Raw genomic sequence first — 57,671 nt, forward strand, 5'->3', positions numbered from 1 at the left:
GAAGGGCTCCCCTGGCCTCCCACCCAAAAACAACGCAGGCGGGGCAGCGGTTGGGCTCCCCCCATCCCCCGCGTCGTCGTTGTTTGCAGACGTCCAACTAGTAGATGGCGAAATTCTGCACTCCCATGGCCAGTCCGGCGTACGAGCCCCCGCTGTACTTGGCGTATCCAAACCCAAAGTCCGTGAACTTGGGGTTCAGCATATTTGCGTTGTGCCCGGGGGAATTGACCCACCAGTCGAACATAGTTTTTGCGCTGGTGTTCAGGGCCACGTTCTCCCCGGCACCAGTCCACCCGGCCGGGTAGTTCGTGTAAAAATTCCAGCTGTGCCAGGTCCCATTCCAGCTTGATGACGCAAAGTCGAGGCGTAGATGATCAGCCCATTTCTGCGACCAGGTGGCCACACCGGGGTTCCACTTCAGTGGCTTGAGGTTGTTCTTGACGCGGTAGTCGTTGACCAACTTGAACGACTCGGCCACAAACGGATCGCTCAGCGAGGGAACCCCCGGCGGCGGCGCAGTTACCAACGCACTGGCCGCGCTCGTCCTGATTGCCGTGGCGTAGCCGGCCAGGGAACCCGTCACCGCCACTGTCATCGCCTTGCCGGTATCAGCCTGCGACAGCAGAAAACTTGCGCCGGTGGCTCCCGGAATCGGTGTCCCTGATCGCAGCCATTGATACGTCAATGCCGCCCCCGGCGTCCATATCCCCGGCGACACGGTCAGCGTTGAGCCGACAGAGGCGGCCCCGGAAATTCCCGGCAACGGCGCAAGCAAAACTCCGGCAACAACCACGGCACTGGCCGGGCTCGATCTGGATTCCGTGGAGTAGCCGGCAAGGGATCCTGTGACCGTCACGGTCATGACCTTGCCCAGATCAGCCGGCCCCAGCATCAGACTAGAACCGGTCGCCCCGGGAATCGCCACGCCTGAACGCAACCACTGGTACTTCAGTGCCGTCCCGGCAGTCCATGTCCCAGACAAGGCGGCAAGCGTTGAACCCACAACTGCGGCCCCGGACACCGTAGGTACCGGTGCAAGTAAAACACCGGCGACAACCACTCCCGCACTAGTCATGGATACCGTTGTAAAGCCAGCCTTGGCGCCAGTGACCCTCACAGAAATGGATTTGTTCAAATCATCCGGCCCCAAAAGCAAGGACGACGCCGTCGCACCGGGTATGGCCGTGCCCGAACGCAACCACTGATAGTTCAAAACTGTGAGCGTAGTCCACGCCCCCGGCGAGGCGAACAACTTTGAACCCACCGCTCCTGTGCCTGAAACAGTAGGCACGGGCGCCGCCAACACACCAGCCACTACAGCAGCAGTAGCCTTGCTGATTCTCGGCACCGTGGAATAGCTCGGGTGGGTCCCTGTCACGGTCACTGACATTGCCTTACCCAGATACGCCGGACCCACCATCAGTGACGGCCCCGTGGCACCGGGAATGGCCACACCCTGCAAGAGCCACTGATATTTCAGCACCGTCCCGGCGGTCCAGGTTCCAGCATTGGCAGCCAGGCTGGAACCTACAACGGCAGCACCGGACACCTGAGGAGTCGGCGCAAGCGGCACACCGGCTGCCATAGACGGCGCACTTCCCAACAGCCCGAATATCAATGCGATCAGGACAGGCAGGACAAATAATCTCTTCGGCATCAGCACACGCATGCAGTTTCCCCTTGGGCTAAATATGGTTCCTTACACCCTAGCCGCCTACAATGCTTTCCTGTCGACAAAGTCCACTGTCTTTCTGGGCAGCAGCCAACAGCCCGGGGATCGGACCAACCAAGGTTCACCGCCGCTGCCTAGGGTATTTGCCGCCTCGCAGGCAACAGAACGGAGCACCGTCATGGGCCGTCACCGGCAATCCGCCCGGAGTAGTGTTCTACCATGAGCAATTACGCTGTGTTCCTGCGCGGGATCAATGTTGGCGGCATCAACGTCAAGATGGCTGATCTGCGCACGGCACTGGCCACTCTTCCCGTGGCCAGGGTGAAAACCCTGCTGGCCTCGGGCAATGTTGTCTGTTCCACGGACATGGCGGCGGCGGAGCTGAAATCTAGCGTCGAAAAGCTCCTGCGCGACTCCTTTGGCTACCATGCGTGGGTGGTGGTTCTGACGCAGGAGCAGGTCCAGGAGATCGTTGACGTCTGCCCCTACCCGGCCGACGACACCACCCAGCACAGCTATGTGACGCTCTCCAGCGACCCGGCCGTGCTGGACGAGCTCGCCGCCCACGGCAGCGAGCTTCCCGACGTCGAACTGGCTAGGCTAAGCCCGGAGGCCCTGGCGTGGCTGGCCGAATCCGGCAGCACCCTGGCCAGCCCCTTCAGCAAGCTGACAGCCAAGCCCCGCTATAAAAGTACGACGACGACCCGCAACTTGCGCACGCTGCTCAAGTGCCGCGACGCAATGGTTTAGACGCGGTGGTTTAGTCGCGATGCTTTAGCGGGCGTCGGCGAGGGCCTGGCGGAACGCCCGGCTGCGCGCAATCTCCGCCTCGGTGGGTTCCTCCACCAGGGTGCTGGAAACTCCGGCGACACTTTCACGCAGGCGCCGCCGGGCCAGCGCCGCACGCCCCCTGCCCCCGGCCAGGGCCAGGAATTTGCTGGTGACGGCAAGGAAGATGCCCAGCACAACGCCTGTCACCACCATCAGGGTGGGCAGGGGCCAGCCCTCAACCGTGGGGGTTTCCGGCACGGCCAGCTGGAAGTAGCCCAGCGCGGCCAGCGCACCCAGCCACAGCAGACCACCCACCGCCACCAACAGGGCCAGCCACTGGATCACGGAAAATACCGGCCACCACCAGGCCCTGGTGTTGGCCAACAAATCGGTGCCGGCCACGGACTGGTCCAGAGCGTCGGGCAGGCCGTCACGGTTGCTGCGCGCAGCGGCGCGAATGGACGCCCGCCACGGTCCCGGGGCGCCTGCGCTGGCGGCATCGCCGAAGTCGCGTACGGAGGAATCGATCCGGGCCAGCTCCGCGGCACCTGCCGGCGGCAGGGACGTCCTGTTCAGCTCGGGGGCGTCATCACGGCGCAGGCTCATGCGGCGCAGCGGATCCCGGCGGAAGCGGGTCAGCCAGCGCGTCACGGGCCACCCAGTCCGTTTGCTCGCCTCCAGCCGGTACGAGGCTTGGACGGCGTTGGCGATGCTTTCCACGTGCACGGCCTGGGCCAGGCCGGCAGCCAGCTGCCTGCGGTCCGTCTGGTGCACCCCTGCCGCATCACCGTCACCAACTGACTGGGCCAGCTGTTCTGCCGCCACCGCAACATCCGCGGCCAGCCGGGCCCCTTGCGCCACCTTGGCCTGCACCACGGCTGCAATGCGTTGGCGCAGCTCGGGCACCCCGGCCGCTGTCAGTGCGGACACAGCCAGCACCTGCACGCTGCCTAAACCGTCTTGGGCCAAGATGGTGGCGAGTGATTCCAATACAGGTTTGACCTCATGAGGGGCCAACTTGTCCACCTGGTTCAACACCACAAGCGTCACGGCCGCATGGGCTGAAAAGGGCTTGATGAATTCGTTGTGGATGGCGGCGTCGGCGTACTTCTGCGGATCCACCACCCACACCAAAACGTCCACCTGCCCGGCCAGCCGCTGCACGATCTCGCGGTTGCGCAACTGGACCGAATCGAAATCCGGCAGATCCAGCAGCACCAGCCCGGCGTCGTCCATCCAGGACGGCACGGGTGCGCCTTCACGGCGCTCGGAGACCTCCAGCCAGTCCAGCAGGGGTGCACTGCCCGCCACGCCCCACACCATGGCCAGCGGCTCGCTGGTGGTGGGCCGGCGGACGGCCACGCGGGCGGCATCCGTGCCCGCCACAGCGTTGAACAGCGAGGATTTTCCGCTGCCGGTGGCACCAAAGAATCCCACCACAGTGTGGTCAGCGCTCAGGGACCGGCGCGAGCTTGCCCGCTCCAACACAGCAAAGACCTGCTCAAGCGCCGCATCGTCCACCCGGCCCTCGCCCAACTCCCGGGCCTCGTTGAGCGCCTCTAGCTGACGGGCCAGCGTGGATTCCGCCTTGGCCTGGCGATGCCGGCTCATGCGCTCTCCCCCGTCCCGCCCAGAACAACCAAGTCCGCCACCAACGCCTTCAGACGCCCCACCTGCGGATCCGCGGCACCCTGCACAGGTCTCAGCCGGTCCAGGAATCGCTCCTGCTGGCGCTCCAGGAGGCTTGCGCAGCGGACGTCCAGGGAGCGCCTGGCTTCCTTGGCCAGGCGCCGCACGGCATCCTCGCCGAAGATGGCTTCCAGGACCTTTTGACCAACGACGGCGGTGCCGCCCGCGATGCCCACCTCGGCTCCCGTGAGTCCCCCTGTGAATGAAAAGACAACCACCATCAAGGCCACACCCAATCCGTTGACACCAAAGGACAGCCATCTTGCCTGTGAGCGCTTTGCCGCGCCCTCGGCCCTGATCAAGGCAAGGACCTCGCCCTGCCAGGCCCGGATTTCACCGGCCACTTCCGCCGGGAAGTCAGCGCTGAGAGCTGACAGATCATCCTGGCCCAGCAGCTGCCGGCCGGCCGGATCGGCACGCCACCGCTGGTCCGCGTCCTCGGCGGCGCGGGCGGCCTGGTCCACAATGACTGCCTGCAGGCCGGTTTCAATGGCCGCTTCCACCTTGACTGCGGGCGGCGGCTGGCCCTTGAAGAAGGCTCCGATCCTGTCCCGCATCCGTCCAATGCCCGTCTCCAGGGCCCTGAAGAAGTCACCCGTGCCCACAAAGTCTTGCCATCTGGCCAGTACCTCGCCGCGCAGCAGGGTCCCGTCGCTGGTGGCCTTGCTGATGTGTTCGGCGGCATCGCTGAAGGCCGCCCGAACGTCCTGGGCAAGCTGCCGGCTGGCCGCCTGTTGATCCATGACGGCTCCGGACAGAATTTCCAGCCGCCCGGAGAGTGAGCGGACAGTCCCGTTGAGGGTCCTGCGAACAATGTCGGCACGGCTGGCCGAATCCGCGCTGATGGCGGCCAGCCAGCTGCCGATGGGGGCAACGGCCGCCGGCGGCAGCATACCCAGCTCATCCAGCGCCAGTTCCGGAACCACAAAGAGCTGAGCACCGGCGAGTCCCTCACGCAGCAGCATCGCGTGCAGGTCGGCGGCAACCTCCTGCTCGGCACCGGCCGGCACGCGGTCCAAAATGATGGCGACGGTGATGTCCCGGGAGGCTGCGTCCAGTAGGAGCTTCCACGGCACGGCGTCCGCGTACCTGTTGGCCGTGGTGACAAAGAGCCATAGGTCCGCCGCAGCCAGCAACTGCCCGGCCAACTGCCTGTTGTCATCCGAGACGGAGTCCACATCCGGGGCATCCAGCAAGGCAATCCCCGGCGGCACCGCCGGATCGGCCACCAGCACCAGGGATGTCATGGCGGAGGCATCGGGGGCCACCCCTGCCCGTGATGCGGGAGTGTTGGCCTTGATGCGTTCCCCATGCACCCTGTGGAGGGTGGGCAGCACGCGTGCGGAGTCGAACCAGGCGCCGTCCTGCGGGTTGTGGAGCAGGATGGGCTGGCGCGTGGTGGGCCTGATGGCCCCGGACCGTGTCACGGGATGGCCCACCAGGGCGTTGACAAGGGTTGACTTCCCCGCCCCCGTGGAGCCGCCCACCACGGCCAGCAACGGTGCGTCCAAGCTTTTCCACCGCGGCAGAATGTAATCATCGAGCTGTCCCAACGCCGCTGCGGCAGTTGCCCGGGCGTCCTGCACCCCAGGCAACTCAAGCGGGAGCTCCAGCCCGGCAAGTTCAGCCCGCACATTTTCCAGGAGCATGATTGCGGCAGTTTGCGCGCGGGCGGCTGCGCTGCCATCCTCTGGCGGATGGGACCGTGGCGGCGTTGCATCGGTGGGCTTCACAGCTTCATCATGCCAGCACAATGCTCAATAGATTCCCAGGTTGCGGCTCCCAACTTCCCGCCAGCACCCAACTGTGGCGCAGTTGTTGCTAGAAATGGGGGTGTTTACAGCAACAAGTGCGTCACAGTTGGGGGTGTTAAAGCAAAAAGGCCGGGAAACTTTTCAGCTTCCCGGCCTTGCTTGTGACCCCAGCGGGATTCGAACCCGCGTTACCGCCGTGAGAGGGCAGCGTACTAGGCCGCTATACGATGGGGCCCTAATACATTCAATTTCTTGCGATTGAACTTCAAGAATATTACCTGAACTTCGCTCAACATGCCAATTGAAAGGCAGCTTGTAAAAGCGCTGGGATACCAGGACTCGAACCTAGAATGTCGGTACCAGAAACCGATGTGTTGCCAATTACACCATATCCCAATGGCTACACGATTCACCGTGAAATCCGCGGGTTTCCCCGGTCTTTCAGCGGCTCTCGCGCCGGGATAAAACTATACCCGAGAGTTTGCCGAACACCAAAACGAGAATGCTGTTTTCGGCTGAGTCGTGCGTCACAGCCAAGCGGAGGGTGCCTGGATCCCCACCATTGCGGCCATTTCGGTGAGGTTTCCAATGCCCACAACCCGTGCCGCAGCCTGGGCATCGTGGCCGGCCACACTGGGTGCCGCCTTGCCTTCCCGGTTCAGCCACACCCCATGCAGCCCCGCCCGCACCGAGCCAACGCCGTCGATCATGTAGTTATCCCCCACGTACAGAGTCTCCGCCGGTGCAGTGCCCAGCTGACGGCAGCCTTCAAGGAAGATCTCCGGCTCAGGCTTGGCCACATTGACGGTGTCGATGCCCACTAGGACCTGGATGCGCGCCAGGCCGGCGGTATCCAGCTTGGCCCGTTGGTAGGCGTAGACATTGTTACTCACGGCGCCATAGGGGATGCCCGCTGCGTCGAGGGCGTCAAGGAGCGGTACGACGTCGGCGAAGGCCCGGATGGAGCGTGGCTGGGCCTCTTCAAAGTCGGCGATCCACTGCTGCTCGGTGGCATGGTCAAAGCCGGTGAATCCCAAGTGGTCAAAGACCACCCGGGCACGCAGGCCCCGCTGCTGCGCAAAGCTGAATTCACCCTGCACGTAGCGGTCGTAATAGTTGTGCGGATCCGCCATGTACAGGGCCGCAAAACTGTCCCAGTCCGCCGCCGTGGCGTTGGGCAGCAGCCGCTCCGAGGCAAACACCATGGCGTCGGCCATAGCGCGGTAGAGGTCAACGATGGTTTCATCAATATCAAACAAAACACCCTTGATCCGCCCTGCACAAGCGGCGGATTCAAGGGTGTTTTGTGAAGCGTTGAGCGTCAAGATTTTAGCCCTTGAATGCGCGTAGGCGGGTCAGTGAGGATTCCTTGCCCAGGATCACCATGGACTCAAAGAGCGGCGGGGAAATCTTGCGCCCGGACAGGGCCGTGCGGACGGGGCCAAAGGCCAGGCGCGGCTTGACGCCAAGACCTTCCACCAGGGCCGTCTTGAGGGCCGCCTGGATGGACTCGGCGCTCCAATCCTCCAACGGCTCCAGGGCTGCCAGCGCGGCGTCCAGGACCTCTGTGAGGTTCTCGGGCATACCCTTGAGTGCATCCTCGGCGACGTCGACGGCGTCGTCCTTCTTGAACAGGAACGCCAGCATCTCCGGAGCCTCGCCCAGCAAGGTGATGCGCTCCTGGACCAGAGGGGCGGCCTCGGTGAGGATCTCCTGCTCGCGGGCGCTCAGGGTCTCCCCCACCACGCCGTCGGCCTGCAGGTACGGGATCAGGCGGTTGCGGAAGTCGGTGGCCTCCAGCATGCGCACGTGGGTGCCGTTGATGGCCTCGGCCTTCTTGATGTCAAAACGTGCCGGGTTGCCCAGGACGTCGTGGATGTCAAAGTTCTCCACGAGCTGGGCCACGGTGAAGATGTCCTCGTCGGCGGAGAGCGACCAACCCAACAGGGAGAGGTAGTTCAGCAAACCTTCGGGAATGAAGCCGCGGTCCCGGTGCAGGAACAAGTTGGACTCGGGGTCACGCTTGGAGAGCTTCTTGTTGCCGGCGCCCATGACGTAGGGCATGTGGCCGAACAGCGGCAGGTATTCCGCCACGCCAACCTCATACAGTGCGTGGTACAGGGCAATCTGGCGGGGTGTGGAGGAGAGCAGGTCCTCGCCGCGCAGCACGTGGGTGACACCCATCAGGGCATCATCCACCGGGTTCACCAGGGTGTACAACGGCGCGCCATTGGGGCGGACAATTGCGTAGTCCGGGACTGATCCTGCCTTGAAGGTGATCTCGCCCCGGACCAAATCTGTAAACGTGATGTCGGCGTCCGGCATGCGCAGGCGCAGAGCCGGCTGGCGTCCCTCCGCCTTGAAGGCGGCAATCTGCTCGGGCGTGAGGTCACGGTCAAAGTTGTCGTATCCAAGCTTAACGTCCCGGCCGGCCGCCTTGTGACGATCCTCCACCTCTTCGGGTGTGGAATAGGACTCATAGGCGTGTCCGCCGGCAACCAGCTTGGCAATGACATCCACGTAGATCTCGCCGCGCTGGGACTGGCGGTAGGGCTCATGCGGGCCGCCCACCTCAACACCCTCGTCCCAGGTGATGCCGAGCCACGTGAGGGCATCAAGGAGCTGGAGGTAGCTTTCCTCGCTGTCGCGCTTGGCGTCGGTGTCTTCGATGCGGAAAATCATCTTCCCGCCGGTGTGCCGGGCGTAGGCCCAGTTAAACAAGGCCGTGCGGATCAACCCGACGTGGGGTGTTCCGGTGGGCGAGGGGCAAAACCGTACCCGTACGGGAGTTTCGGCGGTGACAGTGGGGATCGGGGCAGCATTAGTCATGATGAGATCTAGTTTAGCCGCCTCGCACTCCCGCCCGACGAACCCGGCGCCGCTACGCCGCCGTCACCGGCCTGCGGATTCATCGTGGGAATGGTTGCGAAACCATTGACAGTTCGCACCACTACGGCGTAACGTACAACCAAATGGTTGTATATGAGCTGAGTGAAACCGACATTGACCGCCTCTTTCAGGCGTTCGCAGATGCCACCCGCCGTGACATTGTCCGCAGGGTCACCGTGGAGAGCTATTCGGTGTCGGGGCTGGCGGCCCTCTACGACATGAGTTTCGCGGCGGTCCAAAAACATGTGGCCGTGTTGGAACGAGCATCCCTTGTCAGCAAGGAAAAGCGCGGAAGGGAGCAACTGGTGCAAGGAAACCATGAGGGACTCCACAAGGCCCAGCGGCTGCTCGATGAATACGAGGCGATCTGGCACCAGCGTGCCGCACGGATCGCGGACATCTTGGCAGAAGAATAACGAAAGGCAAGGCCATGACTGTTATTAGTTCCATCAAGAATCCCGAAGCCCTGAGCTTCACCATCGTGACCGAGTTCAGTGCCGGCGTCGAACGGGTCTGGCAGATCTGGGCCGATCCGCGCCAGCTGGAGCGCTGGTGGGGTCCGCCCACCTGGCCGGCCACCTTTGAACACTTCGACTTCAAGCGCGGCGGCAGGGTGGCCTACTTCATGACCGGGCCCGACGGCGAGAAGGCCCGCGGCTGGTGGCACTTCACAGCCATCGCCGCCCCGCATCTGCTGGAGCTCGACGACGGTTTCGCCGACGAGGACGGACACCGTGTGGACTCCATGGGCACCACCCGCATCACCGTCACCCTCGAGGACTTTGGCAACACCACACGCATGAGCGTGTCGAGTCTCTTCCACGATGCCGCGCAGATGGAGCAGATGGTTGCCATGGGCATGGAGGAGGGCATGGGCCAGGCCATGGGCCAGATCGACGCCATCCTTGCCGAACAGTCTGTCAGTTAGGATCCGCTTGCAGAAAATGCCGCCGCTCCCGCATATTGCCACCTGTACAACGGCGGCAAGATGCGGGAGCGGCGGCATTTTTGAGCGATGTCAGCTAAACAGCTGACTCTTGGGCTCGTTGTTCTTCACGAACTGCCAACCGATCCACAGGACCACGGCAAAGAACGGGATGGTGCACAACGTCCACAGGCCCAAGAGGAAGACGCTGCCGTCCGGTGCTGTCATGGTGTCGAAGCCGATCAGCACGGTGATGATGAGCAAGGCAACCAAGCCAACCCAGCTGGTCCATGGCGAGCCGGGCATGGGCAGGGAGGAGACCTGACCCTTCTTCTTGCGCAGCATGATTTGGCTCGCGAAGATGGAGCCCCAGGTGAAGATCACACCGATCGAGGCCGTGTTCAGCGCCAGGTCGAAGGCGTGTGAGCCGCCGAGCCAAATGTTGGCGAGCACACCAACCACGTAGACGCCGGCAATGCTCAAGATGGCCGCGTACGGCACATGGCGTGAGGACATCTTGTTCAGCCAGTGCGGGGCGTGGCCATTGTTGGCCATGGTGCGGAAGATGCGGCCGATCGAGTACAGCCCGGAGTTGCAGGAGGAAAGGGCCGCGGTGATGACCACAAAGTTCATGACCGAGCCCACCCAGTCAAGCCCCATGGCCGAGAAGACAGTGACGAAGGGACTCTCGCCCGACTTGTACTGGTCCGAGGGCAGGATCATGGCCAGCAGCGTGACCGAGCCAACGTAGAACACCACAATGCGAACCACCACGGCGCGGATGGCCTTGGGCACTTCGCGTTCGGGATTCTTCATTTCCCCGGCGGTAATACCGACCAGTTCAATGGCGTTGTAGGCAAAGATCACTGCGTTCAACACCAGGATCATCACCAGCCCGCCCTTGGGGAACATGCCGCCTTGTTCGTGGAATAGGTTGCTAACACTGGCATGCCCGGCACCCACGGAGGCGTTGGTGATGACCATGAATGTGCCCACGGCGAGGAAGATCAAGATGGCGCCGACCTTCAGGCAGGAGGCCCAGAACTCAAACTCACCGAAGGCCTTCACGCTGAGCAGGTTCACCGCCACCAGCAGGATCAAGGCGCAGAAGGCGCTCACTTCAATGGGAACGCCTGGGAAGAAGTATTGGAAGTACAGGCCAATGGCGATCAGCTCAGCCACGCCCGTCATGGCCCAGTTGATGAAGTACATCCAGCCGGAAAGGAAGGCGCCCTTCTTGCCGAACAGTTCACCAGCGTAGGAAACAAAGGATCCCGAGGTCTGGCGGTACATGATGAGCTCGCCCAGTGCCCGCATGAGCAGGTAGGCGATGACGCCGGCAATGGCGTAGGAGAAGATCAGGGCCGGGCCGGTCGACGCGAGTCGGCCGCCAGCTCCCATGAACAAGCCCACACCAATAGCGCCACCCATCGCGATCATGGTGACCTGGCGACGGTTGAGGGTTTTTTGGTAACCCTCCGCTGTGATGTCGTCCGAGCCGGCCTGGGGTGTTGCTATGTCAGTTGCTTCGGTGCTCACGCAAGGTCCTTTTAGTCGAGTTTCGCCCCACGTGCAGAAGTCTAAAATTCGTGGTTTTGCCACAAACGTAGGCTCAAAGGGCTTCACAAGCGTACTACGGCGAAATAAGTGGGTGATGCCAATCACAGCCTGAGAGGGTCTCCGGATTGTCTGGGATCACAGAACTTAGGCGCAAAAGTGGCCAGTTTTCCGTTTATCTTGGGGCTGTGGTGACCAGTCACAAATTCGGCAAAAAAAATTTCAGGAAAGCGGGCTGCAGTGGCAGCTGCAGGAGGTTCAGGGCTGTGCGTCCCGGAACAGGAGCGCCGCCTGGACCCTATTGTCCAGTTCCAGCTTCGCCAGAATCCTCGAGACGTGCGACTTCACCGTGGCCTCACGCAGGAATAGATGCTGCCCAATCCCGTCATTGCTCAGCCCCTGCGCCATGGCATGGAGCACCTCCGCCTCACGGGCCGTCAAGCGTTCCAGCCGGGCCAGGGCCGTGTTGGCCTTCGTCGCCGCAGCACGCATGCGGGTCCGCTCGATCAACCGTTTCGTCACCGTCGGAGCCAGCATGCCCTCCCCCGCCGCCACCGTGCGAATGGCGTGAAAGAGCCTCTCCGGCTCGGTGTCCTTGAGCATGAAACCCGCAGCCCCTGCTTCCAAGGCGGCAAAAACGTGGTCGTCAAGGTCAAAGGTGGTGAGCACCAAAACCTGCGGCGCCCGTTCAAGCCCGCGCAGCTGCGCCGTTGCGGCAATGCCGTCGCCCCCGGGCATCCGCACGTGCATCAGGACGACGTCGGAGCGTTGCGTTTGCGCGCATCTCACCGCCTGCGGTCCGCTGGCTGCCTCTCCCACCACCGTCATGTCAGCACGGGAGTTCACCATCTTCACCAGGGCGGCGCGGACCAGTTGCTCGTCGTCGGCAATAATCACCCGGATTTTTTCCGTCACGGTGCAACCCCGCTGAATTCCTGCTCGCCCTGAGGCTTGAATGGGATGCGGGCTGTCAATTCAAAGCCGGCCCCTGTTGGGTGGTGGTCCAGGGTGCCACCCAGGAGTTGGACGCGTTCGGCAAGCCCTATCAGGCCCAGGCCAGCACCCAGAGCCGGTTCACCCGGTCCGCCTGGGCCGTTCATGACTGAGACGCACAAGACCAAGCCGCCGGATTCTGTGCTGCGCAGCTCAAGCGTCACCGCGGCGACTGCCTCGGAAGCATGCCGGGCAACGTTGGTGATCCCCTCCTGCACCACGCGATACGCCGCCCGGCTGAGAGCGTCCGGAATGCCGCTGCCCACGGCCGGGTCAGGGGTGTAGTCAACACTCAGGCCGGCCTGCCGCCATTCGTCCACCAAATCGGCGATCTGGCCGATACCCGACGGTGCCGTGCGGGACCTTGCAGCGTCCGGCTCCCCGGTGCTGTCCTCGTGCAAAACACCCAGCACCTCGCGCAGTTCGCCGAGGGCGGCGTGGGCGGTTTCGCGGATCACTGTGGCGGCCTCAGCCGTCGCCGCGTCGGGGGCAGCTACCTGCAGGGCCGCGGCCTGGACTGCCACCAGGGACATCCTGTGCGCCAAGGTGTCGTGCATTTCGCGGGCAATCCGTTGACGCTCTGCAAGCCTGCTCCGCTCAACTTCTCCAACGCGTTCCGTTTCAGCCCGTTCGGCGCGTTCCTTTAGCGTGGCAAGGCGTAATTCCCTGGACCGGGCCCGCTGGCCGCGGTAAGCTCCCCACCCGGCGATGCCCACCAAAAGGACCACCCCAACCAGGACAAGATCCCAGCCTAGGGGTTCGGTACCAAGAAGCGCCTCGGCCCCCATGGCGAGGGCAATAATGGCAGCAACCCACCAGTCCAACCGGCGTTTGGCCAGCAGGAACAGGGCTAGGAGGAAAGCGACTCCGCTGAAGGAGAGTGCGCCAAGGATGGCGGCCACCGCGGCCACTGTTTTGGGGAAGCTGTGCCGCCAGATGAGGGCAACGGCGCCCAGCGGAGCCAGCACGGGGGCAACTGCGAAACGGGCCCAGTCAAGGCCGGCGTTTTCCGGATCGGGAACAGCTCCGCTCTCCACGCCCAATCCGAGCGAGAGGAATGACATCAGGACATCAGAAACCGCCACAACGATCACGAGCAGCACCGTTCGCCACACGCTGGCACCAGAAGATTTTTTTATGTTCATGCTTTGAGCCTAAAAGTCCCGCCAGCACCGCCGCATCCAACTAAAGTTGTCACTTCCGCCAAACCCGCCCCGGAAACTGCCGTGCCGCCGTCGTACGTTCATTGAGTACGCACGACGACGGCATTTGCGAACGCCTGCTAGCGGCGGACCACGGGGTTGGAGAGGCGGCCGATGCCCTCAATTTCGACGTCGTAGCGGTCTCCGTCGTTGAGCAGGTCAACGCCGGCCGGGGTGCCCGTCATGATGACGTCGCCCGGGAGCAGGGTGAAGGCGTGCGAGACGATCGAGACGAGTTCGCGGACGCTGCGGACCATCTGGTTGCTGCTGCCGTCTTGGCGGAGTTCGCCGTTGAGCCAGCCCTTGATGGACACGTCGTCGGGGTCCAGCTCGGTTTCGATCCACGGGCCAAGGGGTGCTGCGGTGTCGAAGCCCTTGGCGCGGGCCCACTGGCCGTCACCGGCCTGGACGTCGCGGGCCGTCAAGTCATTGCCGCAGGTGTAGCCGAAGATGACCTCATCCACACGCGATTCCGGGACGTCCTTGCAGATGCGGCCAATGACAACGCACAGTTCGGCCTCGTAGGAGACCTCTTCGGAGAATTCAGGCAGCACGATCGGCTCGTTCGGGCCAATCACGCTGGTGTTCGGCTTGAGGAAAAGCAGCGGGTTCTCGGGAACCACGTTGCCCAGTTCGCGGGCGTGGTCGGCGAAGTTGCGGCCAACGCCGATGACCTTGCTGCGCGGGATGATCGGGGCCACCAGGCGCACATCGATCAACGGGTACTTGATGGAAGTTTTTTCTACGCCATTGAAGAAGGGATCGCCCTTGATGGCAGTGACAATCTCACTGCCGGTCTCCCCTTCCACAATGCCGTACATGGGGTCATTATCAACTACAAATCGGGCTATACGCATGTGTTTTAGTGTATCCGCAAAGCAAGCGCCCGTCGTCGGGCTTAACCCAAACTGACCCGCAGAAATCGCCGAAAATCGCGTCCAAAACGCGTTTTTTCGTCGATTTCTGCGGGTCAGTTGAGGAAGACTAGGCCAGGCGGGTCAGCCAGCCGTGCAGGTCCTCCACGGCGCCGGTCTGGATGCCCAGCAGCTGCTCGCGGATGGCGGCGGTGACTTCGCCGATGCCGTCGGCCGGTGAGGAGATGGTGCCCTCCGCCGTCTTCAGCTCGCCGATGGGGGTGATGACGGCGGCCGTGCCGCAGGCGAACACTTCGGTGATCTCACCGTTGGCAACGCCGTCGCGCCATTCATCGATGGTGATCTTGCGTTCTTCAACCTTCATGCCACGATCCGCCGCCAACTGCATGACGGAGGAGCGGGTGATGCCGTGCAGGATGTGGCCGTTGAGTGCAGGGGTGACCAGGCTGCCGTCCTTGAACACGAAGAAGATATTCATGCCGCCGAGCTCTTCAATAGCGTTGTCGTTGAACGGGTCAAGGAACAAGACCTGCTTGCAGCCTTGGGCCTCGGCTTCCATCTGCGCGGCCAGCGATGCCGCGTAGTTGCCGCCGCACTTGGCCTCGCCGGTACCGCCTTCGCCGGCGCGGGCGTAGGTGGTGGTGAGCCAGATGGAAACGGGCTTCAGCTCGCCGCCGAAGTAATTGCCGGCAGGGGATGCGATGACGCGGTAGGACACTTCGCGGGCGGGGCGGACACCCAGGAACGCCTCGGTGGCGATCATGAACGGGCGCAGGTACAACGCTTCGCCGTCGCCGGAGGGCACCCATTCCTGGTCCACGGCAACCAGCTGGCGCAGCGATTCGATGAACGTTGCCGGCGGCAGTTCCGGCAGGGCCAGACGACGCGCGGAGGTGTTCAGGCGGGCGGCGTTGGCCTCGGCCCGGAACGTCCACACGGAACCGTCGGCATGGCGGTAGGCCTTCATGCCCTCAAAAATTTCCTGGCCGTAGTGCAGCACAGCGGCGGCCGGATCCATCAGGATGGGTCCATAGGGCTCAACACGTGCGTTGAACCAGCCACCTTCACCGTTGGCATCAACCTTGAAGTCCACAACGGCCGTGTGATCCGTAAAGTAGTCGCCAAAGCCGGGGTTCGCCAAAATGGCCTCGCGCTCTGCGCCGCTCTTGGGGTTCTCATGGAGCTGCTGGGAAAAGGTCAGCTCGCTGGCGTTCTGGGTCATGCTTCCTCCACAGGGTTGTTCGCCCCGCGCTGAGACCAGCGTGGGGCGGAGTTCGGTGCCGGGAATTCATCAAGATTCTCGTGGTGGTGCGCCGCTCATTTGAGTTACGGTTCATTCACCTAATGGGTTAAGCCTACTCCTGCCCGCCGCGGTGCCGGGCCGGTCAGCCGCGACCGGCGTGCAGCGCCTACAGTGCCGCCGCGATGGCGTCGCCAATGGCTTGGGTGGAACGGGCCGCGGACGCGCTGCGTCCGGCGATATCGGCCGCCACGGCGGCCTCCACCTTGGCAGCAGCTGCGGGGTAGCCCACATGGTTCAGCAGCAGTGCCGCGGACAGGATCGCCGCCGTGGGGTCTGCTTTTTGCTGGCCCGCAATGTCCGGGGCTGAGCCGTGGACCGGCTCAAACATGGACGGTGCGCTCCTGTCCATGTTGATGTTCCCGGAGGCGGCCAGGCCGATGCCACCGGTGACGGCTGCGGCCAGGTCGGTGATGATGTCACCAAAGAGGTTGTCGGTGACAATGACATCAAAGCGCGCGGGATCGGTGACCAGGAAGATCATGGCGGCATCCACGTGCAGGTAGTCCACGCTGACGTCCGGAAACTCCACGGCAACAGCTTCCACTGTGCGCTTCCACAGGTGACCGGCGTAGACCAGCACATTGTGCTTGTGCACGTAAGTCAGCTTCTTGCGGGGGCGCTCGTTGGCGCGGCGGAAGCCGTCGCGGACCAGACGCTCCACACCGAAGGCCGTGTTGACGGAAACCTCTGTCGCCACCTCATGCGGTGTGCCCTTGCGCAGCACGCCGCCGTTGCCCACATAGGGGCCCTCCGTACCTTCGCGGACCACAACAAAGTCAATGGTGCCGGGGTTCGCCAGGGGCGAGGCCACGCCGTCGTACAAGAATGAGGGGCGCAGATTCACAAAGTGGTCCAGGCTGAAGCGCAGTTTGAGCAGCATCTCGCGCTCGATCAAGCCCGAGGGGATGCGGGTGTCGCCGGGGGCCGCACCCACAGCACCGAAGAGGATGGCGTCGTGGCCGCGCAGGGCGTCAATGGTTTCCTCGGGCAGGGTCTCACCCGTGGCGAGCCAGTGCTCGGCGCCCAGGGCGTAGTCGGTCAGCGTGAGTTCAACACCCTCGGAAGCTGTGACTTTCTTGAGGACCTTGACGGCCTCAGCCGTGACCTCGGGACCAATGCCGTCACCGGCAATTACTGCAATGTCAATCGATGCGCTCATGAATTTAGCCTAACGAAACCATCCACATGATGGTCAAACGATCTCAGAATATGAGACGTCATTTGATGGAGGCGTAACCCTCCAGGGCATCCAGGCGCGTTTGCGCCAGATCCACCACCGGTTCAGGATAGTCCGGCAGGAGAAGCTCCGGCACCCAGCGGCCCACGTACCTGCCCGCCGGATCAAATTTCTTGGCCTGCGTCAGCGGGTTGAAGATCCTAAAAAACGGCGAGGCGTCGGCGCCTGATCCGGCCACCCACTGCCAATTGGCGGGATTGGAGGCGGCATCGGCATCCACCAGCGTGTCCCAAAACCACCGCTCCCCCACCCTCCAGTCAATGCCGAGATTCTTGATCAGGAAGCTCGCCGCGACCATGCGGACCCTGTTGTGCATAAAGCCCGTGTGCCACAGTTCCCGCTGCCCAGCATCCACCAAGGGGATGCCGGTTCGCCCCGTTTGCCAGGCGCGTAGATGTTCGACGCCGGAATCCTCGCCTTGCGCTCCTGCCGCTGTGGGGTCCAGCTCCGGATTTCGCCAGGGGAAGTCATCAAACTGCCGGCGCAGGTTCGCCGTGGCCAGGTCCGGGTGGTGGTAGAGCTGGTGCCAGCAAAATTCACGCCAGCCAAGTTCCGAGGCAAATACGGCAGGGCCGGCCGAGCCTGCTGCACCGTCACGGCGGCGCTCGGCGAGCGCGCCCCAGACCTGGAAGGGGCTGAGCTGGCCCCACCGCAAGTACGGGGACAGGCGGCTGGTGCCCACATGATCGGGCCGGTCCCTTGCCTCTGTGTAGTCCCCGACCCGTTGCTCAAGGAACTCCGCCAGGGCGTCCGCGCCTGCTGCCGCGGTGGGAGTCCACGTTTCCCGCAGCCCGCCAGCCCAGTCGGGGCTGCTTGGCAGCAAGTCCCACGCGTCCAGCTCTTCGCTCTCCGGCAGGGACCCTTGGTAGCCGTGACCGGCGCTGGGGACACCCAGGGGCGCCCGGAAGTCCTGCTCCGAGAGGGTTCGCCAGAAGGGAGTGAACACCCGATAGGGATTCCCGGCCCCTGTGCGCACCGTCCAGGGCTCGTGCAGGAGCGAGGACTGAAAACTCTCCGCGTGGCGCCCAGCTGCGCCGGCCCGCTCCTTGACGGTGGTGTCCACGTCCCGCTCCGGCCCCCCGTAGCGGCGGTTCCAATACAGCGATCCAGCGCCCAGCTCCGCCGCGACGGACGGGACAACATCAGCCCCGGCCCCCCTGCGCAGGAGCAGGGGAATGCCCAGCTGGGCCAATTGGGCCTTGAGATCTGCAAGCGCGTGATGCAGCCACCATTTGGCCGCACCGCCCAAGGGCCTGATGCCGGCCGACTCCTCATCCAGGACGTAAAGCGCCACAGCCCCGCCGTCGGCGGCCGCTGCCAGTAACGCGGGGTTGTCCGCCACGCGCAGGTCATCCCGGAACCAGGCTAGGGATACGTTCATTGTGTGCACCTTTCGGTCCGCATCAGCGGCTCAGGATCAACCAGATCAAGGTCAGTGTCACCAGGAACCCGGTGAGATAGTTCAGCCACAAGAAGCGCCTCCATGCGGCATTGGCTGTTGCCGAGGTGGCGTCGGTAACCCGCAGATAGGGTGCAATATTGAGCAGGTAGGGCACGGCGAGCACGGCAGCAAACGGCACGGCCGTCCACAGCATCAGCACCCCGGCACAGGCATAAGCGGCAAACGCAAAGCAGACGGTGAACCTCGCCCCCAGCACGGTGCCAATGGAGGCTATTGACCCTTCACGGTCCGGGACAATGTCTTGCACCGCGCCAAAGGCATGGCTTGCCACTCCCCACAGGAAGAAAGCCACCAGGACTGCCATGATCCCGCCGGTGAAGGGCGCATGAGCCAGGGCCAGGCCATAGACCGCCGGGGAGACAAAGTGGGTGCTGGAGGTGATGGAGTCCAGGAAGGGCCGCTCCTTGAAGCGCAGCCCGGGCGCACTGTAAGCCACCACAGCAAAAATGGACACCGCCAGGACTGTGTTCGCAACAGCGTCCCCCACCCAGGCAAGCACCACCAGGAAGGGCACGGTGGAGACCGCTGCCGCCCAAAGGATGAAGCGGTGGTGCCGCCGGTCCAGTACGGCGCCTTCCACTCCCCCCTTGCGCGCGTTGAGCAGGTCCGATTCGTAGTCGAACACGTCATTGATGCCATACATCGCCAGGTTGTAGGGAATCAGGAAGAACAAGGTTCCCACCACGAAGACCCCATCAAGGCGCCCGGTGGCCAGGAAATAGGCGGCAGCAAAGGGGTACGCTGTGTTGACCCACGAGACCGGCCTAGACGTCATGAACAAGTTCTTCACGGGCGCCGTCCCTTCGTGAACAGGAGCCACAATCCCGGCAGCAGCAATCCAGCGGCGAGGGGGTAGGCGAAATCTTCGATGGGTGCCAGACCCACCCGCAGACCATTGAGGGTGTGCCCGGCGTAGTCGAACAGGCCGGAGGCAATCATGACGTTGTCAAAAATTGCTGTCAGGACCACCAGCGCTGCAACAGTGCCAACGACGGCGGCCACCACCGTGCGCCTGATCGTCCCCCTTGGCTGCCGGGCGAGTGCCGCCACCATGACCAGCACGGCCAAGGCCACAAAGATCGTGTTGAGTTGGGAAAAATTCATGACCGGTCCACTCTCCGCACGCTTGTTCCGTCGCTTGTTCCGCCGCTGGGCTGACCCCGGTGGTGCCAGATGCGCAGGCCACCGGTGAACAGGATCATGGTTTGGTAGCACAGGAACAAGAGGAAGAACGCTTCTTCCAGGGGAAGCGCCGGCCCCATCATGATGCCTGTCATGAGGAAGGAATCCCGGTGCAAGAAGATGCCGGCGGCGATCGCGGCCACATCCCACACCAGGAAGTAGGCTGTGCCGATGGCCAGCACGGCAGCAGCCGCCCACGGGCGAGCAAAGAGGAACAGTTTCCACCGGGCGTCCAACAGTGTCATGCAGCCCAGCAGGAGTAGCAGGATCGAAAGATAGATCAAGGGGCAACCACCCGCACGGGCTCAGCTGATGCGGGAGCATCGGGGGTGGGCTCGGCCAGCGGTCCCCCGCTTTTATCTCCGCGCACCGACTTGAGCACGAGTTCGGCACTGATCATGCACAGCGGCACCCCAATGCCGGGGCGCACGGAGCTTCCAGCGTAGAACAGCCCAGCCACTTTGCTGTTGGTGTTTCCCGGTCGCAGAAAGGCGCTTTGTTCAAGGGTGTGCGCCAGGCCCAGGGCACTTCCCTGCCAGGCATTGACGTTGTCGGCAAAGTCGGCCGGCCCATAACTGCGCCGGACCATAATACGCTGGGCGAGATCTGGAACGTTGCTCCACTGCGCCAGCTGGGCGATCGCGGCGTTGGCGACCTTTTCCACCTGGGGCGAGCCGCCGCCGTCGAACCCGCCCTTGCCCCATTGCGGCAAGGCGGGAGCCGGGATGAGCAGGAAGAGGTTCTCGGTGCCGGCCGGTGCCACGGTGGAATCGGTGGCACTGGGGCGGCACACGTAGATGGAGGTGGTGTCCGCGAGTGCGTGGCCGTCAACGATGCGGGCGAAGTTGTCCTGCCAGTCGTCGGTGAACAGCAGATTGTGATGGGCCAGCTGTGGCAAGTCGCCCCTGATACCCAGGCACACCAACACTGCACTGATGCCGGGATCCGTTTTGGCCCACTTTTTCGCGGACCGGGTGCGGAGCTTCTCCGGCAGCAGAGCCGATTCGATGTGGTGCAGATCCGCGGCGCCAACCACCAGCTTGGCACCGCTGCGATGTTCCACGCCGTCGGTGTCACGCCAGGCGACGGCCTCGCACCGGGTCCCGCCGTCCACCGGGCCCGTGACAATTTCGGTGGCCGTGGCCCCCGTGACGATGTGGACACCGGCCCTGCGGATGACCCGTTCCATGGCGTCAACCACAGCGGCAAAGCCGCCCTGCGGGTACAGCACGCCGTCTTGAAGGTCCAGATGGCTCATGAGGTGGTAAATCGAGGGCGCCTTGTAGGGGCTGGTGCCCAAGAACACCGCCGGGTAGCCCAGAATTTTTTGTTGCAGCGGATGCGTGAACCGCCCCGCCACAAAACGGTGCAGGGACAGGGCCAGGAGCTGGGCCAGCCGCGGGGCATGGCGCAGCACGGCCGGCGTGGCCAATCCCCTCAACGTGCCAAAGGGATCGTAGAGGAAATGCTTCTTGGCCAGGGTGTAGGCGAGCTCGGCGGAATCCAGATATGTGGCCAGCTGGGCGCCGGAGCCCGGTTGCTGGGATTCAAACAATTCCATTGCTTCGGCGCGGCCCGTGCGGACCACCGTGGCTGCGCCCGGTTTTTGACTGCCGACGGCGTTCCACAGTTTGTAGGCGGGGTCCAGGCGGGTCAGTGTCAATTCAGCGGCGGCACTGGTGCCCATCATTTTGAACCAGTGGTCAATGACCTCCGGCATGAGGTACCAGCTGGGGCCCGTGTCAAAGGTGAAACCATCGCGTTCCCAGCGGCCCGCCCGGCCGCCCAGTTGATCCTGCTGCTCCAGCACGCTCACACTGTGCCCATCCCTGGCCAGCAGGCCCGCCGTGGCTAGGCCGGAGATGCCCCCGCCAATGACCACGGCTGTGCGGGGGGCGGCGCCGGGATCCCTGGCACCGGCTCGTCCGGTGAGGGCGGAAATCAGCCCTGCTAAGAGCACGGCTGGCCGTCGCATGCCATTCATGAGGACACCTCCACGCTTGGTTCGGACACGCTGGGTTGCGGCACTTTTGATTCGGGCACCTGAGAATCGGGCACTTTTGATTCGGGCACCTGAATTTCGGTCGCGCCTGCGCCCGACACCGCCCATCCCGGAATCTGCGAGCCTGGTTGTTCTGGGGCACTTTCCCTGACGCCGCTGCGGTGTCCGCGCAGGCACACCTTCACGGCGATGAACGCCTTGTGCCAGCCTGATATCCGCACACGCTGTCTGGCGAGTTTGGCTGCGGGGATGCGCCCCAGTTTTGCCACCAGGGCGGCAAAGAGATCATGCGCCAAATGCACAGCCCGGCGGGCCGGCGGGGCCAGGAAGGGCATGCCGGCCCGGGCAACCGCCAGGTCGTGGCGAATCTCGGCCAGGAGCGCATCCTTGTGCTGGTCGTTGAAAGCCGTGGGATCCAGGCCAGGGAAATACAGGCGCCCCAACTCGGTGCTGTCGGCCCCCAGATCACGCAAGAAGTTCACTTTTTGGAAGGCGGCACCCAAGCTGCGGGCCGAATCCACCAACTGCTGTTCGTGTCCGGCTGGCGCGCCTGCCATGGCCCTGAAGACTTTCAGGCACATCAGGCCCACCACTTCGGCGGAGCCATAAATGTACTCCGCCAAGGTGCGCGGCGAATGCGTGGTCCGCGAAAGGTCCGTGCGCATGGAGGCGAAGAATGGCTGGGTCAACGCCGTGTCAATGCCTGCCCGGCGGGCTGTGCCGGCAAAGGCGTGAACCACCATGTTGGTGCTGTAGCCACTGTGCAGGGCTTGTTCGGTTTCCCGTTCCAGGGCGTCAAGCTGGGCACACACCGCCTCTTGGCCCAGGCCGGCCGCCGCTGCCGCCCCGTCAACCACCTCATCGGCCACCCGGACCAGGGCATAGATGTTCTCAATGTCGCGGCGTTCCTTGGCGCCCAGGAGCCAGCAGGCCAGGCCGAACGACGTCGAATAGCTCTTGATCACCACAGCAGCACTTCTTGTTGCGGTCTCGGTATAGTGGCTCAACGGATCTGTTCCCATGGCTAGCTCCTCCGGCTCAAAACGTAGTCGCAGATATGCGTCAGCTCCAGCATCAAGGACTCCGGCACGTCCAGCTCAGCGGCCTTGCCCATGGCATCAGCCACTAAATTCCGGGCCAGCGTCAGAGCGTGCTCCTGTGCACCCAGCTCGCGTAGAACTGCGCGGACAGCCTCAACGTCGCCGTCCCCGGCGTGGAAGGCGGCCAGGGCGTCCACAAATTCCTCCGAACCGTCCGCAAAGGACGTCAGGATGGTGCGTTTGCCCTCACGCAGGTCCGAGTCGACTGGCTTGCCGGTGACGGACTGCTGGCCAAAGGTGCCCAGAACGTCATCCACCACTTGGTAGGCCACGCCAATGTCACGCCCCACGGCCGCGAGCGCATCCGCCGTGGCTGGCGATTCACCCGCCAGCAGGGCGCCGGCCCGCAGCGGCATTTCAAAGGAGTACACGGCCGTTTTCAGCCGCTCCATGTTCAACACCTCGAGCAGATCGGGATCCCGGCTCCCCAGCGAGAACAGTAGGTCATCCAACTCACCGGCAGCTGCGGCAAAAATGGCCTCGTGGATGGTTGAGAGAATTGCTGCGCTTTGACCGTGCCCTGTGGCTGCGGAGGTTGCCAGCCGCAGGGATCCCGTCAGGAGCAGGTCCCCGGCAATGATGGCCGCGGAGAAGCCCGCGTGGTCGGCGTCGGCGCCGCTGCGCCCGGCAAGGGTGGCCACGTCCCGGTAGTTGGCGCCGAGTGTTTCCGCGCCCCGGCGGACAAAGTCCCGATCGATCACGTCGTCGTGCACCAGCAGCGCGGCGTGGAGCATTTCAAAGGCGGCGGCCAGTTCGCTGCACGCCCGCCAACCCTGCCCGCCGAAGGCCTCATAGGTCAGGTAGACCAGTTTGGGGCGCATCCATTTGCCGCCTGTGGTTGTGGCCGCCATGCGGTCCCACAACTCTCCAAATGCCGGGGAGTAGCCCCCGGCACGTAGCCGCTGGTCGGCAAAGTATTGGTCCAGGACATCCTTGACGCTGCCCTGAAATGCCGCCCAGTCCAGGGGTGCCCCTGCGGTGTCCACGTCGGAGAAACGTCCCCGGTCGGCCACAAGCGTTTCACCGTGCGTCGCGGACTCCCGGGCCGTTGGCTGGGCGAGCTGGCTTTCGTTCTTCGCTGGCATGATCTCTATACCTTTCGGCTCTCACTTTGCTGTGTTGCGGGATGCTGTGCGGCGCCATTTTCCAGGGCCTCGACGCGGCTGCTCATGGAGGCCACTACACTGCCCAGAAAATCGACAATGACGGCTTGGTCGCCATCGTCGTAGCTGCGCACCTTGTTGTCAACGTCCATGATCATCGGCATGAGTTTTTCCATGGCTGCCCGCACGGATTCCTCACTGGGGCTGATGAGCCAGCGCCGCCTGTCGGTGGGATGGGGGGTGCGGGTGATGTGACCCTTCCGCGCCAGCCTGTCGATGACAGTGGTGGTGGCCGCCGCCGTCAGGTGCAGCAACTTGGCCAACTCACCGGGTGACATGGAGCGTTGCTTCATGAGGTGCTGCATGGCCTGGAAATCTGTTTCATTCAGATCCATTTCCCGGCGCATGATGAACTCCATGACCTCATTCAAAACAAGAATTTGCCGAACCAGCACCGACGCCGGGTGCATCTGAACCTGGGGGCGGCCACCTGGGGATTTCTGCATGAAACAGCTCCAACCATTGATAATCAGAAAATCTAATTACATAATGGTGGAAGGAATCCAATTTGTACAGTACCTGAGCAGCATTTTGCCCAGCAAGGAGTTTGCACCATGAGCGTGATAGCTGTTGCCGGCGCCACCGGCTACATCGGCGGGCGCCTTGTTCCCCTGCTGCTGGAAGCCAACCATGAGGTGCGGGTTTTGACCCGCCATCAAGAAAAACTCCGAGACGTGCCGTGGCGCGGGCAGGTGGACATCACAGTGGGCTCCATGGAGGATCCGCAAACGGCACAAAATCTGTGCGCCGGAGCAGACATTGTGTATTACCTGGTGCACTCCATGTCAGGCGACAAACACACGGCCGCCGATTTTGAGCGCGTGGAGAGGTTGTGCGCGCGCAATCTGGCCCAGGCTGGCCGAGATGCCGGAGTGCAACGGCTCATCTATCTCTCCGGCCTGCACCCGCAGGGAAAACTCAGCCGCCATTTAGCCTCCCGCACGGAAGTGGGCGAGATTCTTTTGTCCTCGGGAACGCCCACTGCTGTTCTGCAGGCGGGGCTGGTGATCGGCTCCGGCTCCGCCAGTTTCGAGATGGTCAGGCACCTCACGGATGTCCTGCCGGTCATGCCCGCCCCCAAATGGGTCCTGAACAAGATCCAACCCATCGCCGTCAGGGACGCTTTGCACTACCTGGTGGGTGCCTGCCAACTCCCGGCCACTGTCAACAGAACCTTCGACATTGGCGGACCCGAGGTGCTCAGCTACGCGCAGATGATGCGCAGCTACGCGGCAGCCGCCGGTTTTCGCCAGCCAGTAGTCCTCCCCCTTCCCGTCCTGACACCATGGCTTGCCGCCCAGTGGGTCAATCTTGTCACCCCTGTCCCCCGCAGCCTGGCCATCCCCCTGGTGGAATCGCTCCAGCATGACTGCGTGGCGGGCGAGAATGACATTGCCGGCTACATCCCCGAGCCCGACGGCGGCCTGACCCCCTATGAGCGCGCCGTTGCGCTGGCGCTGCACAAGATCGAGGCGGACACGGTGGAAACCACCTGGGCCACGGCCCACGCCGTCAGCGCACCGGCAGAACCACTACCCAGCGATCCCGAATGGGCGGGGTTGACGGGGTTCACCGATGAACGGAGCAAAACCACTGCGGCCCCGGCCAGCGAGGTCTGGAAGGTCATGGAGGGAATTGGTGGGCCGAACGGCTACTACTCATTGCCGTTTGCCTGGACGGTGCGCGGCTGGATGGACAAGCTGGCCGGCGGCGTCGGCTTGAGCAGGGGGCGGCGCAGCAACAACAGCCTCCAGCTCAACGACGCCGTGGACTGGTGGCGGGTGGAAACCTTGGAGCGCGGGAAGCTGCTGCGGCTGCGGGCCGAAATGATTGTCCCCGGCCGCGCCTGGCTCGAATTTGAGGTCACCCCGCTACTGGCAGACGGGCAGGAGACAGGCAGCGTGTTCCGCCAGCGGGCCATCTTCTTCCCCCGCGGCCTGTCCGGCCGCCTGTACTGGCTGGCGGTGCTTCCCTTCCACGGCATCATCTTCAAAAACATGGCGACCAGGATCACCGCCGCGGCAAGTTCACCGCCAAACTCCACCCTGGGCAGGATGCCCCAAGGCCCGGGAGCCGCCTAAAGTGGTATGAGTGATCATGCCTTCCATCTACGACTGGTTCCGGCGGCACCGCTTTGCCGTGGACTTTGTCCTCATGGCCGTGCTCTGGCTAATGGTGGCGCCCCTGAGTATGCTCGACGCCGGTTACTACAACAACGCGTACTCCAACGCCATCATGGGCGTCATTTTCGCCACCGCGTTGATTGTGCCGCTGGCCTGGCGGCGAACCCGCACGGTCATGGCCGGCATCATCATCGCCGTGGTGGCCCTTGCCCAATGGGCACTGCACGTCCAGCCCATGCCGGCTGACATTGCGGTTCCACTGATTGTGTATGCCCTGGCCGCCTTTGGGCCGCGCTGGGCCAGTTTGGGCGGGCTCGCGCTGGCACTCATTGGAGCCATCATGCTGGTCACCCGCTACTTTTACAACCTCACCTCCACCTCCCTGGCCGATCTACCCTATGGGGCCGTGCTGATCCTGGTGGTGTGGGTCCTGGTGCTGTTCAGTTGGACGGCCGGGGATTTGACCCGGACCAAGCGGCTGCGCGAGCAGGCCCTCGAGGACAGGGCGCACCGCCTGGAGATTGAAGCCCAGCACGAGCGGGAACTGGCCGCCAGTGACGAACGCGCGCACATTGCCCGGGAAATGCATGACATTGTGGCCCACTCGCTCTCCGTCATCATCACCCAGGCCGACGGCGCCCGGTACGCCGCCGTGGCCAACCCCGAGGTGGCCCCCGCCACCTTGGCCACGATTGCCGAGACCGGCAGGTCCTCGCTTCAGGAGATGCGCCGCCTGCTCGGCGTTTTGCGAGGAGACGCCGCAGCGTCCATGCGCCCCCTGCCCGGTTTGGTGGATCTGGATGAGCTGCTGCTGGGCATCCGCGCCGCCGGCCTGCCGGTTGCCTTCGACGTCAAGGGCGAACCGCGCCGACTGCTGCCCGCCGGTGCCGAACTGACCGCCTACCGCATGGTTCAGGAGGGTCTCACCAACGTCATGAAGCATGCCGGGCCCAAGGTCATGGCCACCGTGACCCTCGCATGGAGTGCCCGCGGCCTGGACGTTTCGGTGACTGACGACGGCAGGGGCGCATCGGCGTCGTTCGCGGACACCGGCCCCATCCCCACCTACGACGGCGGCCCCTCCCTCGCGGCGGACCCTCGCGACTGCGGCGGGAACGGCCTGCGCGGCATGGCCGAGCGCGTGAAACTTTACGATGGAACCCTCACCGCCGGGCCCCTGGCTGGCGGCGGTTTCTCCATCACAGCCTTCATCCCCTACACGGAGACCTAAAAAATGACTTCCCACCCCATCCGCGTCGCCCTGGTCGATGACCAGCAACTGGTCCGCTCCGGATTTGGCATGCTCATCAATTCCCAACCCGATTTGAACGTGGTCATCGAGGCCGGCAACGGCATTGAGGCCCTGAGAGCCCTCTCCGCCACGGCCGCCGACGTGGTCCTCATGGATGTCCGCATGCCGGGGATGGACGGGATTGAGACCACCCGCCGGCTCATGCAACGCACCAAGGCCGCGCCGTCCGGTTCGTGGCTGGCGGAGTTAAAGATTGTGGTGCTGACAACCTTTGACCTGGATGAGTATGCACTGGCGGCCATCCAGGCCGGTGCCAGCGGGTTCCTACTCAAGGACGCGCCGCCGGAGGAACTGCTGGGCGCCATCCGCACGGTGTTTGCCGGTGACGCCGTGATTGCCCCGTCCACCACACGCCGGCTACTGGACCATGTGGCCCCCATGCTCTCGGCCCCGAGCCCCGCCAACGACGCCCACTCGGCCGCGGTTGCCAGCCTGACAGGCCGCGAGCATGAGGTGTTTGTCCTCATTGCCAACGGCCTGTCGAACCCGGAAATTGCCATCCAACTGTTTGTTTCCGAGGCAACCGTCAAAACCCATGTGGGCCATATTCTTGCCAAGCTCAGCGCCCGCGACCGGGTCCAGGTGGTGGTGATCGCCTACGAGACAGGGATTGTCAGCCCGCGCTAGCCCTTCACGGCGGACACCCTCGACGGCGTGCCACACTGGCCAGCTTCTCGCTGACGGCGTGCCAAACGGGTGGGGACCCATGAAATTTCATATGTCCCCACCCGTTTGGCACGCCCTCGGCACTTGACCGGACGGCGCGAAACGCCGTCGTGCCAGAAAAGCGCTAGCCCTTCACGGCCCCTGCCGTCAGGCCCTGGACGATGAACTTGCTGGCGAAGGCAAAGATCACCAGGGTGGGCACCACCGTCAGCACGGCCGCTGCGGACATGGAGCCCCAGTCAATGTTGAAGCTGGAGATGAAGCCCGCCAGCGCTGTGGGGATGGTCTTGTTCTCGTCGCTGTTCATCAACGTCACCGACAGGAACAGCTCGTTCCAGCAGTTGACAAAGTTGAAGATAAAACTGGCCGCGATGCCGGGCATCATGACCGGGACCAGCACACGGAACAGAGCGGACAGCCGGGAGCAGCCGTCGATCATGGCCGCCTCTTCCAGGGCGTCGGGGACGTTTTCAAAGAAGCCGCGCAGCATGATGGTGCAGAACGGGATGCAGATGGCGATGTACACCAAAATCAGGCCGGTCTTGGAGTCCACCAGGTTGAAGTTGGTCATCATCATGTACAGCGGGCCCAGGGCGATGAAGCCCGGGATCATCTGGGTGAGCAGGAACGCCGCCAGTACCCAGCCGCGGCCGGAGAACTGGAACCGGGCCAGCACGTAGGCGCTCAGCAGTGAGATGAGCGTCGCCACGGTGGCTGCCACCGTGGCCACCAGCAGGCTGTTGAGCATGTACACGCCAAAATCGGACTTGGTGAACAGGCCAATGTAGTTCTCAAAGGACAGTTCCTTGGGCCAATAGTCCAGCGGCAGCGAATAGATGGTGCCGGGCGCCTTCAGGGAGGTGACAACAATCCAATACAGCGGGAAGATCGTCACAATCAAGCAGATCCCCAGAAAGATGAACTTGCTGGTGCGGCCCAGGGCCGTTTCTTTGTTGATCATCGGTTTGCCTTTCGGGGACGCACAGCCATCAGGTAGAACGCGGCAAACAGCATCAAGGTGAAGACCACAATCAGGCCCAGTGCCGAGGCCTGGCCGTAATCGCCTTCCTGCGTAATTTTGATCATGTAGGTGGTGATGATGTGGGTCTGGTCGGCGGGTCCGCCGCCGGTCATGGCCCAGATGATGTCCGGGAAATTGAAAATCCAGATGATGCGCAGCAGGATGGTCAGCCCCAGCGTCACGGAGATGGCCGGCAGCGTGATGCTGAAGAAGGTGCGGATCTTGCCGGCGCCGTCAATGGCGGCCGCCTCATACATTTCATCCGAGACTGACTGCAGCGCGGCCAGGATCATGATGGCAAAGAACGTGACGCCGTACCAAATGTTGGCCACAATGATGGCCGTCATGGCGAAGCCCGGCTCGGCCAGCCACGGGATGGGGGCGTCAACGATGCCCACCTTCATCAGGAGGTCATTGACCACACCAAATTCGGCGTTGAACATCCAGCGGAACAGCATGCCGATCAGGAAGCCGGACACGGCCCACGGGAAGAAGATGAACGCCTGGTAGGCTCCCCGGAACTTGAACCTGCGTTTGAGGAACAGTGCCAAAGCGAAGCCGATGACCACCTGCGGCACCAGGGAACCCACCACCCAAACCACCGTGTTGCGGACAATGGTGCCAAACTCCGGGTTCTCAAACAACGCAATGAAGTTGCCCCAACCCACCCAGGACGTGTCCGAGAGGTCATTGAGGTTCCAGTTGCGGAACGCCATCTGACTGCCGGAAATCATGGGGTAGTAGGTGAAGACGCCAACAAAAATGGCTGCCGGGGCCATGAACGCCAGCAGGGTCAGGGCGGTCCTGGAGTTGAACCGCTTCTTCCGGCGATAGTTTGTGTGCGGTGCTGGTGGTGCGCCGGCCGATTTTGACCCGCGCACCACCTCCTGCTCAGTCTTGAGTGCCACGAGTGACTAGCCCGCCATCTTTTCGGTCCAGTAGCTGTCCCAGCTGGTCAGCAGTTCCTGGGTGGTCATCTTGCCGGTGAGCACACGCTGCAGTTCGCCGTCGGACTTCTTAATCCATTCGGTCCACCAGGCAACGCCGCGGGGCTGGACGGCCGAGATGTAGGTGTCCGGGTTCTCCGTCATGGTGACGTAGGCAGCCCACGGGCCTTCGCTGTAGAACGGGTCCTTGGCTGCCGCCTTGAGAATCGGCACCAGGGAGTTGTCCTTGCTGAACTGGGTGGCGGGCTCGCCCTGGGACAGGTACTTGATGAGCTTGACAGCCTCCGGCTTGGCCGTGCTGGCCTCGGCGATGCCCCAACCTGCCGTGGCGACCGGCTGGATGGCCTTGCCCGTGGGGCCAGTCAGCAGCGGTGCAACGCTCCACTGGTCAGCCTTGATGGACTTGGATTCCTTGATGGTGGCGATCACCTCGGGGTCCTGGAGCAGGAACGCCGTGGATCCGTTGCTGAAGCCCTGGACCATTTCCGGGTAGCCCCAGGCAACCGAGGACGGCGGGGAACCCTTCTTGAACAGTTCCAGGTAGTCGTCCATGGCCGTCTGCGCCTCGGGAGCGGAGAAGATGGTCTTGCCGTTTGTCAGCTTGAACGCGTTTTCCTTGTCAATCTGATCGGCTGTGTAGGCCTCAATCACGGCGACGGCGTTGGAGTTGGCGTTGGTGCCGCCGCGGAAGGCGTAGCCAAACTTGTTGGCGTCCGGTTGGTTGAGCTTTTCCGACTGCTTGATCAGCTCAGCCCAGCTGGCGGGCGGTCCGGAGAAGCCGGCTTCCTTGACCAGGTCGGTGCGGTAGAACAGGGACAGTCCGTAGAAGCCGTAGGGGATGTAGTAGGTCTTGCCGTCCTGCTTGGAGTAGTTGACGGCGTTCTCGGTCAGGTTCTCCCAACCCTCCCAGCCCTTCAGATCGGCGCTCATGTCATACAGCCACTTGTTGGCGCCAAAGGAGCCCACGGTGATGTCCCGGGCCTCCACCACGTCAACGCCCTTGCCCGACTGGAGCATCTGTTGGATCTTCTGATCCGCGGAGTCGGTGGGTGGTGAAATCAAGTCAACCTTGATGTTTGGATTGGCTGCTTCAAATCCCGCCAGGAGGGTCTTGAGGGTCTCGGTGCGGGTGGGGTTGGTCAGGCTCTCCACCATCTTGAGCGTGACCTTGCCATCCGCGGAATTACTGCCCGTGCCTCCCCCACAGGCCGAAAGGGCCAGGACGGCAGCGACACCCAGTGCGGCTATGGTTGTGATTTTGGATTTCATTGGTGACCTTTCAAAGCAGTGAGGCGGAAGGAAAATGCGTAGCTTAGCGGAGCTTTGCCAGCCGGAGCAGTTCGGGAACGGCACGTTCGGCAAAGGCGTCGTAGTCGGCCGGGGTGTTGTACAGGTGCGCGGACAGGCGCAGGTAGCCGACCCCGCCGAAGGTGGTGATGGCCGTTTCAAAGTGAAGGTGCTCCGAAATCCAGGCCCGGACGGAATGGGAGTCCTCATGCGTGGTGGCCAGGCCCTGGGGCAGGCGGACCAATCGCAGGTGCCCCACCGGCATGCCAACGTCGACGGATGCATCGGTTCCCGTCCCTGCGGTGAGGGCCGCGCCGATGACGCGCTGGCCGTAGCCGGCCAGCGCGGTGGCGTAGTTGCGGCACGCGTCCCAGCCGTACCGGGCCTCGATGGTTTCAAAGGCGGTGCTCGCAGCCAGCCATGAGGTGATGTCCTGGGTGCCCACGTGGTCAAAGCTTTCGGGGAACTGGTGCGGGAAGCCCCAGGAGTCGATCAGCGGGTGCAGGTGCTTGCGCAGGGGTCCGCGGGCCACCACGGCAGCGGTGCCGCGAGGGGCACAGGCAAACTTGTGCAGATTGCCCACCCAGAAACCCTCAAAGTCGGGAACCGGTTGCGCCAACGCGCCGGGTGCGTGGGCACCGTCGACCATCAGGGGAATACCCAGCGCCTTGGCTGCGCTGGCGATCTCCAGCACGGGGAAACTGCGCGCCGTGGCCGAGGTGATCTGGTCAATGACGATGAGGGCCGTGCGCCCGGTGACCTGGGCCATGACCAGTTCGACGACGAGGGCCGCGTCCGCGTCCAGGGGCACCTCCGCGACGGCCACGCGGCCGTTGTGCTTGCGGGCAATGCGCTGGGCGCCCTCAAGCACGGCCCCATAAGTGTGGTCCGTGGTGACGATTTCCGCGCCATCGGTGAACGGCAGCGAGTTGTACACGGCTGTGACACCGGCACTGGCATTGACCACCAGCGCCAGGTCGTCCGCGGGGACCTGCAGAAAATCCGCAATAGCGGGGCGCGTGGCGGCCAGCGCCGCCGCCTGGCCCATGAACCAGGTGCAGGGATTTTCATCCATGCGGGCCCGCAACTGCTGCGCCTTGTCCTGGGCGGCACGGGGCACGGCGCCGTAGGAACCGTGATTGAGGTGAACCTTGTCCGCGCCAAGGGTCCAATCAGAGATTGCCGGTTTCCCTTCGGGGGTCAGGAGGGCGGCGGGTGCGGTGAGAAGAGAAGAAACCACGGAGTACTTTCTGTTGGCGGCAGGCGGTGAATTACTTGTAAGTTACCTCACATTTGAAGCGAAGACAATAGACGAATTGGATTATTCATCTGATGACTTTCTAGTAATCCCCCATTACAGCGGTATTTATCCGCACTTGATCCCAAAGACATACGATGACTTTGGAAAGACATATGATGAGTGCAGATGTCAGCGCACCTCTCACCCCAGACCCAAGGAGACCCCTGATGAGTGCAGTGGAAACCGCCATGCAGGGCCTGCGGGCGAAGATAGCCTCCGGCGAACTCGCCCCGGGCCAGAAATGCCCGCCGGAAGGCGAACTCGCCGCCCAGCTGGGCGTGTCCCGCAGTTCCCTGCGCGAGGCCATCCGGGCCATGTCCGCCTTGGGCGTCATGGAGGCACGGCACGGTTCCGGAACGTATGTCTCGTCCCTGGAACCGGCGGAGATCCTTAAGGGCTTTGCCCTGCTGGTGGATCTTTTCCCGTTTGACAGCGTCCTGGAGCTCTTTGAAATTCGCCGAGCCCTGGAGTCACACGCCGCAGCCGGGGCCGCCGCGCGGTCAACTCCGGAACTCTTGGCTGAGCTGGACACTCTGGTGGCACAGATGGAGGCCACCGACAACTCGGCCGACATCTCCACACTGGATGCCCGCTTTCACGAAGCCATTTGCGAGGCCGGCGGCAATTCCACCCTGACCGGGCTCATGGGCCTGTTCCGCTCGCGCGGGCGGCACTTCAACATTTTTGACAGTGCCGAGGGGGCAACCGTGCGCGAGGTCAGCAACAAGGGCCACCGCGACATTCTGGAAGCCATCCGCAACCAGGACCCCTCCTCAGCCGCCACCGCCACGGCCGCGCACATTGCCCAGTCGGAATTCTGGCTCAAGAAATTCCGGCCCGCACCGCAACTGGGCAGCTAGCCCGTCCGCGGGGTTGCTGCGGATAGGCTGGCCGGGTGGCAACTTCGCTGACTCGAACCGACGTGGTGACGGTGCGCATGCACCGGCATGGCCTGTGGTCCCCGCTGACGGCGAGCGCGGGCGCCGTGGTGCAGCATTTCGTGGCCATGCAGGCCCAGGAGTATGCCTACGCCCTCTGGGCCACGGCGCAGCGTCGGGCCCCCGGTTCCGGCAATTCTGCGGCGGACCTAGCCGCGGCCGCGGACCGGGGCGAGATTCTGCGCACCCATGTACTGCGGCCCACCTGGCATTTTGTGGCACCGCAGGATGCCCGGTGGCTGCTAACCCTGACCGCCCCCACGATTCACCGGAGCAACGCGGTGTACTACCAAAAATCCGGCTTGGACACCGCCACCCTGAGAAGGATTCACGGGGTCCTTGCCACCGAGCTGGTTGATGGGCGGCACCGGACCCGCTCGCAGTTGCAGGGTGAGTTGGCAAGCGCCGGCATCGAGGCGTCCGGGCTGCGGCTCACGTACGCCATGATGCACGCCGAGCTGGAGCAGCTCATCATCAGCGGCGCCTCGGTGGGCAAGCAGCGCAGCTACGCCCTTTTCGATGAGCGTGTTCCAGCCAGCGCTCCCCTGGAAAGGAGTGCCGCGCTGAAGTTGTTGGCGGAGCGCTACCTAGCCACCCGGGGACCCGCTTCCGTCAAGGACTTTGCCACCTGGGGCGGGCTGCGCATGCCCGACGCCCGGGCCGGGGTGGCCGCTGCCGTGGAGGACTCCCCCGGGCGTTTTGAGCAGTTCATGCTCGACGGCGTGTCCCTCTGGTGGGAGCCTCTGGCACCCCTGCCGCCGGTCCCCGCCCCGCCGCGGGTGGATCTGGCCCAGTGCTACGACGAGTACGTGATGTCGTATTCCGCATCCAAGCACTTCCTGTTCACCCCAGCCGCGCAGCGCCACGAGCCCGCGGCCCTGATGTACCACCCGGTCCTCATGGACGGGCTCATGGCCGGAACGTGGAAGCATGTGCTCACGGCAAGGTCGGCTGTGGTTCAGGTGGCCCCGCTGCGTGTTCTCAGCACCACCGAGGTGGCCGCCGTGGAGCGTTCCGTGGTTGACTACGGCGCGTACCTGGGCTTGCCCTGTTCCACACAGTGGTTACTGCCCTAGCCGGGGATGCCTAGGCCAGTGACAGAAAGAGCTTCTCCAGTTTGCCACTGTCCAGCTGTTCGGAGTCACCGCTGGCCAGGCACTCCTTCAGACTCTCGGCGATTAATCCGAAGCCTGCCCGGTCCAGAGCTTTGCTCACTGCCGCCAGTTGCATGACAACGTTCTCGCAGTCCTGTTCCTCCTCCAGCATGCGGATCACACCGGCCAATTGGCCGTGGGCGCGGCGCAGCCTGTTGATGACTGGGCGTGAACTCTCCGCTGACAACTTCATGGCACTCCTCGTGGCTGGTGGGTCTCCTTGGTACAGAATACCCCCCAGGGTATGTAGGATGTTAACAAGTCAATACCCCTGGGGGTATGTAACGTTGAGGAGCAAACCATGTGCCGAGCAACAAGCTGCAAGACCTGTCAGAAGACCACCTGGGCCGGTTGCGGCAACCACGTGGACGACGTCATGCGCCATGTCCCCGCCGCGGAGCGCTGCCGCTGTGAGCCGGACGCACCAAAGGAGCCCGTAACGGGTGGCTGGTTCAGCCGCTTGTTTGCCAAGAAGTAGGTCCTGCTCACAGGTGCAGGCGGTAAAAGCGGAACACCGAGAAGTCCTCGATGGCCAGCCTTTCCACGTGTGAGTATCCGGCTTCGGCCGCGTAGCCCTCAAGGGTTGTCTGGCGCATGGGCGTCCCGGTACCCACGGAACCGGGCGTGGAAAGGCTGTCCGGCAGGCATACCAGCAGGCTGTAGCCATACATGAGCCGCTCCAGTTCATCTCCTGCCGGGGCAAACATGTCCGCAACAGCTTCATCCATAACCACCACCACGCCGTCGGGCTTGACGATGTTGCGGATGGCGGACAGGACAGTGACCGGGAACGGCATGTCGTGCAGGGCCTCGAAAATGAACACGGCGTCGCAGCTACCTGGGGCGGCCAACGTGCCGGCATCGGCCAGCGCAAAGCTGACCCGTCCGGAGGCGCCGTGATGCGCCGCGTTCTCCCTGGCCCGGCGGATGGAGGGCTCGTCAATGTCCACACCCACCACCTCGGCACCCGGGTAGGCCTTGGCGAGAGCCAGCGTGGACCAGCCGAAACCTGCGCCCACATCCATGATCCGTGCACCGGGCCTGGCGAGGATGGCATGTAGCTCCGCCGAGCCTGCCAGCGCTGCAGCGAGCCGCTGATCGAACCATGGCTTGTTGAGTTCGGCCTGCGATTCCCGGGCTTCGTCCCCCAGCTCGGACCAGACAACTCCCCCGCCTGCCCTGTACGCCTGCAGCAAATCGGGGAAGTGCCCCACAGCCGCCACCAGCATTCTGGCCATGGGCGCCATGTACTCCAGGGAATCCGCATCCACCAGCACGGCGGCGGCTCCCGGTGGCAGGGTAAACCGGTACCTGGGCCCACTCAGCGGCTCGGCAGCCAACACGGCTGTGAGCAGGCCAGCCACAGCCTGCTGTTCCAGCCACTCCTTCGCGTAGCGGGCCTGGGTGTTGCTGACGTGGGCCAGTTCATCCGGGGTGAGCCCCACACCGCCGGCATCGGCGAGTGCGCGGTACCAGCCCAGCCGCTCACCCAAGGCAATGCTCGCCAGCTCGGCAAACCCCAGGGCCGCAGCCACTATCCGGTCCCCGTAGGCGGACGTGCCAGCTTCCTCTTCACGGGCTTCACTCATGGACCCATTCTCCTCCGCTTGCCATCATCGCGGAACAGGCCCGCGCACCCCAATTGGCCAGCGGCGGCAGGTAACTCCGCCCCTGGTAGGAGGAAACGGCGTCGACCATCTTGCCGATATCCACCCAGGCTCCGATCCGCCCGCCTAGGGCACGCTCATAGGCTGAAACCATGACGATCATTACTGAGAATTCCCAGCGCACCATGGCGGTTCAGGCCCGCGGTTTGCGCAAGACGTACGGCAAGGGTGACACCGAGGTGAGCGCCCTGAAGGGTGTTGACCTGGACTTCCCAGCCGGGCAGTTCACGGCCATCATGGGCCCCTCCGGCTCTGGCAAATCCACCCTCATGCACTGCCTGGCCGGGCTGGATTCGGTCAACGCCGGCACCATCCACCTGGGCGACACGGAGCTGACGGCCCTGAACGACAAGGCCCTGACACAGTTGCGCCGTGACAGGATCGGGTTCGTGTTCCAGGCCTTCAACCTGGTCCCCACCCTCACCGCCGAGGCCAACATCACCTTGCCCGTGGCCCTGGCCGGCGGCACCGTGGATGCGGAGTGGTTCTCCTTCATCACCACCACGCTGGGCCTTGTTGACCGCCTGGCGCACAAGCCGCACGAGCTCTCCGGCGGCCAGCAGCAGCGCGTCGCCGTGGCCCGTGCCCTGCTGACTCGCCCCGACGTCATCTTCGGCGACGAGCCCACGGGCAACCTGGACTCCCGCTCCGGCGCCGAGGTGCTGGGCATGCTGCGCCGTTCCTCGCGCGAGATGGGCCAGAGCATCATCATGGTCACCCACGACCCCGTGGCTGCCTCCTATGCCGACCGCGTGGTGTTGATGAACGACGGCGAACTGGTGGGCCAGCTGGATAACCCCACCGCCGAATCGGTGCTGGCTTCGCTGGCCTCCCTGGGGGCGTAGGCCATGCTGCAGGTATCCCTGAGCCAGCTCAAGACCCACTCCAGGCGCTTCATAGCCATCACCTTGGCGGTGCTGCTCGCCGTCGCCTTCCTCTCAGCCACCCTGATGGTCAACGCCTCAGCCAAGGCCTCCCTGAAGTCCAGCATTGGCGAGGGGTACGCCTCCGCCGACCTGGTCATTTCCCCACCGGGCAGTGACCCGCTGACCCAGGCTGCCGCGGACAAGGTTGCCGCCGCATCGGCGGTGGCCGATTCCTACGCCCTGCGGACCCTCTCCTTGGAGGCCAAACTGGGCTCCTCATCCATCGGGGCCACCTTGCGCAACATCTCCGGCGCCCCGTCCCTGGAGCCGGCAAAGCTCTCCTCCGGCGCATGGCCGGCCAACGCGCAACAGGTGACGGTTGATCAAACTACAGCCGATCGCAACAATCTCAGCGTTGGCAGCAAGGTCACCTTCGCCATCCCGGACAACTCCTCCCCCGAGGGGCCACTTGCACAGAAGACACTGGACGCCACAATCTCCGGTATCACCGCAAGCTCCAACGACCCCCTGCAGTCCGGCCTCGCCCAATTCGCCGGGACGCTTGCAGCCCTGAGGAGTCTCAACACCGAGCAGGGCATCAGTGTGATCACGGCGAACCTGAAACCAGGGGTGTCCGTCGCGGATGCCAAAACCCAGCTGGCTGCGTTGCTGGAACTGCCCGCTGCCTCCATCCTGACGGCCGACGAGCAGACCACCGCCCAGGTGGCCTCGTTCACGGGCGGCCAGGACGAACTGACAGTGGTGTTGCTGGCCTTCGCAGCCGTTGCCCTGCTGGTTGCCGCCCTGGTAGTGGCCAACACCTTCTCCGTACTGGTGGCTCAACGGACCCGTGAACTGGCGCTACTGCGCTGTGTAGGCGCAAGCAGGCACCAGATCCGCAGTTCCGTCATGCTTGAGGCGCTCATTGTTGGTTTTGTGGCGTCCGTGCTGGGTGTCCTGGCCGCCACCGGCACCATGGCGCTGGTTTTGACCCTGCTGAGCCAAAATCCCGACTTTACCTTTGCCACCTTGGCGGTGCCGCCATCGGCCATTGTTGCGGGCCTGCTGGTTGGCACCCTGCTCACAGTGGTTGCGGCGCTGGTGCCGGCCCGGGCGGCGACGGCGGTGGCACCCCTGGCCGCGCTGCGGCCCGCCGAGGACGCCTCCGTGCACAACAGCGGTGGACGGATCCGCCTGACCATCGGCGTTGTCCTGATCCTGCTGGGCGGCATAGGCCTAGTGGTGGGCGGCTTGACGTCGCAGCTGATGCTGGCCCTGCCCGCCGGGGCTGCCTCCTTTGTGGGTTTCCTGCTCGCCGCAAGCCTGTTTGTGCCGAAGCTGGTGTCCGTGGCCGGCAAGCTGGCAGCCCCTGCCGGGGTGCCTGGCAAAATGGCCGCAGCCAACGCTGTGCGCAATCCGCGCCGGACCACCGCGACGGCCTCAGCCCTCCTCATTGGCGTCACCTTGGTCACCATGATGATGACCGGCGCGGCCACGGCCCGGACGGCGTTCGAGAGCTCACTCGATGGCCGCTACCCGGTGGACATCGCCGCCCAGGCCTACCCCGACGGCCCGGACCAGCAGCCCATCACCGGCGCGGACCTTGCCGCCGTACGCGGTGTGCCCGGGGTCAAGTCGGTTGCTGCACTGAAATTAGTGGGCACCGTGAAGGTTGGCGACGTTGAGATGCCGGCCTACGGAATCAGCGACGCCGACGCCTCCGTACTGTTGCAGAACCCCGCCAACCGGCCCTCGGGAACCACCGTCATCATGCCCGAAGGTATCAAGGGCAGCTCCGGGACGTTGCAGGCCGGCACCAACAGCACCAACGTGGCCATCGCCGCCGCCACCACAGAGAACTTCGGGGCGTTGGCCTCCCTGGATTCCTTTGCACCGCTGACTGCAAGTGATCCGGTGGTGCAAGGCAATCCAGCCATGGTCTGGATAGCTGCTGAGCCCGGGCTGAAAGCCGCCGAACTGATGACCATGCGGACCGAGATCGCCACGGCCCTGCACCTTCAGGAGCACCAGGTCTCCGGCGCCGTCCTGGAAAAGGCCATGTTTGGCCAGGTCATCGACATGCTGCTGCTGGTGGTCACCGGGCTGCTTGCCGTGGCGGTGTTCATCGCGTTGATCGGTGTGGCCAACACGCTTTCCCTGTCAGTGCTGGAGCGGACCCGCGAGAACTCCCTGCTGCGGGCCCTGGGCCTGACGCGTGGACAGCTGCGCGGCATGCTGGCCCTGGAGGCCCTCCTCATTGCCGGGGTTGCGGCCATCATCGGTTCGGTGCTGGGCGCGGTTTACGGCTGGGCCGGTGCACAATCAGCCTTGGGCTCCTTCACCCAGGTCACGGCCGTGATCCCTTGGGGCCAGATCCTGGCGGTGGTGGGCGTTGCCGCCGTCGCCGGGCTGCTAGCCTCGGTGATTCCGGCCCGCCGCGCCGCGAAGCTCTCCCCCGTTGAGGGCCTGGCCATGGACTAGCCCCTCCGGCCAACAATGACCCCGCTCCCGCTTTCTGCTCACGACATCCCGGGAACAGAAATTGCCGCCGCTCCCCCATTTTGCCGCAGCTCTACCTGTGGCATTATGCGGCAGCGGCGGCATTTTCCGCGGCTGGGCCGGAATCCGCCTTGTGGATCACTGGGATTGGTTATCCACAGAAGCGGATTTGCCCCTTTCCTGGGGCCGAACTTGGTGAAACGCTGGATGGCATGAACAATCCGCGCCTGATCCTTCCGTCCGACTTGAGGCTGGTGGGACACGATTCAAGGAAATTGGCCCAGCTCCACAACAAGGGCGAGTTGGTGCGAATTCGCCGCGGCGTCTACGCGAAGACCACCGACTGGAACAACTCGTGCCCGGCGCAGCAGTACGGGCTGCGGGCAGCAGCATTCCAGGCACTGGCCTCCCGGCAACCTGTGCTGTGCCATGCGACGGCTGCACTCCTATGGGGTCTGTGGATTGTGGGAATGCCGGCAAAGCTGCATGTGGTGACCGAGGTGGCCACGAGTGGCCGCAGCAACAACGGCGTGATCCGCCACGTTGGATCGTCGACTCAGGGCGTGGTGCAATGCGGGCAGTTTCTGCTCACCGATAAACTCACCACCACTTTCTCCTTGATCAAGGCGCTCTCCTTTCCCTACGCAGTGGCAGTATGTGACTCCAGCCTGCGGACCCCGGAACCACGCCATGCCGTCAACCAATTCGCGCAGCCCGGAGCAGATTCGCGCCTCCATGAGACATCGTGGCTAGCTGACGGCCCGCAGGGACCTGCCCTCAGCCTGGCGGACCTTCGAGACGCTGCCGGGCAGCTGGCCAGCAAGGCCGCCCGTGAACGCACTTTGGCCGTCATTAATTTCGCCTCGCACCGTTCCGGCTCCGCCGGCGAATCACTCAGCCGGGCCAAAATGCATCAGTTCGGATTCCCCACACCGGAATTGCAACACCCCTTCAAACTTCTCAACGGACACAACGCCGCCGTGGACTTTTGGTTCGATGAGCAAAAAACGGCCGGAGAATTCGACGGTAAGGGCAAGTACCTCCGCAGCGACTGGGGAGATGGCTTGTCCATTCAGGAGCGCGTTCTCAAGGAAAAGCGGCGGGAGGACCAGATTCGGGCACTGGGTGTGAACTTTGTGCGATGGGATTGGGCAGAAATGATGAACCGGGAGCGGTTTATCGGCCTCTTGCGCCAAGCCGGAATCCCGCAGAAATGACCTGGCCGCGCAGAAATGCCGCCGTTCCCGCATTTTGCCACAGGTCTACTGGCGGCAAAATGCGGCAACGGCGGCATTTTCAAGAACGGGTGGCGGTTACGCCTCCACGGGTGCCGGTTCCTCGTACTTGGGGAAGATCGGCGCCGGAGCGGGCAGCACTGTACCGGCCACCAGGGGTGAGGTGAAGGCAGCGAACTGTCGAACGGCGTCGTCCGGGGAAGTCCCCTGCCCCAAAACGTCCAACAGCTTCGCGGCAGCATCCGGCATGACCGGCTGGACCAGGATGGAGACCATGCGCAACACCTCCAGGGTCACGTACAGGACAGTTTCCATGCGGGGCACGTCGGTCTTGCGCAGTACCCACGGGGCCTGGTCGGCGAAGTAGGCGTTGGTGTCGCCTAAAACGTGCCAGATCTTCTCCAGCGAGCCGTGGAAGTCCTGCACCTGGTAGGCCGCGCGGGACTGCTCCAACAGTGCGGCGGCCGCAGCCAGGATCTCCTCGTCCGCCTCGGTGAACGCGCCGGGAGTGGGCACGGTGCCCTCGCAGTTCTTGGCCACCATGGACAGGGAGCGCTGGGCCAGGTTGCCCAGGTTGTTGGCAAGGTCGGAATTCATCCGGCTGACCACGGCGTCGTGGTTGTAGGAGCCATCGGCACCGAAGGGAACCTCCCGCAGCAGGAAGAAGCGCACCTGGTCCAGACCGTACTGGGCAACCCACTCGGCAGGGGCCACCACGTTGCCCAAGGACTTGGACATCTTCACGCCGTTGTTGTTCAGGAAGCCGTGGATCATGACGCGCTTGGGCAACTCAAGGCCGGCGGACATGAGGAAGGCGGGCCAGTAGACCGCGTGGAAGCGGGAGATGTCCTTGCCGATGATGTGCACGTCGGCGGGCCAGAATTTCTGGAACGCTGCGGAGTCCACATCAGGGTAGCCCACAGCTGTGAGGTAGTTGGTGAGCGCATCTACCCACACGTACATGACGTGCTTGTCGTTGCCGGGCACGGGAACACCCCAGTCGAAGGTGGTGCGGCTGACCGAGAGGTCCTCCAGGCCGCCCTTGACGAAGCTGATGACCTCATTGAAGCGGGTGCGCGGGGCGCCGAATTCGGGCTGATCGGCGTACAGTGCCAGCAGCCTGTCCTGGTAGTTGGAGAGGCGGAAGAAGTAGCTTTCCTCTTCCGTCCAGGTCAGCTCGGTGTCGGTGACCTTGGAGTAGCGCTTGCCGTCCTCGCGCAGTTCGGTCTCGTCTTCGCCGTAGTACGCCTCGTCGCGGACGGAGTACCAGCCCTCATACTTGCCCAGGTAGATGTCGCCGGCGTCTTCCATCTTCTTCCAGATGGCCTTCGAGGCGGCATAGTGGTCTGCGTCCGTGGTGCGGATGAAGCGGTCGTAGCTGATGCCGAGGGCCTTGTGGGCTTCCTTGTAGACGGCAACGTTGCGGTCCACCAGCTCCTTGGGGGTGACGCCCTCTTTTTCGGCCGTCTGCGCAATCTTCATGCCGTGCTCATCCGTGCCAGTCAGGAACATGACATCGAAGCCGTCCAGGCGATTGAAGCGTGCCATGGCGTCGGTGGCGATGTACTCGTAGGCGTGCCCAATGTGCGGAACGCCGTTAGGGTACGTGATGGCGGTGGTCAGGTAGTAAGGCGTCTTGGCCGAGTCAGTTGATGTCACCTAACGAATTTACCGTGAACCCGGGCGAAACGCCGATTCGTGACCACCCGCACCCTGTGGCCCCAAAACGAACTGACCCGCAGAAATCGACGAAAATCACGTCAAATCCGTGAATTTTCGTCGATTTCTGCGGGTCAGTTGGAAAAGGGGTCAGTCTTCCAGATCCACTTCGCGGGCCATGGTGGCACCGATTTCGGTCTTGATGGAATCCAAAATCGCCTGCGGGACGGCACTGTCGACGGTCAGCAGGGACAGTGCCTGGCCGCCCTCAGTGTTACGGGCAACCTGCATGCCGGCGATGTTGATGCCGTTCTCGCCCAGGAGACGGCCCAGGGTGCCGATGACGCCGGGGCGGTCCGCGTAGGAGATGACCAGGAGGTGGTCGCTCATGGGGATTTCGAGGTCGTAGCCGTTGACCGAAACGATCTTCTGGATCTGCTTGGGACCTGTCAGGGTGCCGGAAACGGAGATCTGCGAATCGTCGGACAGCGCGCCGCGGATAGTCAGGACGTTGCGGTAGTCGGCTGATTCCAAGGTGGTGATCAAGTGGGTCTTGATGCCGCGCTGCTCGGCCAACACCGGGGCGTTGACGTAGGAAACCTGCTCGGAGACGATGTCCTTGAAGACACCCTTCAACGCGGAGAGCTCCAAAGCCTTGACGTCGAGGGCCGCGATTTCACCGGCAATTTCAACGTCGATCTGGGTGACGGAGGCGTGAGACAAGGCTGTGAAGATGCGTCCCAACTTCTCGATCAGCGGGATACCCGGGCGAACCTCGGCGGCAATGACACCGCCGGCAACGTTCACGGCATCCGGAACCAGCTCGCCGGCCAGGGCCAGACGCACCGATTTGGCCACGGAGACGCCAGCCTTTTCCTGCGCCTCATCGGTGGAGGCACCCAGGTGCGGAGTGGCAATGACGTTGTCCAAGCCGAGGAAGTCCACGTCGGTGGCCGGCTCCTTGACGAACACATCAATGCCAGCACCGGCGATCTCGCCTTCGCGCAGGGCAATGTTCAAGGCGGCTTCATCGATCAAGCCGCCGCGGGCCACGTTGATGACGTAGGCGGTCTTCTTCATCTTTGCAAACGCCGCGGTGCCGATCATGCCCAGCGTTTCCGGCGTGCGCGGCATGTGGATGGTGATGAAGTCCGATTGTTCCAGCAGCTCATCCAGGGACAGCAGCTGGACGCCCAGGCTGGCCGCGCGGGCTGAGGTGACGTAGGGGTCGTAGGCGACGATCTCCATGCCGAAGGCCTTGGCGCGCTCGGTGATGAGGGCGCCAATGCGGCCCAGGCCGATGATGCCAAGCTTCTTTTCCAGCAACTCGGTGCCGGTGTACTTGGAGCGCTTCCACTCGCCGTTCTTCAGCGCGGTGCTGGCGGCGGGAATGTGGCGGGCCAGGGACAGGATGTGGCCAATGGTCAGCTCGGCGGCGGAGACAATGTTCGACGTCGGGGCGTTGACCACCATGACGCCGGCCTGCGTTGCAGCCTTGATGTCCACGTTGTCCAGCCCCACACCGGCACGTGCAATGACCTTCAAGTTCTTGGCTGCGGCAATGGCCTCGGCGTCCACCTGCGTTGCGGAGCGAACCAGGATCGCGTCGACGTCAACAATGGCAGAAAGCAGTTCGGAGCGGTTCGCCCCGTCGGCATGGCGGATCTCAAAATCGGGACCCAGCGCCTCAATGGTGGCGGGCGAAAGTTCCTCAGCGAGGAGTACTACTGGCTTGGTGGCGCTCACCTGGTGACCTCTTTAGCTTTCGTTTAAGTTCTTGTGGGGATTTTGGTGATGGTTTTTAAGTTGCAATTTCAACAAAAAAGCCGGACTCCAGCTTATGGGAGCCCGGCTTCCTTGCCGTAACAATCGGAGACGACGGCGACGCAAGCGACGTGCGTCACATGGGCCCACGCACCCGAGGGACCCTCAGCAGAGACGCGCCAGCGGCTCTCCTGGGGGAGGATGTGGGGCCATGTGGTTCCGCTAGCGGGCTACGGAGCCTTCGGTGTAGTCGTCGCTGTTGCTGATCCAGGAGAACAGTCCACGCAGTTCGCGGCCGGTGGCCTCGATGGGGTGCTCTTCGCCCTTCTTGCGCAGCGCCATGAACTCAACGCCGCCATTGTCCTGGTCGTTGATGAAGCGCGTTGCAAAAGCACCGCTCTGGATGTCGGCCAGCACGGCCTTCATGTTTTCCTTCACCTCGGGGGTGATGACGCGCGGGCCGGAGACGTAGTCGCCGTACTCTGCGGTGTCGGAAACGCTCCAACGCTGCTTGGCAATGCCACCTTCCCACATGAGGTCAACGATGAGCTTGAGCTCGTGCAGCACCTCGAAGTAAGCGATTTCGGGCTTGTAGCCGGCTTCAGTCAGAACTTCAAAGCCGTACTGCACCAGCTGCGAGGTGCCGCCGCAAAGAACAGCCTGCTCGCCGAACAGGTCGGTTTCGGTCTCTTCGGTGAAGGTGGTCTCGATGACGCCTGCACGGGTTCCGCCGATGCCCTTGGCGTAGGACAGGGCCAGCGCCTTGGCACCGCCGGTGAAGTCCTGCTCGATCGCGATCAAGTCGGGGATGCCGCGGCCAGCTTCGAATTCGCGGCGCACGGTGTGGCCCGGAGCCTTGGGGGCAACCAGGGCAACGTCAACGTCGGCCGGCGGGGTGATGTAGCCGAAGCGGATGTTGAAGCCGTGGCCGAAGAACAGGGCGTCGCCGGACTTCAGGTTCGGTGCAATGTCCTCGGCGTAAACGAAGCGCTGGACCTGGTCTGGGGTCAGGATCATGATCAGGTCGGCTTCGGCCGTTGCCTCTGCAACGCTGAGGACGCGCAGGCCCTCTGCCTCGGCCTTGGCGCGGGACTTGGAGCCTTCCTTGAGGCCAACGCGAACGTCAACGCCGGAATCGCGCAGGCTCAGTGCGTGTGCGTGGCCCTGGCTGCCGTAGCCGATAACGGCGACCTTGCGACCCTGGATGATGGAGAGGTCGGCATCGTCGTCGTAGTACATGTCGGTCACTGTGTAACTCCTTGGTAAATGGTGTCTTGCTGATGGTGAAAAGCATAGGGTGGCCCGATGGGCCTGTGCGCTAGGAGGCGCGAAGCGCCCGGTCGCTCATGGAGCGGGAACCGCGCCCGATAGCCAAGGTGCCTGATTGCACGATCTCCCGGATCCCGAAGGGTTCCAGGACATTGAGCAATGCTGCCAGCTTGTCCGCGTAGCCTGTGGCTTCAATGGTCAATGAGTCTGTGGACACATCCACCACCGAGGCCCGGAAGAGATCTGCAGCTTGGGTGACTTGCAGTCTCGTGGCGGCATCCGCACGTACCTTGACCAGGATGTGGTCCCGTTGCACGGAATTCTCTGAAACAAGTTCAACGATCTTGATGACGTTAACTAGTTTATTCAGCTGTTTGGTGACTTGTTCAATCAAGTCACCGTCGGCGTCGACCACCACTGTCATGCGGGAAATCCCGGCAATTTCTGTGGGGCCCACGGCCAGGGAGTTGATGTTGAAGGCGCGGCGGGCAAACATGCTCGCAACGCGTGTCAACACGCCTGGCTTGTCCTCAACCAGTACGGAAAGAGTATGTCGAGTCATTGTCTAGTCCTCCTCGTCCCACACTGGGGTCATGTTCCGGGCTACCTGAATTTGGTCATTGCTAACACCTGAGGGGACCATGGGCCACACCATTGAATCGGGGCTGACCACGAAGTCGATGATGACCGGGCGGTCGTTGATGGCCAGGGCGGCCTCAATCGTTGCGTCCAAGTCTTCAACGCGTTCGCAGCGCAGGCCAACACAGTCGTACGCCTCGGCCAGTTTCACGAAATCCGGGACCCGGATGGTGTCGTGGCCCGTGTTCAGGTCCGTGTTGGAGTAGCGGCTGTTGTAAAACAGCGTCTGCCATTGCCGAACCATGCCCAGGGAGGAGTTGTTGATAATGGCAACCTTGATGGGGATGTTGTTGATACGGCAGGTTGCCAGTTCCTGGTTGGTCATCTGGAAACAACCGTCACCGTCGATGGCCCACACAACACGGTCCGGGTTGCCCACCTTGGCACCCATGGCCGCCGGCACGGAGTAGCCCATGGTGCCGGCACCGCCGGAGTTCAGCCAGGCCCGGGGGCGTTCGTACTTGATGAACTGGGCGGCCCACATCTGGTGCTGGCCAACGCCTGCGGCATAAACAGCCTCGGGTCCGGTCAGGGCACCGATGCGGGAGATGACGCGCTGCGGGGACATCAGCCCGTCCTCGGGTTCCGTCCAGCCCAGCGGGTAGGTGTCGCGCAGATTGCCCAGGAACGCCCACCAGTCACCGAGGTCAGGGGTGCCGGAGGCGTCGAACTCTGCCTTGACGGCGGCCGTGAGGTCCGGGATGATCTCCTTGACGGAGCCAACAATCGGCACATCGGCTGTGCGGTTCTTGGAGATTTCGGCCGGGTCAATGTCCGCGTGGATGACCTTGGCGTGCGGGGCAAAGCTGCTCAGGACACCCGTGACACGGTCGTCAAAGCGTGCGCCGAGGGTGATGAGCAGGTCCGACTGCTGCAGTGCCGTGACGGCCGAGACGGTGCCGTGCATGCCGGGCATGCCAACGTGCTGGGGGTGTGAGTCCGGGAAGACGCCGCGGGCCATCAGCGTGGTGACAACCGGCGCTCCGGTCAGTTCCGCCAGAACTATGAGCTCCGCAGCCGCATTGCCCTTGAGCACGCCGCCGCCAACATAGAGAACAGGCTTTTTGGCTTCGCGGATCAGGCGGGCCGCTTCACGCAACTGCTTGGCATGGCCGCGGAACACGGGGCGGTAGCCGGGCAGGTCAATGACGGGCGGCCAGGAGAAGGTCATTTGCCCTACCTGGGCGTCCTTGGCCACGTCCACCAGGACGGGGCCCGGGCGGCCGGTGGAGGCGAGGTGGAAGGCCTCGGCCAGCACACGGGGAATGTCATTGGGGTTTGTCACCAGGAATGAGTGCTTGGTGATGGGCATGGTGATGCCAACAATGTCCGCTTCCTGGAAGGCATCCGTGCCGATGACGGCACTGGAAACCTGGCCCGTGATGGCCACCATGGGCACCGAGTCCATGTGGGCATCCATGATGGGCGTGACCAGGTTGGTGGCACCGGGACCGGACGTTGCAATGCACACGCCAACTTCACCGGTGACCATGGCGTAACCCTGGGCGGCATGGCCTGCGCCTTGTTCGTGGCGCACCAGGACGTGATTGAGGGAGGAAGCCATGAGCGGGTCATAGGTAGGAAGGATCGCACCACCGGGGAGACCAAAAATGTCCTTGACGCCAAGCTCTTCAAGCGAACGCACAATTGCCTCGGAGCCGGACATCTGAATGGGAGCCACAACGTTGTTGGGACCCACGACGGCGGAGACTGGGCTAACGGTGCCAACGGCACCTGAGACGGGGCTAGCTTGTGTACCGTGTCCGGAGGACTTGGCTGCCATCAGCGCTGGGCTGGCGGGCGTTCCTTTACTCATCGGTTCTTCCTTTGGGGAACTCATGTTTCTTAGGTGGTGCTTCTTGCGTTGCGTGGAAAGACTGGATGGTCACGCAGTGGTACGAGTTGCCGCTGGTAGTGGAAACAAAAAAACCCCTCAGCCCATGAGGCTCTCATCGAGGGGGTATGCACGTGGTGCGACGCTCTCTCATTGGAGCATCGCGGGGCCATGACCATGGGTGCGGTCACTTTGCGTCACGCGCTAAGGTATGACGACTGGGAGCTTTCGTTGCATATGTGTAGTCTCCCGTTTTCAGCTCTTAAGTGTCAAACGAGCCACGCGAGCATCTCACTATTTGGACATAGTGTCCACAGTCTGGTCAAAGCGCGGAATGGCGGGGAAGTTGGGCCGGTGGGAGCAGACCACTCACGCTGCTCCCACCGGGAATTTTCGTGGCGCTAGCCACAATAGGCCCCCGTTGAGGCACTGTTGACCAACTTGGCGTACTTGGCCAGAACGCCCGTGGTGAATTTGGGTGCCAGCGGCTCCCAGCCAACCTTGCGGGCCTGAAGTTCCGGCCCATCCACCAGAAGGTCAAAGCTGCGCGCTGCGATGTCCACGCGAATCGTGTCGCCGTCGCGCACAAAGGCGATGGGGCCGCCGTCGACCGCTTCCGGGGCAACATGGCCAATGCACAGGCCCGTGGTGCCGCCGGAGAAGCGGCCGTCGGTCAGCAGCAGCACATCCTTGCCCAGGCCTGCGCCCTTGATGGCGCCGGTAATGGCGAGCATTTCACGCATGCCGGGGCCACCCTTGGGCCCTTCGTAACGGATCACCACCACATCTCCTGCGTGGATCTGACCCTTGTCCAGGGCATCGAGGGCACCCTGCTCGCGCTCAAAGACGCGGGCGGTGCCCTCAAAGACGTCCAGGTCGAAGCCGGCACTCTTGACCACGGCGCCTTCCGGGGCCATGGATCCGTGCAGGATGGTGATGCCGCCGGTCTTGTGGATGGGGTTGTCCATGGCGCGCAACACCTTGCCGTCGGGATCCGGCGGATTGATGCTGGCCAGGTTCTCGGCCACCGTCTTGCCCGTCACGGTGAGGCAGTCGCCGTGGATGAGTCCGGCGTCGAGCAGTGCCTTCATAATGACGGGCACTCCCCCGATCTTGTCCACGTCAAACATGACGTAGCGGCCAAACGGCTTCAAATCGCCCAGGTGCGGGACCTTGTCCCCGATCCGGTTGAAGTCGGCAAGGGTCAAATCAACGTTGGCCTCGCGGGCGATCGCGAGCAGGTGCAGCACGGCGTTGGTGGAACCGCCGAAGGCCATGGTGACGGCGATGGCGTTCTCGAAGGCCTTCTTGGTCATGATGTCCCGGGCCCGGATCCCCTTTTCGAGCAGCTTCACCACGGCCATGCCGGACTGGCGGGCGAACAGGTCACGACGGCGGTCGGCGCTGGGTGGGGCGGCCGAACCGGGCAGGGACATGCCCAGGGCCTCGCCGATGCACGCCATGGTGTTGGCGGTGTACATGCCCCCGCATGCGCCTTCCCCCGGGCAGATGGCGCGCTCAATCGAGTCCAGGTCCTTCAGGCTCATCTTGCCGGCGGCGCAGGCGCCCACGGCCTCGAAGGCGTCAATCAGCGTGACCTCCTTCTCCGTGCCATCCTCCAACTTGGCAAAGCCGGGCATGATGGAGCCGGCATAGAGGAACACGCTGGCAAGGTTCAGCCGGGCGGCCGCCATGAGCATGCCGGGCAGGGACTTGTCACAGCCGGCCAGCAGCACCGAGCCGTCAAGGCGCTCGGCCATCATGACGGTCTCCACGGAGTCGGCAATCACCTCACGGGAGACCAGCGAGAAGTGCATGCCCTCGTGGCCCATGGAAATGCCGTCGGAAACCGAGATGGTGCCAAACTGCATGGGGAAGCCGTCGGCGGCAAACACACCCTCCTTGGCGCCCTGGGCCAAACGGTTCAGGGAGAGGTTGCACGGGGTGATCTCATTCCACGAACTCGCCACACCAATCTGCGGTTTCCTGAAATCGTCATCCCCCATGCCCACGGCACGGAACATGCCACGCGAAGGTGAAGCATGGATGCCGTCGGTGACAACCCGGCTGCGGGGCTTGATGTCCGGGCGCCCGTCCGCTGTCCGGACCACGTCGTCTGCTGGCTGGGATGTTTTGCTCTCGGGACTCATGGGGGCAGTCTATGACCTGCGGGGTGACCCAAGCCATAGCTTCGCGGCTCGATTCTTGCCCGCTCCCTCGAGCCCTCCCCGGCCAGCAATGCACAAACACCTCCGTTTTGCCTGACCATGAGCGGCCAAAGGGCGCCCCGCCGGAGCGATTGCTGGCATTCTGCCCGCTGGAACAAAGAGTTTTTCAGGGAATTTTCGTGGCAAAAACCTCTGGATTCCGCGGTTTCTGCACCTTAAAAATGTGATCTGCGCCGCAAATGGCGTTTTCGATTTCACACTCGTCAAAATATCCCGTATAGTTTCATGTCGTTGCGAGGAACACAACGGACACAAACCGAAGAGTTCCCACCGCAGCGAAGAGATGCACCTCTAGCTCAATTGGCAGAGCAATTGACTCTTAATCAATGGGTTTCCGGTTCAAGTCCGGAGGGGTGCACCAAGAAGAACCGCTCCAACACTGGTAACAAGCAGTGTTGGAGCGGTTTTTTATTGCCCAGATTTTGTTGCGGCAAACCTGGCCAGCTAGCGGCCAATGCCCCGGCGGCGGATCAGCAGCAACGCCACGAGCCCAATCACGGCCACACCCACCAGTGCCAGGAACGGCATGGTTGACGGGGAGGAAACCGCCCCTGCCGGCGTGACCGCGGAGACGCCCGAGTACAGCACCATGGTGCCGTCGGCCACCTTTCCATTGCCATCGGCCAAGGTTGCGGCCCCGTCAGCCAGTTGCGTGGTGCCCGCCGACAATTCCGAAGCGCCGGCGGCCAGTGTGGCGTTGCCTTCAGCAAGCTTGGCGCTGCCGTCCGCCAGCGTTGCCGATCCATCGGAGAGCGCCTTGCTGCCGAACAGCAAACCGGAACCGGCAGTGCCGGGATTTCCATTGACGCCCTCATTGAGCTTTTCCGTTCCGGCCAACAGTTTGGCAGCACCCAGTCCCAGGTGTTCGGTGGCGTACAGCAGTCCGGGGCGGTCAGGATCTCCGGGCACCCCGTTCATACCTGTCACCAGCTTCTGGGTCCCCTCAGCCAGCTTGCTGGACCCCGCCGACAGGGACGAACTGCCGGCGGCGAGGGCCTGGACGCCATCTAGCAGCCCCGGCTTGGCCGCCGTGCCGGCGAGCCCGGCAGCGATCTTCGTGGTTCCCTCGGCGAGCTGTGCCGTACCGGCAGAAAGGGCGCCGGATCCTTCGCTCAGTGCCTTGACGCCCTTGAGCAGGCCGGGATTGCTGGGATCGTTCGGATTGCCGTTGACACCGTCGGCGAGCTTTCGCGTTCCGGCATGGAGGGTGGTGGTACCGGCCGCAAGTTGTTGTGTCCCCACAGCCAGTGTTGCGGCTCCGGCAGCGAGTTGCTTGGTGCCCGCCACCAGGCCCGGATATTGGGCGTTTCCGTCAATGCCGTTCAAGCCAACCGCCAGCTGGCCCGTCCCCGCGGCGAGCTTCGCAGAGCCGGCAGCCACTTGTTGGGCACCAAAAACCACTCCCGGGCTGGCCGGGTCCACGCTATTCAGCTTCATGCTCAGGACACCAAACCCGGCCACCAGATTCTGGCTGCCCTGGCTCAGCGAACTGCTGCCTTCCGCCACGTGCCTGCTTCCGTCGGCCAGCCGCTGAAGGTCGGCCAGGAGCTCTCCCACGGGAACGCTGGGATTGGCTTTTGCCAGGTCCAGGATTTTTTGCACACCGGCACTGACGTCCGCGGCTGCCCCTGAGATTTTTGCCGCGCCGACGTCCAGCCGCTTCGCCCCGTCCGCCAGGTTGTGCGGATCGGCACCCGAGGCCGACGGCGTGAGCCCCGCCGCCAGCTGGCTGGCTCCGGCCGCCAGTCCCTGCGTTCCGGCGGACAGCGTTTGCGCTCCCGCGGCGGCAGCAACGGCCCCGTCGCCCAGGCTTTGGGCGCCCTTGGCTGCAACGGCCAGGCCCGCGTTCAACTGTTGGGCACCGGTGTTGATCCCGGCCGAGCCCAGAACCAGCGCGGCGGCGCCGCCCTCCACCGCGTTGACTCCGGGTGCCAGCTGAGACACTCCTGTCGCGATCTTTTCGGCGCCCACGTTCAAGGCGTTGCCGCCGGCCGCCAGGTCCTGCGCACCCTTGTTGGCAGCGAATATACCGGGGGCAAGCTGGTTCGCCACACCGTCGGCGATCGTGGCTGCTCCAACGTTCAGGGCAGCGCTGCCGTTAGCCAGCTGCGTGGCACCATCGGCAGCCGAGAAGACGCCCGGCGCCAGCTTGTTGTGAACGTCCACCGACGTTTTGCCGGCGCCCGAGGCCAACGCCCCGGCGCCTTCATTGGCAGCGAGGATTCCCGGGGCCAGTTGGCTTTGGACACCGCTATGGAGCGCTGCGGCCCCGGCGGAAAGCGTGCTGGCACCGGCGCTGGCGGCCCCGGCGCCCTTGGCTGCCGCGGCTGCGCCGGCGTCCAGTTTCAGGGCACCGTCATTGACGTCACCGGCACCATTTTTGAGCTTCTCGGCACCTGCTGATGTGAGCTTGGTTCCGTCGTGGAGCTGTGACGCGCCGGCGGCAATCCTGGTGGTGGTCAGGACAAAGAACACCACCAGGGCAAGGACCACAACGATCAGCAGGAGGTGGAGGGCATAGTGTTTCTTGACCGATGGATGGCTCGGCGTGCGTGGCGTGCTGGCAGACATGGGCAATTCCTCATCGTGGGGCGGGTGTGATGTAGCTAACATTTCTTTGCTACTGGTGAGTAACATACAGTCATGACCACCGTCCGCGTCAAGGCCTTCCCAACTATCCGGTGAAGGCCCTATAGTTATCTGCCCACACTGACCCATCACCCGGACCCCGGCATTGTCCGCCAGCAGGGCACACCTTCCCGGTACGCTGGCCGATTTAGGCACCAGCGTCACGTCGCCTAGGCTGAAAATAGTGCCCCAAAAAATATTTGGACAGCGATTCCCTGGCGAGCAGGGCGCAACCACAAGGAGTTTTTCCGTGACTGACCGCTTGATCCCTGGCGACACCGCCCCCAGCTTCACCCTGCCCAATGCTGCCGGCGGTACAACGTCCTTGGCGGATTTTTCCGGGCGCCACGTGATCTTGTACTTTTATCCCGCAGCCATGACGCCGGGGTGCGCCAAGCAAGCCTGCGATTTCCGCGACAATTTGGCGTCGCTGCAGGCCGCAGGCTACGCAGTGGTGGGCATCTCCCCGGATCCCGTGGAAAAGCTGGCCCGCTTTGCGGAAAAGGAAGGCCTCACCTTTGAACTCCTGAGCGATGTGGACCACGCGGTGGCGGAGGCCTACGCGGCCTGGGGTGAGAAGAAGAACTATGGCAAGACCTACCAGGGCCTGATCCGTTCAACCATTGTCATTGATGCCGACGGAAAAGTGGCGGTGGCCCAATACAACGTCCGGGCAACAGGCCATGTTGCCAAACTTCGCAGGGACCTGGGACTCTCCGTAGCCGCGTAGGACCGCTCCCCCAACCCGCGAGCCCATGCAAAAGGCCCCGCCGATTTTCATCGGCGGGGCCTTTGTGTTGGTGCGCAAGAGGGGACTTGAACCCCTACGCCCGAAGGCACAGGTACCTAAAACCTGCGTGTCTACCAATTCCACCACTCGCGCGGGTGCATTGAAGCATGAACAATACTACCGGCTCCGTGCGGGTGCTCCCGACCACCGCGCCCGCACCTCCGAGGAACCGTCCAGTAACTCACACTATGATGAGTGGCTGATGGATTAATCGTGCTGCAAGGAGAACTCAAACGTGCCAAGCCCTGCCGGCCCCCAGCACAAGGACACAGTAGTGAAGGTTCCCTGGCGCACAAGCCCGGGCCACACGCCGGTTCAGCGCACACGTCCACGGCGAGCGCCGGCGCGAGGCACTGTGGCCATGGCCGCCGTCGTCCTGCTTTCCCTATCCGCCTGCACGGCGGCGCCTGCACCCACACCCTCAGCCACGGCATCGGCCACGGCCACCGCGGCACCAACAACAACGTTTAATTTTGGTGTTGGCTCGGATCCCTTGGGTTTTGACCCGGCGCTTGTGGAGGATACGGAATCGTACCGGGTGACGCGGCAGGTCCTTGAGGGTTTGCTGACCATTGATCCCGTGACCGGCGCCCCGGCCCCCAGCCTGGCCACCAGCTGGGCCGAGCTCAATGACGGCTTGGCCTATTCCTTTGAGCTGCGCCCGGATGTCACGTTCCACGACGGCACGGCCTTCGACGCGCAGGCGGTGTGCACCAACTTTGAGCGCTGGTACGCCATGCCGCCGGCAACCCGCGGTGACGGCTCCGCCTCCATGTTCAAGCAGGTTTTCCGCGGCTTCAAGGACGACGCTGCGAACTCCCTGTACAAGGGCTGCACAGTGGACGGGCCCTTGAAGGTGACCCTGGGCCTGAACATTCGCTTGACCGGCTTCCTGCAGGCAATGACCCTGCCGGCCTTTGCCATCTCCTCCCCCACAGCTCTGGCGAAGGGTACGGCGGATGTTTTGGATCAGACGTTTGCCGGCAACGTGGTGTCCCGGTACGCATTGCACCCCGTGGGCACCGGACCGTTCACCTTCACCCGGGCCGGCGCTGGCGCCGTGACCATGAACGCCCATTCCGGGTACTGGGGCGAGAAGGGCCACATCGCCACACTAAATTTCAAGACCTTCGACCAGCCGGCCACCCGCCTGGCCGCCCTGGAGGATGGCTCACTGGATGGCTTTGACCCGGTGACGCCCAGCAATTTCGACAAACTCATCAAGAGCGGCAAACAGGTCCTGCAGCGCGACCCCTTCTCCGTCATGTACCTGGGAATCAACCAGAAGGTTCCCGTCCTGGCCGATCAAAAGGTGCGTGAGGCCATTGCCGCGGCGATCGACAAGCAAACCCTTGTCAACAACTACTTCATTGCCGGCACGGCCATCACTGCCCAGTTCATCCCGCCCAAGCTGAGCGGCTTCAACAACAAGGTTCCCGGGATCCTCTACGATCCGGCCAAGGCCAAGGCACTGCTGGCCGAGTCCTCGTACACGGGCCAGGAGCTGAAGTTCTATTACCCCACAAATTCGGCCAGAACCTACCTGCCCTCCCCGGAAAAGGTGTACGCCAACATTGCCACCGAACTGACTGCGGTTGGCTTCAACATCAAACCCGTTCCCGTGCCGTGGAGCGAGGGCTACGTGGCTGCCGTGACCCAGGACGGCGACCACGCACTGAGCCTGTTGGGTTGGAACGGCAGCTACTCGGATCCGGACAACTTTGTGGGCCCCCTTTTCGGTTCTCCCGGTGCGGAACTTGGCCTGGATGATCCCCAGCTGGTCTCCAAAATCACCCGCGCACGCAGCATGCCCAACGGGCCCGACCGCGTTGCCGCGTACGAATCCATCAGCAAGCAGCTCGCCGCAACAGTCCCCGCCGTGCCGATCGCGTTCCCCATCTCCGCCATTGCGCTCTCGGACAAAGTGATCTCCTACCCGCTCAGCCCGGTCCTGAATGAGGTCTTCAACCATGTGGTGCTGGCGCCCACAACAGGCTGATTCCGAACGGGCACCGGCAAGCCCCATTGTGTGGATTTACGCATGGCGCACGTACCGCGATACGCTTCTACCGCTAGGAAGAGCCTCTACCGGAGTTGACTGTGACCTTCATTTCGAACACCAAAGACGCTGACGTTGTCCTCATCGGAGGCGGCATCATGAGCGCCACGCTGGGCACCATGCTCAAGCAACTCGAACCAAACTGGAAGATTGTGCTGTTTGAACAGCTCGATACTCCGGGATTGGAATCATCAAGCCCGTGGAACAACGCCGGCACCGGCCACTCCGCGCTCTGTGAGCTTAACTACTCCCCGGCGGCCGCCGACGGTTCGGTGAACCCGGCCAAGGCCATCAACATCAACGAGCAGTTCCAGCTCTCACGCCAGTTCTGGGCGCACCTGGTGGACCAGTCGCTGATCGGCTCCCCCAAGGGGTTCATCAACACGGTTCCACACATGAGCTTCGTCATCGGCGAGGCGCACAGGAAGTTCCTCAAGGCCCGGCACGAGGCTCTGTCGCCCAACCCCGTTTTTGCTTCCATGGAGTACAGCGAAGACCCCGCAACCATCGCCCAGTGGGCTCCCCTGGTCATGAAGGGCCGCAACCCGGCCGAAAAGGTGTCAGCCACCCGTGCCGCCGAAGGCACCGACGTGGACTTTGGCGCCTTGACCCGTGAGCTGATCGGCTACATGGACACCAACGGCGTCGAAGTGAACTACGGCACCACAGTCACAGACCTTTCACGCACCACCGACGGCGGCTGGGATGTAGCCCTCAAGCACCCCGCCTCCGGTGAGCACGGCAAGGTCAAGGCCAAGTTTGTCTTCATCGGCTCAGGTGGCGGCGCCCTGCACCTGCTCCAGCGCTCGGGCATCCCCGAGGGCAAGGGCTTTGGCGGATTCCCGGTTTCGGGCCAGTTCTTCCGTTGCACCGACCAGACGATTGCCGCCAAACACAGCGCCAAGGTGTACGGCCAGGCTTCGGTGGGCGCGCCCCCCATGTCCGTGCCGCACCTGGACACCCGCTACGTTGACGGCCAGCGCTCACTGCTGTTCGGCCCGTACGGCGGCTTCTCCACCAAGTACCTCAAGACCGGCAGCTACATGGACCTCCCCGGCTCCATCCGCCCCAACAACATCATCCCCATGTTGGCTGTTGGCAAGGACAACCTTGACCTGGTCAAGTACCTGGTGGGCGAGGTGACCAAGTCCCGCGGCGGCAAGGTTACTGCCCTCCACGAGTACTTCCCCGAAGCCGAGGGCAAGGACTGGGAGCTCATCACGGCCGGCCAGCGCGTGCAGATCATCAAGAAGGATGCCAAGAAGGGCGGCGTGCTGCAGTTCGGCACCGAGGTCATCACGGCGGCCGACGGAACCATCTCGGCCCTGTTGGGCGCCTCCCCGGGCGCCTCAACGGCCGTGCCCATTATGCTTGAGCTGTTGCAGCGTTGTTTCCCACGCAAGTTCAAGCTGGAATGGCAGGATTCCTTGCGTGGCATGATGCCCACTTACGGCACCAAACTCAACGATGACGCGGATCTTTTTGAAAAGAGCCTGGCCGCCACGGCAGCTTCTTTGCAGTTGAAGACGGAAAAAGCCTAAAGTTCCCTCGCAGTGCCGGGTGGAACCGGCATGACTTACGTGGGAGCGTGCTGATGTTTAGTTTGGCAAAAATGTCCCTGGGCAACCGGGCGTTGATTGCCCTGATCACCATCTTTGCGATGGTTTTTGGGGTCATCACGCTCGGTTCGCTTAAGCAGGAACTGATCCCCAGCATCGAATTTCCGCAAATCACAGTTGTCTCGGCCATGCCCGGCGCGTCCCCTGCCGTCATTGACAAGCAGGTCAGCGAACCCCTCGAAGCTGCCCTGAACGCCGTCGAAGGCCTCGAATCGAGCACCTCCACCTCACGCAGCGGCATCTCCACCATCAATTTGGCCTTCGCCTACGGCACCAATCTTGACCGGGCGCGGAACCAGATTGACCGCGCCATCTCCAATGTGAGCGGGCGCCTGCCCGACGGCGTTACGCCCCAGCCCATCGCCGGCAGCATCGCCGATTTCCCCATCGT

General features: G+C 63.4%; 49 protein-coding genes and 4 tRNA genes (1 of these 53 running past the window's edge). 17 read left to right on the forward strand and 36 right to left on the reverse strand.

From position 1 onward, the window contains the following. Positions 1-97: 97 nt before the first annotated feature. Entirely contained in the window at positions 98-1,585 is a 1,488-nt protein-coding gene (locus ACX80Q_RS07900) for a CAP domain-containing protein (protein WP_459329983.1), read from the reverse strand. A 306-nt stretch (positions 1,586-1,891) separates the two neighbouring features. On the opposite strand from ACX80Q_RS07900, the gene ACX80Q_RS07905 reads away from it, so the two are divergent. Beyond that, positions 1,892-2,422, forward strand: a complete 531-nt coding sequence (locus tag ACX80Q_RS07905; protein ID WP_459329984.1) for a DUF1697 domain-containing protein — start codon at positions 1,892-1,894, stop codon at positions 2,420-2,422. Positions 2,423-2,446: 24 nt separating this feature from the next. On the opposite strand, the gene ACX80Q_RS07910 is transcribed toward ACX80Q_RS07905, so the two are convergent. From ACX80Q_RS07910 to gltX, 6 genes are all read right to left on the reverse strand, one after another. Continuing rightward, positions 2,447-4,054 (reverse strand): GTPase, encoded by a 1,608-nt coding sequence (locus tag ACX80Q_RS07910; RefSeq protein ID WP_459329985.1) that lies wholly within the window; start codon positions 4,052-4,054, stop codon positions 2,447-2,449. Further along, entirely contained in the window at positions 4,051-5,781 is a 1,731-nt protein-coding gene (locus ACX80Q_RS07915) for a dynamin family protein (RefSeq protein ID WP_459330071.1), read from the reverse strand. The genes ACX80Q_RS07910 and ACX80Q_RS07915 overlap by 4 nt, the downstream gene beginning before the upstream one ends. A 267-nt stretch (positions 5,782-6,048) precedes the next feature. Beyond that, a tRNA-Glu gene (locus ACX80Q_RS07920) sits at positions 6,049-6,121 on the reverse strand. 89 nt (positions 6,122-6,210) lie between these two features. After that, positions 6,211-6,282, reverse strand: a tRNA-Gln gene (locus ACX80Q_RS07925). A gap of 131 nt (positions 6,283-6,413) precedes the next feature. Beyond that, positions 6,414-7,211: an HAD family hydrolase gene (locus ACX80Q_RS07930; protein ID WP_459329986.1), complete on the reverse strand. Its 798-nt coding sequence runs from the start codon at positions 7,209-7,211 to the stop codon at positions 6,414-6,416. Positions 7,212-7,215: 4 nt separating this feature from the next. Further along, positions 7,216-8,715, reverse strand: a complete 1,500-nt coding sequence (gltX, locus tag ACX80Q_RS07935) for a glutamate--tRNA ligase (RefSeq protein ID WP_459329987.1) — start codon at positions 8,713-8,715, stop codon at positions 7,216-7,218. A 143-nt stretch (positions 8,716-8,858) separates the two neighbouring features. Here gltX and ACX80Q_RS07940 point away from each other — a divergent pair, with 143 nt between their 5' ends. Then, complete coding sequence (locus ACX80Q_RS07940) at positions 8,859-9,191, forward strand: ArsR/SmtB family transcription factor (RefSeq protein WP_459329988.1); 333 nt, start codon at positions 8,859-8,861, stop codon at positions 9,189-9,191. 14 nt (positions 9,192-9,205) lie between these two features. Beyond that, positions 9,206-9,703, forward strand: a complete 498-nt coding sequence (locus ACX80Q_RS07945) for an SRPBCC family protein (protein ID WP_459329989.1) — start codon at positions 9,206-9,208, stop codon at positions 9,701-9,703. A gap of 90 nt (positions 9,704-9,793) precedes the next feature. Here ACX80Q_RS07945 and ACX80Q_RS07950 read toward each other — a convergent pair whose 3' ends face one another. The 14 genes from ACX80Q_RS07950 to ACX80Q_RS08015 all read right to left on the reverse strand — a co-directional run bounded on the left by ACX80Q_RS07950 (position 9,794) and on the right by ACX80Q_RS08015 (position 24,222). Beyond that, the gene (locus ACX80Q_RS07950; protein ID WP_459329990.1) at positions 9,794-11,239 is read right to left on the reverse strand and encodes an amino acid permease; all 1,446 of its coding nucleotides are present in this window, start codon (positions 11,237-11,239) and stop codon (positions 9,794-9,796) included. Positions 11,240-11,515: 276 nt separating this feature from the next. Then, positions 11,516-12,172, reverse strand: coding sequence for a response regulator (locus ACX80Q_RS07955; protein WP_459329991.1), 657 nt, complete (start codon positions 12,170-12,172; stop codon positions 11,516-11,518). After that, a complete protein-coding gene (locus ACX80Q_RS07960; RefSeq protein WP_459329992.1) occupies positions 12,169-13,395 on the reverse strand; it encodes a sensor histidine kinase in 1,227 nt (408 codons plus the stop codon). The genes ACX80Q_RS07955 and ACX80Q_RS07960 overlap by 4 nt, the downstream gene beginning before the upstream one ends. Positions 13,396-13,532: 137 nt before the next feature. Beyond that, positions 13,533-14,309, reverse strand: a complete 777-nt coding sequence (locus ACX80Q_RS07965; protein ID WP_459329993.1) for a fumarylacetoacetate hydrolase family protein — start codon at positions 14,307-14,309, stop codon at positions 13,533-13,535. A 127-nt stretch (positions 14,310-14,436) separates the two neighbouring features. Further along, positions 14,437-15,549 carry a branched-chain amino acid aminotransferase gene (locus tag ACX80Q_RS07970; protein WP_459329994.1) on the reverse strand — a complete coding sequence of 371 codons (1,113 nt, stop codon included), beginning with the start codon at positions 15,547-15,549 and terminating at the stop codon, positions 14,437-14,439. 187 nt (positions 15,550-15,736) lie between these two features. Beyond that, entirely contained in the window at positions 15,737-16,789 is a 1,053-nt protein-coding gene (locus ACX80Q_RS07975) for a 3-isopropylmalate dehydrogenase (RefSeq protein WP_459329995.1), read from the reverse strand. Positions 16,790-16,847: 58 nt separating this feature from the next. Next, the gene (locus tag ACX80Q_RS07980; protein WP_459329996.1) at positions 16,848-18,248 is read right to left on the reverse strand and encodes a cryptochrome/photolyase family protein; all 1,401 of its coding nucleotides are present in this window, start codon (positions 18,246-18,248) and stop codon (positions 16,848-16,850) included. Between the two features lie 22 nt (positions 18,249-18,270). After that, on the reverse strand, positions 18,271-19,104 hold the full coding sequence (locus tag ACX80Q_RS07985) for a prenyltransferase (protein WP_459330072.1): 834 nt from the start codon (positions 19,102-19,104) through the stop codon (positions 18,271-18,273). 11 nt (positions 19,105-19,115) lie between these two features. Next, positions 19,116-19,433, reverse strand: coding sequence for a lycopene cyclase domain-containing protein (locus ACX80Q_RS07990; RefSeq protein WP_459329997.1), 318 nt, complete (start codon positions 19,431-19,433; stop codon positions 19,116-19,118). Next, positions 19,430-19,795, reverse strand: coding sequence for a lycopene cyclase domain-containing protein (locus tag ACX80Q_RS07995; RefSeq protein WP_459329998.1), 366 nt, complete (start codon positions 19,793-19,795; stop codon positions 19,430-19,432). The genes ACX80Q_RS07990 and ACX80Q_RS07995 overlap by 4 nt, the downstream gene beginning before the upstream one ends. Then, positions 19,792-21,486, reverse strand: coding sequence for a phytoene desaturase family protein (gene crtI, locus ACX80Q_RS08000; protein WP_459330073.1), 1,695 nt, complete (start codon positions 21,484-21,486; stop codon positions 19,792-19,794). The genes ACX80Q_RS07995 and crtI overlap by 4 nt, the downstream gene beginning before the upstream one ends. Positions 21,487-21,491: 5 nt before the next feature. Continuing rightward, a complete protein-coding gene (locus tag ACX80Q_RS08005; RefSeq protein ID WP_459329999.1) occupies positions 21,492-22,535 on the reverse strand; it encodes a phytoene/squalene synthase family protein in 1,044 nt (347 codons plus the stop codon). Between the two features lie 2 nt (positions 22,536-22,537). Further along, positions 22,538-23,698 (reverse strand): polyprenyl synthetase family protein, encoded by a 1,161-nt coding sequence (locus tag ACX80Q_RS08010; protein ID WP_459330000.1) that lies wholly within the window; start codon positions 23,696-23,698, stop codon positions 22,538-22,540. Positions 23,699-23,703: 5 nt separating this feature from the next. After that, positions 23,704-24,222, reverse strand: a complete 519-nt coding sequence (locus ACX80Q_RS08015) for a MarR family winged helix-turn-helix transcriptional regulator (RefSeq protein ID WP_459330001.1) — start codon at positions 24,220-24,222, stop codon at positions 23,704-23,706. A gap of 108 nt (positions 24,223-24,330) precedes the next feature. Here ACX80Q_RS08015 and ACX80Q_RS08020 point away from each other — a divergent pair, with 108 nt between their 5' ends. The 3 genes from ACX80Q_RS08020 to ACX80Q_RS08030 are packed head-to-tail and all read left to right on the forward strand — an operon-like array spanning position 24,331 to position 27,838. Continuing rightward, positions 24,331-25,857, forward strand: coding sequence for an SDR family oxidoreductase (locus ACX80Q_RS08020; RefSeq protein WP_459330002.1), 1,527 nt, complete (start codon positions 24,331-24,333; stop codon positions 25,855-25,857). Positions 25,858-25,873: 16 nt separating this feature from the next. After that, positions 25,874-27,130: a sensor histidine kinase gene (locus ACX80Q_RS08025; protein ID WP_459330003.1), complete on the forward strand. Its 1,257-nt coding sequence runs from the start codon at positions 25,874-25,876 to the stop codon at positions 27,128-27,130. Positions 27,131-27,133: 3 nt separating this feature from the next. Beyond that, a complete protein-coding gene (locus ACX80Q_RS08030; RefSeq protein ID WP_459330004.1) occupies positions 27,134-27,838 on the forward strand; it encodes a response regulator in 705 nt (234 codons plus the stop codon). Positions 27,839-28,001: 163 nt separating this feature from the next. Here ACX80Q_RS08030 and ACX80Q_RS08035 read toward each other — a convergent pair whose 3' ends face one another. The 4 genes from ACX80Q_RS08035 to ACX80Q_RS08050 are packed head-to-tail and all read right to left on the reverse strand — an operon-like array spanning position 28,002 to position 32,372. Continuing rightward, positions 28,002-28,838, reverse strand: a complete 837-nt coding sequence (locus tag ACX80Q_RS08035; protein ID WP_459330005.1) for a carbohydrate ABC transporter permease — start codon at positions 28,836-28,838, stop codon at positions 28,002-28,004. Beyond that, the gene (locus tag ACX80Q_RS08040; protein WP_459330006.1) at positions 28,835-29,806 is read right to left on the reverse strand and encodes a carbohydrate ABC transporter permease; all 972 of its coding nucleotides are present in this window, start codon (positions 29,804-29,806) and stop codon (positions 28,835-28,837) included. Before ACX80Q_RS08040 ends, ACX80Q_RS08035 begins: the two co-directional genes overlap by 4 nt. Before the next feature lie 6 nt (positions 29,807-29,812). Beyond that, a complete protein-coding gene (locus ACX80Q_RS08045) occupies positions 29,813-31,114 on the reverse strand; it encodes an ABC transporter substrate-binding protein (protein ID WP_459330007.1) in 1,302 nt (433 codons plus the stop codon). Positions 31,115-31,157: 43 nt separating this feature from the next. Continuing rightward, positions 31,158-32,372 carry an aminotransferase class V-fold PLP-dependent enzyme gene (locus ACX80Q_RS08050; RefSeq protein WP_459330008.1) on the reverse strand — a complete coding sequence of 405 codons (1,215 nt, stop codon included), beginning with the start codon at positions 32,370-32,372 and terminating at the stop codon, positions 31,158-31,160. Between the two features lie 227 nt (positions 32,373-32,599). Between ACX80Q_RS08050 and ACX80Q_RS08055 the strand changes: the two genes are divergently transcribed. Then, a complete protein-coding gene (locus ACX80Q_RS08055; RefSeq protein WP_459330009.1) occupies positions 32,600-33,292 on the forward strand; it encodes a FadR/GntR family transcriptional regulator in 693 nt (230 codons plus the stop codon). Between the two features lie 35 nt (positions 33,293-33,327). Beyond that, positions 33,328-34,446 (forward strand): winged helix DNA-binding domain-containing protein, encoded by a 1,119-nt coding sequence (locus tag ACX80Q_RS08060; protein WP_459330010.1) that lies wholly within the window; start codon positions 33,328-33,330, stop codon positions 34,444-34,446. 10 nt (positions 34,447-34,456) lie between these two features. Here ACX80Q_RS08060 and ACX80Q_RS08065 read toward each other — a convergent pair whose 3' ends face one another. After that, on the reverse strand, positions 34,457-34,717 hold the full coding sequence (locus ACX80Q_RS08065) for a metal-sensitive transcriptional regulator (protein WP_459330011.1): 261 nt from the start codon (positions 34,715-34,717) through the stop codon (positions 34,457-34,459). A 108-nt stretch (positions 34,718-34,825) separates the two neighbouring features. Here ACX80Q_RS08065 and ACX80Q_RS08070 point away from each other — a divergent pair, with 108 nt between their 5' ends. Continuing rightward, entirely contained in the window at positions 34,826-35,002 is a 177-nt protein-coding gene (locus tag ACX80Q_RS08070) for a hypothetical protein (RefSeq protein ID WP_459330012.1), read from the forward strand. Positions 35,003-35,009: 7 nt separating this feature from the next. On the opposite strand, the gene ACX80Q_RS08075 is transcribed toward ACX80Q_RS08070, so the two are convergent. After that, positions 35,010-36,113, reverse strand: a complete 1,104-nt coding sequence (locus tag ACX80Q_RS08075) for a class I SAM-dependent methyltransferase (RefSeq protein ID WP_459330013.1) — start codon at positions 36,111-36,113, stop codon at positions 35,010-35,012. After that, complete coding sequence (locus tag ACX80Q_RS08080; protein ID WP_459330014.1) at positions 36,106-36,285, reverse strand: hypothetical protein; 180 nt, start codon at positions 36,283-36,285, stop codon at positions 36,106-36,108. The genes ACX80Q_RS08075 and ACX80Q_RS08080 overlap by 8 nt, the downstream gene beginning before the upstream one ends. On the opposite strand from ACX80Q_RS08080, the gene ACX80Q_RS08085 reads away from it, so the two are divergent. From ACX80Q_RS08085 to ACX80Q_RS08095, 3 genes are all read left to right on the forward strand, one after another. Continuing rightward, positions 36,284-37,036 (forward strand): ABC transporter ATP-binding protein, encoded by a 753-nt coding sequence (locus tag ACX80Q_RS08085; RefSeq protein ID WP_459330015.1) that lies wholly within the window; start codon positions 36,284-36,286, stop codon positions 37,034-37,036. The genes ACX80Q_RS08080 and ACX80Q_RS08085 overlap by 2 nt on opposite strands. A 3-nt stretch (positions 37,037-37,039) precedes the next feature. Continuing rightward, on the forward strand, positions 37,040-39,538 hold the full coding sequence (locus tag ACX80Q_RS08090; protein WP_459330016.1) for an FtsX-like permease family protein: 2,499 nt from the start codon (positions 37,040-37,042) through the stop codon (positions 39,536-39,538). A gap of 230 nt (positions 39,539-39,768) precedes the next feature. Next, positions 39,769-40,773, forward strand: coding sequence for a hypothetical protein (locus ACX80Q_RS08095; protein ID WP_459330017.1), 1,005 nt, complete (start codon positions 39,769-39,771; stop codon positions 40,771-40,773). Positions 40,774-40,869: 96 nt separating this feature from the next. On the opposite strand, the gene metG is transcribed toward ACX80Q_RS08095, so the two are convergent. The 6 genes from metG to ilvD form a co-directional block, all read right to left on the reverse strand. Further along, positions 40,870-42,450, reverse strand: a complete 1,581-nt coding sequence (gene metG / locus ACX80Q_RS08100) for a methionine--tRNA ligase (protein WP_459330018.1) — start codon at positions 42,448-42,450, stop codon at positions 40,870-40,872. Between the two features lie 150 nt (positions 42,451-42,600). Beyond that, positions 42,601-44,196 carry a phosphoglycerate dehydrogenase gene (gene serA / locus ACX80Q_RS08105; protein ID WP_459330019.1) on the reverse strand — a complete coding sequence of 532 codons (1,596 nt, stop codon included), beginning with the start codon at positions 44,194-44,196 and terminating at the stop codon, positions 42,601-42,603. A 240-nt stretch (positions 44,197-44,436) separates the two neighbouring features. Next, on the reverse strand, positions 44,437-45,462 hold the full coding sequence (ilvC, locus tag ACX80Q_RS08110; protein WP_459330020.1) for a ketol-acid reductoisomerase: 1,026 nt from the start codon (positions 45,460-45,462) through the stop codon (positions 44,437-44,439). 70 nt (positions 45,463-45,532) lie between these two features. Continuing rightward, the gene (gene ilvN / locus ACX80Q_RS08115) at positions 45,533-46,045 is read right to left on the reverse strand and encodes an acetolactate synthase small subunit (protein ID WP_103464485.1); all 513 of its coding nucleotides are present in this window, start codon (positions 46,043-46,045) and stop codon (positions 45,533-45,535) included. A 3-nt stretch (positions 46,046-46,048) separates the two neighbouring features. Continuing rightward, on the reverse strand, positions 46,049-47,938 hold the full coding sequence (locus ACX80Q_RS08120) for an acetolactate synthase large subunit (RefSeq protein ID WP_459330021.1): 1,890 nt from the start codon (positions 47,936-47,938) through the stop codon (positions 46,049-46,051). Positions 47,939-48,357: 419 nt separating this feature from the next. Then, entirely contained in the window at positions 48,358-50,106 is a 1,749-nt protein-coding gene (gene ilvD / locus ACX80Q_RS08125) for a dihydroxy-acid dehydratase (protein ID WP_459330022.1), read from the reverse strand. A 363-nt stretch (positions 50,107-50,469) separates the two neighbouring features. On the opposite strand from ilvD, the gene ACX80Q_RS08130 reads away from it, so the two are divergent. Then, a tRNA-Lys gene (locus ACX80Q_RS08130) sits at positions 50,470-50,545 on the forward strand. An 83-nt stretch (positions 50,546-50,628) separates the two neighbouring features. Here the strand turns inward: ACX80Q_RS08130 and ACX80Q_RS08135 are convergent. Next, positions 50,629-52,755, reverse strand: a complete 2,127-nt coding sequence (locus ACX80Q_RS08135; RefSeq protein WP_459330023.1) for a hypothetical protein — start codon at positions 52,753-52,755, stop codon at positions 50,629-50,631. A gap of 307 nt (positions 52,756-53,062) precedes the next feature. Here ACX80Q_RS08135 and bcp point away from each other — a divergent pair, with 307 nt between their 5' ends. Further along, the gene (gene bcp / locus ACX80Q_RS08140) at positions 53,063-53,542 is read left to right on the forward strand and encodes a thioredoxin-dependent thiol peroxidase (protein WP_459330024.1); all 480 of its coding nucleotides are present in this window, start codon (positions 53,063-53,065) and stop codon (positions 53,540-53,542) included. 68 nt (positions 53,543-53,610) lie between these two features. On the opposite strand, the gene ACX80Q_RS08145 is transcribed toward bcp, so the two are convergent. After that, positions 53,611-53,695 (reverse strand) — tRNA-Leu (locus ACX80Q_RS08145). Between the two features lie 142 nt (positions 53,696-53,837). On the opposite strand from ACX80Q_RS08145, the gene ACX80Q_RS08150 reads away from it, so the two are divergent. The 3 genes from ACX80Q_RS08150 to ACX80Q_RS08160 form a co-directional block, all read left to right on the forward strand. After that, on the forward strand, positions 53,838-55,601 hold the full coding sequence (locus tag ACX80Q_RS08150) for an ABC transporter substrate-binding protein (RefSeq protein WP_459330025.1): 1,764 nt from the start codon (positions 53,838-53,840) through the stop codon (positions 55,599-55,601). Positions 55,602-55,702: 101 nt separating this feature from the next. Further along, positions 55,703-57,202 (forward strand): malate:quinone oxidoreductase, encoded by a 1,500-nt coding sequence (locus ACX80Q_RS08155; protein ID WP_459330026.1) that lies wholly within the window; start codon positions 55,703-55,705, stop codon positions 57,200-57,202. Positions 57,203-57,255: 53 nt separating this feature from the next. Beyond that, on the forward strand, positions 57,256-57,671 hold the start of the coding sequence (locus tag ACX80Q_RS08160; RefSeq protein WP_459330027.1) for an efflux RND transporter permease subunit. Its footprint extends 2,857 nt past the window's final position; only the first 416 of its 3,273 coding nucleotides appear in the window; the start codon lies at positions 57,256-57,258; the stop codon falls past the right edge of the window.

Source organism: Arthrobacter sp. HLT1-20, assembly GCF_054510895.1.

Excerpts from the sequence above, each read along its gene's own strand:
- ACX80Q_RS07900 (WP_459329983.1), bottom strand. The coding sequence starts at position 1,585 with ATGGCAGCCGGTGTGCCGCTTGCGCCGACTCCTCAGGTGTCCGGTGCT.
- ACX80Q_RS07905 (WP_459329984.1), top strand. The coding sequence starts at position 1,892 with ATGAGCAATTACGCTGTGTTCCTGCGCGGGATCAATGTTGGCGGCATC.
- ACX80Q_RS07910 (WP_459329985.1), bottom strand. The coding sequence starts at position 4,054 with ATGAGCCGGCATCGCCAGGCCAAGGCGGAATCCACGCTGGCCCGTCAG.
- ACX80Q_RS07915 (WP_459330071.1), bottom strand. The coding sequence starts at position 5,781 with ATGCTCCTGGAAAATGTGCGGGCTGAACTTGCCGGGCTGGAGCTCCCG.
- gltX (WP_459329987.1), bottom strand. The coding sequence starts at position 8,715 with ATGACTAATGCTGCCCCGATCCCCACTGTCACCGCCGAAACTCCCGTA.
- ACX80Q_RS07940 (WP_459329988.1), top strand. The coding sequence starts at position 8,859 with ATGGTTGTATATGAGCTGAGTGAAACCGACATTGACCGCCTCTTTCAG.
- ACX80Q_RS07945 (WP_459329989.1), top strand. The coding sequence starts at position 9,206 with ATGACTGTTATTAGTTCCATCAAGAATCCCGAAGCCCTGAGCTTCACC.
- ACX80Q_RS07960 (WP_459329992.1), bottom strand. The coding sequence starts at position 13,395 with ATGAACATAAAAAAATCTTCTGGTGCCAGCGTGTGGCGAACGGTGCTG.
- ACX80Q_RS07965 (WP_459329993.1), bottom strand. The coding sequence starts at position 14,309 with ATGCGTATAGCCCGATTTGTAGTTGATAATGACCCCATGTACGGCATT.
- ACX80Q_RS07970 (WP_459329994.1), bottom strand. The coding sequence starts at position 15,549 with ATGACCCAGAACGCCAGCGAGCTGACCTTTTCCCAGCAGCTCCATGAG.
- ACX80Q_RS07975 (WP_459329995.1), bottom strand. The coding sequence starts at position 16,789 with ATGAGCGCATCGATTGACATTGCAGTAATTGCCGGTGACGGCATTGGT.
- ACX80Q_RS07980 (WP_459329996.1), bottom strand. The coding sequence starts at position 18,248 with ATGAACGTATCCCTAGCCTGGTTCCGGGATGACCTGCGCGTGGCGGAC.
- ACX80Q_RS07985 (WP_459330072.1), bottom strand. The coding sequence starts at position 19,104 with ATGACGTCTAGGCCGGTCTCGTGGGTCAACACAGCGTACCCCTTTGCT.
- ACX80Q_RS07990 (WP_459329997.1), bottom strand. The coding sequence starts at position 19,433 with ATGAATTTTTCCCAACTCAACACGATCTTTGTGGCCTTGGCCGTGCTG.
- crtI (WP_459330073.1), bottom strand. The coding sequence starts at position 21,486 with ATGCGACGGCCAGCCGTGCTCTTAGCAGGGCTGATTTCCGCCCTCACC.
- ACX80Q_RS08005 (WP_459329999.1), bottom strand. The coding sequence starts at position 22,535 with ATGGGAACAGATCCGTTGAGCCACTATACCGAGACCGCAACAAGAAGT.
- ACX80Q_RS08010 (WP_459330000.1), bottom strand. The coding sequence starts at position 23,698 with ATGCCAGCGAAGAACGAAAGCCAGCTCGCCCAGCCAACGGCCCGGGAG.
- ACX80Q_RS08015 (WP_459330001.1), bottom strand. The coding sequence starts at position 24,222 with ATGCAGAAATCCCCAGGTGGCCGCCCCCAGGTTCAGATGCACCCGGCG.
- ACX80Q_RS08020 (WP_459330002.1), top strand. The coding sequence starts at position 24,331 with ATGAGCGTGATAGCTGTTGCCGGCGCCACCGGCTACATCGGCGGGCGC.
- ACX80Q_RS08025 (WP_459330003.1), top strand. The coding sequence starts at position 25,874 with ATGCCTTCCATCTACGACTGGTTCCGGCGGCACCGCTTTGCCGTGGAC.
- ACX80Q_RS08030 (WP_459330004.1), top strand. The coding sequence starts at position 27,134 with ATGACTTCCCACCCCATCCGCGTCGCCCTGGTCGATGACCAGCAACTG.
- ACX80Q_RS08035 (WP_459330005.1), bottom strand. The coding sequence starts at position 28,838 with ATGATCAACAAAGAAACGGCCCTGGGCCGCACCAGCAAGTTCATCTTT.
- ACX80Q_RS08045 (WP_459330007.1), bottom strand. The coding sequence starts at position 31,114 with ATGAAATCCAAAATCACAACCATAGCCGCACTGGGTGTCGCTGCCGTC.
- ACX80Q_RS08055 (WP_459330009.1), top strand. The coding sequence starts at position 32,600 with ATGAGTGCAGTGGAAACCGCCATGCAGGGCCTGCGGGCGAAGATAGCC.
- ACX80Q_RS08065 (WP_459330011.1), bottom strand. The coding sequence starts at position 34,717 with ATGAAGTTGTCAGCGGAGAGTTCACGCCCAGTCATCAACAGGCTGCGC.
- ACX80Q_RS08070 (WP_459330012.1), top strand. The coding sequence starts at position 34,826 with ATGTGCCGAGCAACAAGCTGCAAGACCTGTCAGAAGACCACCTGGGCC.
- ACX80Q_RS08075 (WP_459330013.1), bottom strand. The coding sequence starts at position 36,113 with ATGAGTGAAGCCCGTGAAGAGGAAGCTGGCACGTCCGCCTACGGGGAC.
- ACX80Q_RS08085 (WP_459330015.1), top strand. The coding sequence starts at position 36,284 with ATGACGATCATTACTGAGAATTCCCAGCGCACCATGGCGGTTCAGGCC.
- ACX80Q_RS08080 (WP_459330014.1), bottom strand. The coding sequence starts at position 36,285 with ATGGTTTCAGCCTATGAGCGTGCCCTAGGCGGGCGGATCGGAGCCTGG.
- ACX80Q_RS08090 (WP_459330016.1), top strand. The coding sequence starts at position 37,040 with ATGCTGCAGGTATCCCTGAGCCAGCTCAAGACCCACTCCAGGCGCTTC.
- ACX80Q_RS08095 (WP_459330017.1), top strand. The coding sequence starts at position 39,769 with ATGAACAATCCGCGCCTGATCCTTCCGTCCGACTTGAGGCTGGTGGGA.
- ilvN (WP_103464485.1), bottom strand. The coding sequence starts at position 46,045 with ATGACTCGACATACTCTTTCCGTACTGGTTGAGGACAAGCCAGGCGTG.
- ACX80Q_RS08120 (WP_459330021.1), bottom strand. The coding sequence starts at position 47,938 with ATGAGTAAAGGAACGCCCGCCAGCCCAGCGCTGATGGCAGCCAAGTCC.
- ilvD (WP_459330022.1), bottom strand. The coding sequence starts at position 50,106 with ATGAGTCCCGAGAGCAAAACATCCCAGCCAGCAGACGACGTGGTCCGG.
- ACX80Q_RS08135 (WP_459330023.1), bottom strand. The coding sequence starts at position 52,755 with ATGTCTGCCAGCACGCCACGCACGCCGAGCCATCCATCGGTCAAGAAA.